Source organism: Oscillospiraceae bacterium (assembly GCA_035353335.1).
In the GTDB taxonomy this organism is placed as follows: Bacteria; Bacillota; Clostridia; order Oscillospirales; family JAKOTC01; genus DAOPZJ01.
This window is the reverse complement of sequence record DAOPZJ010000016.1, coordinates 1-47,712: the sequence shown is the minus strand read 5'-3', so window position 1 is coordinate 47,712 and position 47,712 is coordinate 1. Positions and strand designations below refer to the sequence as shown.

Sequence of the window (47,712 nt, the reverse complement as noted above, 5' to 3'; positions counted from 1 at the left end):
TTTTGCGCGGTGATGCGGGGGCGTTCAACACCGCGACATAACCGGCAAGCCCGTTGATTTGATAACCGAACGGGCTCCCGCCGAATTCGGCCGAGCCTTCTGCGGTCAAATTGCGAACGGTCAAAAAGACCGGGATGCCGGTATTGTCGACCAAGTTCTGCATAAATCGCGTCAGAATCTGCGAACGGGAAATAGTAACCGCGTCGGGGCCGTAATTAATCAAACTTAATGAAGGGCCGACCGGGAACTGCACAAAGTCCGCGATGACAGCGTCAAATCCGGCTGCCGCGCAGTCGGAGGCAATTGTGAGATTATAGGTTCCGGCAGCTTCGGAATAGGGGTTCAGCCAGCTCTTTCCGCCCTTTGAAGGAGAATCGTCGACCCAGGTTGTGCCGGCGGCAGTGACGGTTTTCGCGCCTTTCAAAATGCGTCCGGCATTGCAGTCCATAAAACAGTTGATGCGTGCGACGGCTTTCAGACCTGCCGCTTTGATGGTGGTGACGGCACTGTAGAGGTCCTTTCGGGCGGTATAGAGCGGGTCGATGCCGCCGGTGGCGGCAATCGCGGCATATTCGGCTCCGGAAACGCCGACGGTTTTGCTGAAGCCGACGTCGGTGTAGATCATATAAGAATCGACGGTTTTCACGTCGATGATGACGGTATCCGCTCCGGCGGTTTTCGCGTCTAAGCAAAATTGCGCAAGCGCCGTATCATCATAGAGCGCCGCGCCCTGCGGCGAGACAGATTTCATGGCCGATATCGGCTCGGAGGGTTGTGACGGCATTGAGGTTTCGGAGACAGGGAGGGACTCCGGAGGCAATGATGAAATTTCGGACAATACCGGAGCTGAAGATTCGGACGTCGAAGAGGAAACCGGCGAACTGTTTTGAGATAACATACCGGGCAGCGCAGCCGACAGCAGCCAGCCCAGCCCAAACAGTGCCGCGACGCAGATAACGATTACCGCGATCGTCATCCACGGGCGCTTTTTTCTGTACATGTACTTCGACCGTTTGATCTTCATTGACGAGACCTCCTATACGTTTTGAAGATGTTTACTCTCGGGAATCAATGTCATATATTGATTATACATTTATTTCATGAAAATTAGTATCATAACAGCGTCTGGCGGCCGGCAACACCCGCAAAAGCGAGTGCGAGCAGACCGATATAGATGAAGCGTGCGGGTAATCCGTCAAAGGCGTCGGGAAGATCCATCGCATCGATTTGCCGTATACCTTCCGTCATAAGCAAGAGGGCAAAAATAAAACCGATTCCGACCGCTACGCCAAAGACCAGAGCACCCAAAAAGTTGCTGCCGGGCAGCCCTGTCAGGAGTGTAGGACGGAGCCTGGTCAGCAGGAGCGGAGCGCCCAACGCGGCGGTATTGAATACCGCGATGGGCAGAATTTTGGAGATACCGCGATAAAAAACGGGTGCAGTCCGATGCAAAACCGCATCGGCGATCAGATACATCCCAATCAGGCTGATGACATAAGCCAGCGATTTGCCGACATAGTATGTGGAATAAACAGTGAACCCGAGCGCTGTAATCGCCGAATCGAGCATCCAGCCTGTTGCCGAGGAGAGCACCGTCACTGTCGTGAGAATCAGGCTGAATTTGAAAAAGTCTCTGGGGTGGGCTATGATCCGGACTACGACTTCGGTACCGAGTGCGCGTGAGAAAAACAAATTCTCCGCGAAAATCACGGCAATCGCTATGGTCACCAAATGTGTGAATTCGCCCATCTGTATGGCTCTCCTTTCGAGGTAAGATTCAAGAATTTATAATTTATCCTCTTCAACGGCATCCTCAAGGTCCGACTGACGTCGTCTGAACCAGAACCGTCTGAGCCGCTGAGCGAGCGCCGAAAGCAGACCGAGCATCAAAAAAGCGAAAAATGCCATCGAGGCAGCCGGGAGCGTGTGCCCTTTACCGATAATAATGCCCGCAAAAGAATTTGCCGAAAAAAATTCACGCAGTACTCCGAAGAGAATTGCGATTGACCCGAATCCGCAGGAGCAGCCGATTGCATCCGCGAAAGCGAGCCCGGCGGTATTGACCGAAGCAAAAGTTTCGCAGCGCACCGTCAAAAGTCCGGTGATGCATAAAAGCGGAAGATAGATACCCAGAGATGACACAAGCGCAGGGTAGCGGTTGAAAATCGGCGGGGCGATTAAAGCCAATAACACAGCAGCTGTCAGAACGTACGCGGTCATCCGCATCGGAGTGTCGAAGTCCTTATAAAACAAAGAGGTCAGCAGCTCCGTGACCAGCATCAGCGCAAGAGTAACGCCCGAAATCACCAATGCTTTGAAGAGCGTATCGCAGGCGCCGATCAGAACCGTTACGCCGAGGGCGTTGAACAGTATGGGATTGTTAAGAAGAAGGCCGTTCCGAAAAACGTTTTTCGCATTGGTCTCGTGCAGCCGGTCATCATAATTATAATTATCAATCGGTTTGATGTTCGCTGTTCTTGCGAGACCCCGCATTGTAGTTTTCGCGCTTTGAACGACAGCACGGTCAAGTTGATTATCAAAAGCTCTGCGCAGACGGAGCTGATAACCGGACATTTCGGTATATTGTTTTTTAGGTTTTGAAAGCATTGGCTTTTGTTTGCTTTTCCGAACTTGTTTCAAGTGTGGCACCTCACAACCGCCTTTCGGGGATTGAGGCGACCCATCTGTCAAGGGTCGGAGCAATCGCATTGCAGATAATCAAAGCAAAACACAAACTCTCTTCGTAGATGCCGTACCGCCTCATCAGTATAACCGCAATCGCGCAGATGACGCCGTAAATAATCCCGCCGATATCGGATTTCGGTGAGGTGGACGGATCGGTCAGCATAAAGACAGCCGCGAAAAGAAGATATCCTGAGAAAACCTCGGAAAATGCCGAGATATACCAAAGTCCCGCGCGGGGCAAAACGGCAGAAAGAAGTGTAAAGGTGAGCAAAAACGCGGCCGTGATTCTCCAATGAATCGTCCGTTTGACGGAGAGATAAATAAAACAGGCAAGCAGCAGTAAACCGCAGCCTGTGCCCGCAGCTGTCGGCACTGCGCCGAAAAAGATATCGGAAAGGCGGTACGGCGCAACGCCGCCCGCATTGAGATAGGCGAGCACCGAGGAACCATAAGTCACTTTGGACAAATCGGCGGAAAACACCGGAAGCATCTGGGGAACGGTCGGATACCGGAAGATATATTTCGGCCAGCACACGGTGATAAACGCAATCGCACAAGCGGAGGGGTTGAACGGATTATGTCCGAGACCGCCGAATACCGCTTTTGCGATAAAGACCGCAAAGGCATCCGCAATTAAAATTAACCAGAGCGGAACTGCCGCAGGCAAGAGCAAAACAATGATCAGCGCGGTGACAATCGCGGAGAGATCTTTTGCCGTATTCGGGAGACGGACCAATCCGGAAACGATGAGCTCGCAGAATTCACAGATGATGATGCTGATGATTGCGTTGACAAGCAGCCGGAGCCCGAAAAAGAAAACCGCATAAATCAGTGCGAGCCCCAGACATACAATCATCCGTTTCATCGAGGCACTCTGGGACTTTCCGGATTTGATAAACGGTGGAGAGGTTTTGATCAGTTTCATCTTTCTTCTCCCTCTTTCAAGTGTGCCGTCACTTCGGGAGAGTCGGACGACAAAGGGTGTCTGCGTTTCGGCTGGTCTTTTGCGCGGTGAGTTGTTTGATAGGAGTGAAGTTGGCTTTTTACGCTTTGAATGAAGGACATCGGGTTAATGCCGCCGGTACAGACGTAACTGCAGCAGCCGCATTCGATGCAGTGCAGAGCGCCGAAATCTCTGCAGTCGGAGAGCTTCCCGTGTCGGGAAAAACGCGCGATATAAAGCGGCATCAGCCCTTGAGGGCAGCAGCGGACGCACTCCCCGCAGCCCCAGCAGTTGGACATCTCCCGGATTGCGATGGGTTCCAGCAACAAAACCGCACCCATGCCCGGATAAACGGGCGTTGTGAGATCCTCCGTATATTTGCCTGTCATCGGCCCGCCGATCACGACCAAGGCAGGGCTGTTGTCCGGTTCGCAGAAATCGATCACCTCTCCGATCGGAGTCCCGACAGGTACGCGGACATTGCACGGCTTGGTGATATGGTGTCCGGCGACAGTGATTATCGTCGAAAGCTGCTGTTCGCCCGTTCGGACGAGTTTGACGAGGTCATAACAGGCCTGGGCGCTGATAAAACCGATTTTCTTTTTGTTTATTGACAAGAACGGAACTCTCGCGGGATATTTTCCGCAGACGACCGTAATGCTGCTGTCGAATTTGAGCTCTGTCTCCGAATGGTCACGCCGATAATAGACGAAAACCTGGGTCTTTTTGATGCCGCAGAGTTCAGCTGCGATTTTTAATCCTTCTTCAACAAGAGCATAGTAATGATATAACACGCCGTTTTCACTGCAGACAAATGATTGGTCTTCGATCGCATCCGCGGCGAGAACTGCAATTCCGTTTGCCGAAAACTCCTTCAGTTTGTGCGCAAGCGGTTTTCCGTCGAGAGTATCAATGATGCCGGCGATATCCTGATAGGAGAGCATACCTTCTCCGAGTTTGAGTTGAACGGATTCCCGCAATTCGGTCTTTCCGGCAACAGTCAGCCTAAGCAGATCGCAGTTGCCGAGCAAAGGATGTTCGGCAGGGACGATGCTGTCCAGTATACCGGTGCAGGGCGAATAAATGTTGATGCCGGTTTCTTCGTCGACAGCCAAAAGTTCATTTTGCGTCACTTTTGAGCCAATGGCAAAATGCACCTCAGCACCGGGAGAAATCGGCACCGAGAGATGTTCGCTTGCTTGATATTCTTTTATCGGAGCGGTTAAAATCGAATTCTTGCGCTGTCTGAAAACGATTCCGCGGCCTCTGATGTCTGGCATATGCCAAAAACCACCTCTTGAAAGTCGGACTGTGCAAGGGTAAAATCGAACTATATCCTTGAAAGGATGCGAATATCAGAAATGAAGATCACTTCAACAACCGAAAACAATTTTATCATTATGATGAGTGCCGAGGAACTTGCCGCTTACGGATTGGATTTTCCGTCGCTCGATTATTCGAATGAGCCGACCCGCCGTCTGGTCGCGGATTTGATTTGCGGCTGCAAGCGGAGATTCGATTTTCCGGGAGCCGACAAATATTTCGTAAACGCTTACCGACGTAAAAACGGCTGCAGGATCCTGATTCGCACCTCAAAGCCCAAACGCGTGGTCTATGAATTCGGACGGTTGTCGGACCTGTACGAACTTGCCGAGCGGTGCGGGGAGGAGTTAAACCCGGCAGCGGAAGGCATGAAATTATTCGAGAGCGAAAATCGGTTTTTCCTGACGATGGAGGAACAAAAAGAAAATGTTACGGATACCGTGTCCGAATTCGCCGTGCTGCGTAAAGACCTCGATGAGAGCATTTGTTTTTCCGATTTCCTGTTGATTGCGGACGGGGACGTATTCGGCAAACTGCTGAGGCCGCAGCGATAAAATCACAAGGTACCGCTGTACTTAAAAACGATCTTTTCTTTCGGCCGTTACGATCTGAGAGAAGAGATCGCTTTTTTTCGGTCTTTCGCCTGAAAAACAAATGATCCGGCGACGAGTTGATCAGCTCCGGCCTGAATGACGAGCGGAGCCGTTTTATCGTCGATTCCGCCGTCCACTTCAACAATGAGGTCTTTTTTGCCGATTCGGTCGGCTTCTTTCCGGATCGCCCCGATCTTCGGAAGCATCTCTTCCATAAAACTCTGCCCGCCGAATCCGGGCTCAACGGTCATGACAAGCACAAGGTCGACAACCGGAAGCAGCGGATAAACCGATTCTGCGGGCGTTCCCGGCTTGACGGAGACACCGACGGTCTTTCCGGTTTTGCGGATCATATCTGCGGTGATAAACGGGTTGCCGTCGGCTTCGAGGTGAAACGTAATTCCGTCGGCTCCGGCTTCGGCGAATCTGCCGATATATTTCTGCGGCTCGCTGATCATGATGTGGACATCGAAAAAAGCATCGCTTCGTCTGCGCATCGAGGCGATGACCGGAAACGCAAAACTGATGTTCGGAACAAAGTGGCCGTCCATGACGTCCACATGGAGCAGATCCGCACCGCTTTCGAGTACCGAGTTGCAGTCGGCTTCGAGCGCGGAAAAATCGGCGGAGAGAATTGAAGGCGCGATTTTGATTTTTCTCATGAAGTTTTCGCTCCGAATATGTTTTTGGGGAAGCGTCCGGCGGATATTCCGACCGGAAATCCTGCCCAAAATTGTTCCTATTATAACATAAACATAATGGGATTGCAAACGAACAACATTTGACAATTCTGTTTCACGCGGAGTCGAGGCGGGACGCAGACGCTTGAATTTTTTTGGGTATTATGATATTATGAAACCGGCGTTTTGAGTGCCATTGATAACAAAGGCATTGATATGCCTAAACGTTTTTTGGGAGGTTACTCCATGAAGTGCAGAAGGGATTGGGTAAAGTACGGTTGTGCGTCCCTGCTGACGGTTCTCGTCTTGACGGCGGCTTGCGGCCGGGTCATCGACTCCGGCGAAGAATATGTTCCGATTTCCGATACTTCAAGAACGATTGATCAAACGAGCTATGCGTTCGCTTCGGTGGACCCGACGGTTCAGGCGGCGTCCATGGAGGCTTTGGGCGAATTTTTTGTTCAATATAACGAGAGCACCAACATCCAGCGTGTCTATGCCACCGATTCGGCAGGCGCCACCGTCACTTCAGCTGAATTTCCTGCCGGAGAAAAATATGTAGCCGGACCGCTTTCACCCGATAGTACGAAATTGTTTCTCTATAAAAAGGCAGGTACCGACGCGGGCGGCAGCGACCACTGTTTCGGCGTGATTCTTGATATGGCGACAGGGGTAAAAACGATTTCGTCCACGCCGATGTTCGCGCTTGATACCGTTTGTTGGGCGGGAAACGATTTGCTCTTTACCGCTAACAGGCAGATTATGTTTTTCTCAGCGGTTGATTTCTCTTCTGTCGATAAATACTTTGAGATCACATCGCTTGTGGCAAACGATCCCGACGGAAAATACATCATTACCGGAATGACTTATGACCGAAATACCGATCAATATATCGCTTCGATCGCCGAAAAGATTCCCGGGGCGGGCGAGCTGTCCGACCTGTACAAGACCAAACTCATGATCGCCGTCATCGATAATCTGGGCCGCACCGCAAAAACTTTTTATGCCAAAGACGGGCTGTATTCTCCGGTGGACATCAGTTCCGGCGCGCCGCTGATTCAAGCGATACAAATCGATTCTTCCGGAAATGCCGCGTTATATTCAGCCTTGTTTACACCGGATTCGGAAGAACCGAGCACATGCTGGATCGTGGTCAACACTTCTTCCGGCAGCACTGTTTCTCTTCCGCAGACGCTGCGTACCGGCATCATACGGGGCGGTTGGATATACGGCATAACGATGGATCCCTATTCCGCGTGGTGGACAAGCATGAGCGTCAACCTCTATACACCCAGTACGCAGGGGAAATATTCGTTGAAGAGCACCATTTTGACGCAGCCGGCAGAAAACCGCTATATTCCGATTACCGGTACGACGGAAAATAACACGTATGAACTGTTTTTATATCCCGACGGGAATCTGTTATTAAAGGCTTATCACACCGAAAGCGGATACAGCCGCATGATCCTTTACAGAATCATATTTAATGCTGATATTCCCGCCGCGGAAGTAATCGGGGCTCTGCCTGCGAAAAGTTCGATGAAATACATGGTCGCAGGAGTGGATCTGTCCGGGAAAATCATCTATTTAAGCGATTATTAAGAGAAACGTTTTTTGTTGACTTCAGGGATCACGGGGCAGTTGAAAAATAAGCCCGATTCGGTTTGTAGCATTCAAAAATAAAAATACATCAATATTCAGATATCGTTGATAGATAAAGACGAGCGGAGGGCTCAGATGCCGAAGACAGAGAAGAATTCAACCGAAAACATTTCTTCGTTAAAAGGCGCGGACAGAGTCCGTAAACGCCCGGGCGTCATTTTCGGTTCGGATGGAATCGAGGGCTGCGAACACGCGGTATTCGAGATCCTTTCGAATTCGATCGACGAGGCCAGAGAGGGCAGGGGCAGCAAGATTTATGTCACCCGGCATTCCGACGGCTCGATTGAGATCGAGGACTTTGCGGGCGGAATACCGGTCGAATTCAATAAAAAAGAAGAACGTTACAATTGGGAACTTCTGTTCTGCGAACTCTATGCGGGCGGCAAATATCAAAACGAAGACGGCGGAAGATACGGGTTCGCTCTCGGTCTGAACGGCCTGGGACTTGCCGCGACTCAGTATGCCTCCCGGTGGATGGATGTTATCATCCACCGCGATGAATATGAATATACGCTGCACTTCGAGCGCGGCGAAAACGTCGGCGGGCTCAAGCGTAAAAAATGCGAATATAACCACACCGGCTCGAGAATCCGATGGCTGCCCGACGATGAGGTATTCACCGACATCGCCATCGGCAAAGATTACTTTATACAGCTCTGCAACAAACAAGCGGTTGTCAACGCGGGTCTGCGGATTTTTTTGAATTGGGAGGACGACGCGGGTACCGAAAAGCACGAGTTCTGCTTCAAAGACGGCATCGTTGACTACCTCAGGGAGATCACGGGAGAAACGGCAATCGTGCCGATCAAATTCTGGCAGGCCGAACGTACCGGCCGCGACCGCGAGGACAAACCCGAGTATAAAGTCAAGTTCAATGTTGCGGTGACTTATTCCAACACAAACCGCATCATCGAATATTTTCATAACTCCAGCCCGCTCGAACACGGCGGCGCGCCCGAAAAGGCGGTGAAATTGGCTTTTGTGGCCATGTTTGACAGTTATCTGAAAAATAAAAACCGCTATACAAAGGGCGAGGAAAAGCTCACATTCGGCGATATCGAGGAATGCCTTGCGATCGTGACAAGTTCATTCTCAACCCAAACCAGCTACGAAAACCAGACGAAAAAGTCGATCAACAACAAATTCATTCAGGACGCTATGACCGATTTTTTAAAGCACAACATCGAGGTCTGGTTTTTGGAAAATCCCGACGACGCCGCGAAGATCGCCGACCAGTTGTTAGTCAACAAGCGCAGCCGTGAGAACGCCGAAAAGACCCGCATCAACCTGAAAAAGAAAATCGGCGGAGCGTTGGATATCGGCAACCGGGTGCAAAAATTCGTCGACTGCCGTACAAAAGACCTCGACCGGCGCGAGCTCTATATCGTTGAGGGCGATTCGGCGCTCGGTTCGTGCAAACTGTCGCGGGACGCTGATTTCCAAGCCATCATGCCGGTACGCGGCAAGCCGTTAAACTGCATGAAGGCGGATTACGACAAGATATTCAACAATGAGATCATTCTCGATATCATAAAAGTACTCGGCTGCGGTGTTCAACTGCACACCAAAGCCGCGAAAGGCATAGAAACCTTTGATATCGACCGGCTGCGCTGGAATAAGATCATCATCTGCACCGATGCCGACGTCGACGGTTTTCATATCCGAACGCAGATCATGACTTTGTTTTTCCGGTTGATGCCCCAATTAATCGATAAGGGATTTATCTATATCGCCGAGTCACCGTTATATGAGATCACCTGCGGAAACATGAGTTACTTCGCCTATACCGAGAAAGAAAAGGCTGAGATTTTGCCTAATCTTGAGGGCAAAAAATTCACGATCCAGCGCTCCAAAGGACTCGGCGAAAACGAGCCCGAGATGATGTGGGAGACCACAATGAACCCCGAAACGCGACGCTTGATCCGCGTCACCCCGACCGATTTCGAGGCGACGGTGGAGGCATTTGACGTGCTGCTCGGGGACAATCTCGCCGGGCGAAAAGAAATCATCGCTCAAAAAGGCGCACAGTATATCGAGTTGGCCGATATTTCATAAATAACCGCAGTTATTTTCGGTTATTAAGGAAAAGGGTGTATATGGGTACCGAAGACTTACCGTTATTGCTCACGCTGTTTGTTTTAATTCTGTTCTCCGCTTATTCGTCCGCTGCGGAAATGTCGTTTTCCACTGCCGGCAGAATACGGCTGAAAAGCCTTGCCGCCAACGGCGAAAAGAAGGCCGAACGGGTATTGAAGATGCTCGGGCAATACGATAAGTTTCTTACCACGGTGCTGATCGCGAACAATCTGGTCAATATCGCGTCTACAACGATCGCAACAGTTTTATGCATTAAATTTTTCGGAGATATCGGAGCAACCGTCTCTACCGTGTCAATGACGATTCTCGTTTTGCTGTTTGGGGAAATCACCCCGAAAACCATTGCGAAGCGGGCTCCGGAGCGTTATGCGATGTCTTGTGCGCGTTCAATGCAAGCGCTGATGATCATTCTCACACCGTTCTCATTTTTATTTTCCCAGTGGCAAAAATTCTTGAATCGTCGTGGACATGATGAATCGGCAATTACCGAAGCCGAGCTTTTAACCATTATTGAAGAGGGCCGGCAGGTGGGAACGCTCGATGAAGATGAGGGTGAACTCATCCGAAGCGCCATCCGGTTCAATGACCGGAAGGCCTCCGACATTCTGACGCCGCGTGTTGCGGTTGAAGCCGCCGATATCGAGGACAGCCCCGAAGAGATCGAAAAAGTGTTTTTTGAGAGCGGTTTTTCGCGCCTTCCCGTCTATCGGAAGAGCATCGACAATATCCTCGGTGTCATCACGCAAAAAGACTTTTTCGCGAATTTACACACCGGCTGCAGACCGATCGAGGAATTGATCAAACCGATCAGCTTCGTACCCGAAGTCATGTCTATCTCGACGCTGTTGAAACTGCTTCAGACTTCCAAAACCCATTTGGCCGTGGTCACCGACGAATACGGCGGCACGCTCGGCATTGTGACGATGGAAGATATCCTAGAGGAATTGGTCGGAGAGATCTACGACGAGCACGACGATACCGAAGAAGAAACCGATATTTCGCTGGTGGGTGAAGAAGAATACCGGATTAACGGCAGCGCCGATCTCGAGGAACTGACGACGCTGATCGATATCTCACGGGATGAAGCGGAGGAATTCGCCACGGTCAACGGTTGGATAGCCGACAAGCTCAATAAGATCCCCGAGACGGGCGATCATTACGAAGGCGACGGCTTCGAGTTCACCGTGACAGACGCAGACGAGCGAAAAGCCAACACGCTGCTGCTCAAGCGGGCCCAAAAAGCGGAGACGAAGGACGAAAAAAATCCTTGAAAAGGAGCTAAACCTTGAAAAAACGCAAGGAAAAAGAAGAAAAACAGGTGCAGCATAAAACCGCAGCAGCTTATATTCCGGGCAGCGGAGAAGTCCGCGATGAGATTATCACCGACACGCTTGAAGTCAATTATTTGCCTTACGCGATGAGCGTGATCGTCTCACGAGCCATCCCCGAGATCGACGGCTTCAAGCCCTCACACCGAAAACTCCTATATACAATGTATAAGATGGGGCTTCTCGGCGGTTCGCTGACCAAATCAGCCAACGTCGTCGGGCAGACCATGCGCCTTAATCCGCACGGAGAGGGCGCCATTTATGAGACGATGGTTCGCATGACACGCGGCAACGAATCTCTGTTGGTGCCGTATGTCGAGTCAAAGGGCAACTTCGGAAAGGCCTATTCACGCGATATGGCCTATGCCGCTTCCCGATATACCGAGGTAAAACTGACCGAGGTCTGCAAAGAATTGTTCACTGACATTGACAGCGACACCGTCGAATTTGTCGATAACTACGATTCCACCACCACTGAGCCGACCCTGCTTCCGGTTCGTTTTCCGAGCGTTTTGGTCAACTCAAACACCGGCATTGCGGTCGGAATGGCAAGCAATATCTGCCCGTTCAATCTCAAGGAGGTCTGTGAGACTGCGGTTGCATTGTTGAAAAATCCGGAACACGACGTTATTCAAACGCTCATCGCCCCCGATTTTCCGGGCGGCGGGTTGTTGATCTACGACAGGGCGGCACTGGAGGAAATCTATAATACCGGGCGCGGAACTGTCAAAGTCCGCTCCGTCTATATTGCGGATAACAAAGAGAACCGAATTGAAATCACCCGGATTCCGCCGACCACGACCGTCGAGGCCATCATCGATAAAATCGTCGAATTAGTCAAAGCCGGGAAGATCAAAGAAATCTCCGATATCCGCGACGAGACCGATTTGAACGGCCTGCGCATCGCAATTGACCTAAAGCGCGGTACCGATCCCGATGCGTTGATGGCAAAGCTCTTTAAATCGACGACGCTTGAAGATTCTTTTTCCGCCAACTTTAATATTCTGATCGGCGCGACACCCATGGTGATGGGCGTTAAAGAAATCCTGTCGGAATGGACGGCATTCCGGGTTGAGTGCGTCAAACGCCGAATTTTCTTCGATTTGAAAAAACGCAAAGATCTTCTGCACTTACTGCGCGGGCTTGAATTGATATTGCTCGACATCGACCGTGCCATTGCCACGGTGCGCAATACCAAGGAAGAGGCAATGGTCATCCCCAACCTGATGGCGGAGTTCGGCATCGATAAAATCCAGGCCGAATATGTCGCAGAAATTAAACTGCGCAACCTCAACCGCGAATACATTTTAAAACGTCTTGCCGACATCGAGAAACTGGAAGCCGAGATCGCCGAACTGGAACTCGATTTCAAATCCAGACAGCGCCAATACGGCATCATCATCCGGGAGCTCGAAGAGATCGCCAAAAAATTCGGTTCACCGCGTAAAACCGCCATCCTCGAACAGGAGGAAGCTTTCGCGGCAGATGCAGCCGAACCAGAAATGCCCGATTATCCGGTCACCGTTTATTTTACCCGCGAGGGCTACATGAAAAAACTGACCGCGATGGCAGTAAAGAATGCGGGAGAACATAAACTGAAAGACGGGGACGCGATCATCTCGACTTTTGAAACGACCAATAACAGCGAGATTTTAGTCCTCAGCGACCGTCAAAACGCCTATAAGGCGCGTCTTTATGAGTTTGAAGACGGCAAATCCTCAACGATGGGCGATTATCTGCCCGCAAAACTCGGTTTCGAAGACGGCGAGGGCATCGTATTCTTTACCTGCGTCACCGAATACACCGGTTCTTTATTGATCTTCTTTGAAAACGGAAAGGCCGCCAAAGTCAGTTTAAGCAGTTATGCCACCAAACAAAACCGCCGTAAACTGCTAGGCGGTTACAGCGGCACGAGCAAAACCGTCGGCTTCTGGCAGCTGAAAGAGAATGAACCGCAGAATTTCGCCGTTTACACAAACGACGCACGGTGTCTGGTCTTTGATTCGGACCTTCTCGAAACTAAGGCAAGCCGGGACACGATCGGCGTGACGGTCATCAATCTGAAATCGGGCAGAAAAGTGAAAAAAGCGGTTATGATTCAACGTATGACAAAGAATATGGAGGTCTACAAAGTGTTCTCTCTGCCGCGCGCAGGGACGCCGATCAAGACCGAACAACTGGGACTCACCTGAGTGCGGACGGAGGACATAAAGATGAAAGAAAAAATTGAGGGTGTAGATGAACTCGTAAGCCGTGTCGGTAAATATTACGGAGAGATGATAGCAAGCAACATGCTGACCATCGACCGGCTCTGCGAAGTCTGCGCAAATGAAGAAGAACGAAAACTCATCGGAAAATTACTTGAAAATAATTTGCGCCTTCTGCGCTATTTGAGATTGTTTACTGCCTATGCGTTGTATAAATACGGGACAGAGGACTATTATCCGAAAAACAGTGATATTATTCAGTTGCTTTCGTCCGTTTGCCGGCAGACCCGGGAAGTCCTCGGCAACGCGGTCATGATCGAAGAGGATTTTCCGGTGACGCCCGTAATGACGGTCGCAGACGCGAAGAGCCTCAGAAAATGTATATTCTCATTGATTTCCAACGCCGCGCGAGATTGTGATAAACGCATCGGTTTATCTTTGAAAAAATCAAAAGGGAATATCATCATCTCCGTCTTTGACGACGGTAAACCTGTTGACCGGGTGGCGAAACAGCGCATTGAAAAGGGCCTCGCAGACGGAGTCAACAACATTGACGGCAGCGGTATGGGCCTTGCGGTAGCCGCGATGGTCGCGAAGGCACACGGGGGCGATCTGAAGTTTGTTCAGCGAAAGACCGGCAATGAATTTCGGATTGTACTTCCCGAACGCACCGACAATACGCTGATGTATTCGGCCGGCGTGCCGGAATATGGCGAGCGTTATAATCCTGCGGTAATTGAACTGTACGATTTTTATTTAAGAAATCTCGAAGATCGGAAGTGAAGTGCACATGCCTACTTTTGGGTATTATATCGGTTTCGACCGGTGGTATTTCATCCTCATCGTTCCGGCAATCATCATCTCGCTGATTGCCCAGATCAAAGTGAAATCCACATTCGCGAAGTATTCAAAAATAAGGACAATGCGCGGCTTGACAGGCGCGCAGGCAGCTGAGGCCGTACTTCGCAAAAACGGCGTCATCGGTGTGCGGATTGAGCAGGTCGGCGGAGAACTGACCGACCATTATGATCCGAAATCAAACGTGATCCGGCTGTCTGACTCAGTATATAATTCCAATTCAATCGCTGCTGTCGGCGTTGCGGCTCACGAAGCCGGACATGCGGTACAATATGCCGAAGAATACGTCCCGATTAAAATCAGGAGCGTGATTTATCCGATCGCGCAGACCGGTTCGTATCTTTCCTGGATTTTGATTTTGTTCGGATTGTTTATGAATTTTTCCGGGTTGATATTCGCAGGGATCATTGCGTTTTCGGCGGCAGTGGCGTTTCAGCTTGTGACGCTCCCGACGGAATTCAACGCCTCTAAAAGGGCGATAGAGGGCATCCAATCGACTTACAGTTTGGACGAAGAAGAGACAAAAGGCGCCAAATCGGTTCTGAGCGCTGCCGCAATGACTTATGTCGCAGCGGTGCTTGTTTCGCTTGCGCAGCTGCTGAGACTGCTCCTCATTTTCGGCGGAAGACGAAGAGATTAAAAAGAGACTTTGCGACATTCATAAAATCCCTCTTTATTTCTTAACAAATCCATGTTATAATATCATTCTGTTGGGTGATTTTGATTTTTTCAATCCCGATATCTCGGTATTTTATACCGTTATAACTTGAAAGGTTGGTGTTTATTTTGAAAAAAACACGTATTCTCGCAATGATATTGGCTCTTGTGATGGCAGTGACCCTGTTCGCGGGCTGCGGCAAAAAGAGCGAAGAAACAAGCAGCGTATATTCTGAGTATTCAGTGCCTGAAGTTTCCGCGACAACGGTTCTGAAAGCGGAAAAATGGACTGCCGAACACGGCGAAGTCTCTGGTTGGGTTTTTTCCAACATTGCCGATTATGTCTTTTACGCCACGGAGGATGTGGACAATGACAGCTCGGCTTATATGCGGTTTTTGGAGAAACTTAAGGATGGAAGAACGCTTGACGACGTGATGAACGAATACATCGCGGACATCAACACGAACTTATATTATAACACTCAGGAATGGATTATCGAGACACCGCAAAAGATCACTTTCGGCGGAAAAGAGTCCTATAAAATCTCCGTGAATTATTCGGTCCAAACACGTGCTGCCCGGCATTATCAGATCATCTTCACCCAGCTTGACGATGAAGTGTTCATGTTCGACAGTGATTACACAATCCGTGAAGACACAAGAGATGAAACAGCGATCAACAACCTGATTTCTTCCGTCAACTTCGTTCCGATGGCATAAGAGATTTAATCAGAAAGCAAAGGCGGTTCTTCACTGAACCGCCTTTTCGTTGTCTATAAGCTTTTTACTGAGAAACTTTACAGCGCTCCTTTCAATTTTTCAAGCGCGGCCTTTTCGATTCGCGAGACATAGGAGCGCGAAATGCCGAGATGCACAGCGATCTCGGATTGGGTCAGCGGTTGATTTCCTGCAAGCCCGTATCGAAGTAAAATTACACGGTGGCTGCGTTCGTCCAAAGCGGAGAGTGCATCATAAAGACGCTGCACATCGAGCTTGAGCTGCACCGTATCCTCGAGGTCGAAATCCGAGGTCAGCGTGTCGATGATCTGTACGCTGCCGCTGCCGGATTCCGTCTCGACCGGATCAAACAGCGAAACGTCATTGGAACATTTGCGAATCGAACGGAAATGCATCAAAATTTCGTTTGTGATGCATTTGGAGGCATAGGTTGAAAAACGAAAGTCCTTTTTGCGTTCGAAGCTGTCGGCTGCTTTAATCAGACCGATTGTGCCAATCGAGATCAAATCCTCCTGGTCAGGCGGATAGGGGGCAAATTTTTTTGCGATATGGGCAACAAGGCGCAGATTGTGTTCAATCAGCTCGTTTCGCGCGTTTTTATCGCCTTTTTCAATACGGCGCAGGCAGTCGGCTTCCTTTGCGGCGGAAAGCGGCGGCGCAAACGCGTTTTTATCTTTGATATAAAGCGCAAGGAAGAAAAGCGCTGAGAGCGGTACGCCCAAAAAAGTCATCATCATTATGCTGTCCTTTCTCACCGGTCGGTGTTCAAGGTTTTTGCCGCTCGACTTTATCTTCCTAACTATATGCTGGGTAAGTTCGCAAATTGCAAAAAAACGCTTGCAAAAGAGGCGGTGATATGATATAATGGCACAATGTTGAAGGGGGAAGCGTTCTCCCCGGAAGTCGGATTAAGATGAAAAACCGCCCGAAACAACGCTGAAACATTGTGAATTTGAAAGGGAGTCAATATAATGGCAAACATCAAGTCCGCCCAAAAGAGAGTTGTGTCCGGCCAGAAGAAAGCCGTTGCCAACAAATCGGCCAAATCTGAGCTGAAAACCGAACTGAAGAAGGGCAAGCTCGCAATTGAGAGCGGTTCCGCAGATATGGACGCCACCGTTAAGAACACCATCAAAGCTGTCGATCAGGCGGCCGCGAAAGGTCATATCGCAAAGAATACGGCAGCGCGCCGCAAGAGCTCACTGATGAAAGCGGTCAACGCCAAAAAGGCGGCCAAGTAATCGGGTTATTCAATAAAACAAAGACAGACGGCTTTAAACCGTCTGTTTTCATTTAGAGAAACCACCGGCTGTCCGGTGCGGATGGAGACAAATAATGACGAATGAGTCAATGAATCGCTATAAAACAGTTTCTATAGCAGCAGGCTGCCGCCATTCCGTCGGCCTCAGATCAGACGGTGCAGCGGTTGCTGCTGGAGATAATCATTACGGCAAATGAGATATAAGCAGCTGCGCGCGGTATCATTTCAACCGCGGCCGGGAACGTTCATATGGCGGTGAACACGGGTAACGCTCATTCCCTCGGTTTGAAATCGGATGGTACCGTAACAGCTGCGGGATGGAATAACAACGGGCAATGCGAAGTAAGCGATTGGCGCAGTATTAAAGTACTGTCTGTCATAATTATAGCACTTTAGCCAAAAAGCTCTGAAGGCGCGGGTTTTTCGGACTTGTGAAGAATTCCTTCGGCGGCGCCTGTTCCAAAATTTCACCGCCGTCCATGAACATCACGCGGGTGCCGACTTCCCGCGCAAAGCCCATCTCGTGGGTCACGACGATCATCGTCATGCCGTCTTCAGCCAGCTCGCGCATGACCTCGAGCACCTCGCCGACCATCTCCGGGTCGAGCGCCGAGGTGGGTTCGTCGAATAACATCACTTCGGGGTTCATCGCAAGCGCCCGCACGATGGCAATACGCTGCTTCTGACCGCCCGAGAGCATCGACGGGTAGGCTGTTGCTTTCTCAGTCAATCCGACGCGTGCAAGCAAGCGCATGGCGTTTTCTTTGGCTTCGGCCTTATTGTGAATCTTGAGCTTGACCGGCGCAAGCGTGATATTGTCTAAAATCGTGAGGTGGGGAAAGAGATTGAAATGCTGGAAAACCATCCCCATCTTCTGACGCAGCTGATTGATTTCATTTGAGGTATAGACAAGCTTTTTGTCTTTGTAAAAGATCTCGCCGGACGTCGGTTCTTCAAGCATATTCAAACAGCGCAGAAAAGTCGATTTTCCCGAGCCGGACGGCCCGATGATCACGACTTTTTCTCCGGCGTTGATCGTCTCGGTGATATTGTTGAGTACCAAATTGTCACCGAATTTTTTGGACAGATTCCTAACGTCGATCACTTCTCGCCAACCTCCTCTCCAGCGCTTTCAAGCCCTGTGTCAAAATCCAGACAACCGCAAAATAAATAACCGCAACGATAATCAACGCGAAAAACGGTTCGTAGGTTCGGCTTCTGACGATATCGCCGGCCTTTGTGAGGTCGGTAATCGGGATATAGCCCGCGATCGAGGTCTCCTTGATGACCGTGATAAATTCATTTCCGAGCGCAGGCAAGATATTTTTAATTGCCTGAGGCAAAATGATGTGAATCATCGTCTGAAGCCGTGTCAGACCGAGGGAGCGCCCGGCTTCCATCTGCCCGCGGTCTACCGCCATGATGCCGGCGCGCACGATCTCGGCGACATAAGCGCCCGAGTTGATTCCGAATGCGAGCACGGCCACCACAATGGTGCTCTCCACGTTTTTCAGGATGATATAATACATGATCATCAATTGGACGACGACAGGAGTGCCGCGGATCACGGCGATATAAATACCGAAAATTTTATCGAGCCACTTGAGCTTCGAGTGTTTTTCCGTGGCGTTGACTTTGACGACGGCCACGATAACGCCGATGACGATGCCGAGCAAAACCGCCATCGCAGCGATTTTAAGAGTGTTGCCCAGACCGTTGATAAAAAACATATAACGGTTGTCGGTAATAAAAGTCTTTTCGAAATTGGCGGCCATGCTTGCCGCCCATGCCGCGGCATCCGTGTTCCACCATTCGGTCAGGCGTTGTATGAGATTGACCGTTATTGCTGCAGCCATATGCGTTCACTCTTTCATTGAGACACGATTGCAGGAGGGGATTCCCGATAAAGGATATTCCCTCCTGCCGATCGTACATTTAGGCGGGTGTATCAGCAAAAGCCGCTGTTGAGCAAAGCCGTTGCTTTTAAACGGGAGAAGATGATCAGCCGACAGAAGCAGCCGAGTGCTGCGCCATCCACTTGGCGATTGAGCCGTCACCGATGAGACCGGTGAGGACTTCGTCAACCAGCGCTTTCAGAGTGGTATTTTCTTTCGCGATGGCAATGGCGTAATTTTCCGCGTCAAAGGTACCGTCTGCATAATTGAGCGGGATAGCTTTGAGGCCGGTGTTGTTATTAATAATGTTCATAGCGGTGTCTTTGTCGATGACGACCGCGCCGATTTTGCCGTTCTTGAGATCAACGGTGGCTTCCAGCGCATTCTTATACTGGACAACCGTTGCGCCCGTGTCTTTTAAAACGCCCTTGTCAATGGCATCGGCAATGGCATAATCACCGGTGGTGGACAACTGGACGCCGATCTTGAGGCCGGCAAGGGTCTCAAAATTGGTGACGGCCGCATCTGTATCCAAAACGATGATGTACTGCTGGGTCTGGACATATTCGACCGAGAAATCGACGGATTGTTTGCGCTCGTCTGTGACCGAGAAGCCGGAGACGCCCAGATCGCATTTGCCTTCTTTGACGGCTGCGATGATGTTGTTGAATTCAACGTCTTCGACTTTGAGCTCGACGCCGAGTTTGGCGGCGATGGCCTTGGCGATTTCGATATCGACGCCTGTGATCTCCGTGCCGCTGTAATATTCGTACGGAGCGAAAGCGGCGTTTGTGTAAACGGTAAGTACGCCTTTTTCCTTGATCTTGTCAACTTCGTTTTTGAAACTGGCGCAGCCCGCGAAGCCGATTGCAGCGAGCAAAACTGTCAGAAGAACCGCGATGATTTTTTTCATAATGATTTCCCTTTCTGCGAAATGTCGTACCGACCATATTTTTAGCGGCGGATGTCATCGTCGGACGATGACATCGTCAGTCAATGACATCATTAGTCAATGACGAGGGATAGTGTACACTATTTTGAATAAAAATGCAATAGGTTTTGAATAAAAATTCGATATATGTTAATAATATACGATTATATACATATTTATCTCATTGTACACTAATAAATATGCAATTTATCGGGCGCTATGATGTATTTTAATGCAACAATGCAAAATTAGTTTTCTCCGGAGCGGAATGTCTGAATTACGACAGGAGGGAAGGCTCCTTTTTTGAGAAGCTTCCCTCCTGCTGTTTGTACATTATCTGATGAATTTGCCGAAGCAAGTTGTTGGCTTACTTTGAAGAGACAGAAGACACCGCGGAGCTGCTCACGGATGCGGCAGAGACGGCTGCGGATACAGCGGAACCGACCGAAGCTGCGACAGAGGAAGCCGATGAACCGACCGCAGAATCAACAGAGCTGACAGCGGAATCGACAGAGCCGGTTTCGGAGGTGTACAACACCGCAGAAACGGCCGAAGATGTCTCGGAAGAGGCTTCGGACGAGGCCTTGGGAGCGGTGCAGCCGGCAAATGCGATTGCCGCGAGAAGGATCACTGTGATGATAGCGAGAAACTTTTTCATGGTACTTTGTCCTTTCGGTATGTGAATTGAATTCTTTGCCGCTGTTTCTAGGCATTGTTAAACTGCCCAAAAAACAGCAACGGATGAAAGTGTACACCTTTTTTGCAAAAATGCAATAACGTATAAACAGAAAATATGCGATAAAACAAAACCATAACTTTGTGCATTTTTAACAAAACATATGAATTTTTCTATTCGGCTTGACTTATAAGACATGTATTATATAATTAGCTCAGTCCTTTTTAACAGGTGAGGAGAACCAAAAATGAGTTTTGTGTTATCATGTTTTGCGGATGAAATAGACAGTGATCTCTCGGTGCAGATGCGGGAGATGAGACGCTGCGGCATCGGTCATCTCGAATTGAGAGGCGTCGGAGGCAGGAATGTTTCGGAGTTTTCGGAACAGGAACTGCGCGAAATTAAAAAGCGCCTTGACGGGGAAGATATCCGGGTTTCGGCCATCGGTTCACCCGTTGGAAAGATCGGAATCAAAGACGATTTTGCGCCGCACCTTGCGGTTTTTGAGCGCATGCTCGGCGCTGCGCAGATCATGGGCGCGCGCTATATCCGGATCTTCAGCTTTTATATGCCGAAAGGTGAGGATGCCCAACAGTATTCTGAACCTGTCTGCGAGCGGCTTGAAAAATTTAAGGAAAAAGCGATACCCCTGAATTTAGTGCTGCTGCATGAAAACGAAAAGGGGATTTTCGGCGATATCGCACCGCGCTGTAAACAGTTGATGGAGCGTCTCGGAGACGAAAATTTTAAGATGACATTTGATCCGGCTAATTTTGTACAATGCGGTCAAAAGGTTATGGAGGCCTATCGGCTGCTTGTGAAATATATCGAATACGTCCACATCAAGGACGCGAAATTTGCAGATGCAAGCGTCGTTCCGGCCGGTTACGGAGACGGTGAAATCAAAGAAATGCTCGCGGCCTTATATGAAAACAGTTACGACGGGTTCTTGTCGCTCGAACCGCATCTCGGCGATTTCAAAGGTTTTTCCGCATTGGAGCAGGACAAAAAGGAATTGAATTTCAGCGGTGGCACGGATGCCTTAGGGCGTTTTGAACTCGCGGTGAACTGCCTCAGAGATGCGATGAAAAAGGTCATAAATGCCTGAAACAAAAGGAAGTAATTAGCCATGGAGAACAAGATCAAGCTTTGCGTGACCGGCTGCGGCAACATCGGCACACTGCATTGCAAACGCATTGCAGACGGGATCACGCAAGGGGTGGAACTCACCGCGATCTGCGATAACAACCCCAAAAAGCTCGAAGCAGCGAAAAAGCAATACGGAGAGAGCGTACGCTATTTCGAAGGCGTCGAACAGGCAATCGCTTCAAAGATCTTTGACAGCATGCTGGTGTCAACACCGCATTATGCACATCCCGACATCACAATCAAGGCGCTTGAGAGCGGCTTGAATGTGCTGTGCGAAAAGCCGATCTGCGTCTATACTTCTGCTGCCCGTAAGATGAACGAAGCTGCGCAAAAGAGCGGTAAGGTTTTCGGCATTATGTATAACCAGCGCACCAATCCGCTTTATCAAAAATTGCGCGAGATGATCATGACCGGAGAGCTCGGCGAAATTCGGCGCGTGATCTGGATTATCACCAACTGGTATCGCTCCCAGAGCTATTATGATTCGGGCGGATGGCGCGCGACCTGGGGCGGTGAGGGCGGCGGCGTGCTGCTCAACCAAGACCCGCACCAGCTCGACTTATGGCAATGGATGTGCGGCATACCGAAACGTATTCACGCGCATGCCTATAACGGCAGACACCGCAATATCGAAGTCGAAAACGACGTCACGGCGTTCGCGGAATACGAGAGCGGCGCCACCGGGTTGTTTGTGACCTCGACGTTCGAAACCCCCGGTACCAACCGGCTCGAAATTTCCGCAGATAACGGTAAAGTCGTTTTGGAAGACGATAAATTGATTTTTACCAAAAACAAGATCAGCGAGACCGAATGGAACAGCACTTGTAAAACCGGTTTCGGCGAACCGGAGCACGAGGTGCTTGAGATTGCCGTGCCGGAGACCCCCGAATGCCATCTCGGACACGCGGGCATCCTGACCGATTTCGCCTCCGCCGTATTGAATAAAACACCGCTGCTTGCCCCCGGCATCGAGGGTATCCGGGGTCTTTCGATCTCGAATGCGATTCACCTCTCAGCCTGGACGGGTGAGTGGGTTGAGCCGGAACACATCGACGAAAAGCTCTTCGAATCACTGCTCGCGGATAAAATTAAGAATTCAACAATGACAAAATCGGGCACCGGAACGATTTTAAACACCGAGGGAACTTTTTAGAGTAAAAAATCATAAATGTAAAGTGTAAAGTCAAATTACTTGTGTCTATTTTTATGAAATGGGAAATTTTTAAATAAAAAAATCATGCAAAAGCATAGCCTCAGTGCACTTGTATGGTTTCGGTAAAATTAAACGGGCGGCCTTGAAAAAGCCGCCCGCGATTAATTTTGGTTATTCATTTTCCGCAGCAGGATTGGTCAGATTCGGCTCCTCTAAACCCTCAGGTTCCGTCGGCTTTTCATAGACAGCATTGTAGATGGGTTTAACATGCTTTCCGCCCGGCAGCATGATCAAAAACACCGCCGCGAAATTGATCACATAACCGAACAGGATGATTAATCGCGCCGAGAAATGGTCACCGAGTGCGCCGGTGACAAGTTGTCCGGCGATCATCCCAAGCGAAAGCAGCATCTGAAACGAGCCGTTAAACCGGCCCCGATAATCGTTCGGGATATAGCTCTGAGTTGCCGCAATCCGAATGTTATATGATGTGACGGAAAACAAACCGGACACGAACATCAGCGGAATCATCATGCCGATCGGTGTGAACAAATAGCCGCCCTCGAGGATGCAGGTCGTGATATAGACCGTCAATGCGATCGAAAATTTATGCTTCGGGGGCAGTTTCATCTTATAATGCAAAAATCCGCCGACCAGCCGTCCCAATAAGTTTGCGCCCATCACGAAGGTATAGACCATGACGCCCAATTCCGGCGTGCTCTTGAAATAGGGCAGTGCAAGCCCTCCGGTCGAATAGGAGAGGTTCGCGATTAAAAAGTAAGCAGTGACCACCAAAAGCCCCTTCTCGGAGCGTATGTAGTCCACACCGGCTTTGAATTCGTTGAAATAGTATTTTGCGGTGAATTTTTGCGTGCGGTGCTGAATATGCGTCTCCGGTGCTTTGATGAAGACCTCCATCACCGCGGCGATGAAAAAGGTGACGGCGTTGAACAGAAACAGCGGTGCCATATTGCCGAGTTTTTCATATACATACGCCGCGACCGGCACCATGACCGCCGCGACCGGATAAATGATGCTCGAGATCGAATAGGCCTTGCTGTAGTGTTCTTTTGCGATCAGTGTCGGGTATAAGCTGTCGTAAGCGGTCTGGTAAGTGCTGTCGATCGAACCGATCAGAACCGCCAGCGCTAAGAACGGCCAGAAACTGAAGATGTTGAAATGCAGCAGGAAAAACAGTCCAAAATAGATCGCCGCAGACAGAAAGTCAAGCGAGTAGATGACTTTTGCACGCGGGAAATTATCCAAATACGGCCCGGCAACCATCGGCATGATGATTTTCGGAAGGTTGTAGGCCACCATGAACAGCGAATACAGAAAGACCGATTTGGTATAGTCGAGTACCAGAAGACCGATGGCAAAACCGCTGATGGCATTGCCGAGCATCGAAATCACCGTTCCGACGGTGATGATCATGAAATTTTTATTCCAGAGCTTAGTGCTCACGTTTTAGTACATCCTTTATTTGATATTGATTCGTTTTTTACACTCGTCTTCACCGAGCACCTGCATGATCGTATACAAGTCGGGGGTTTGGCTTCGGTTCGTGACGGAAATGCGGATCATCGCCGCGACGTCGGATAACGGGCCTTTATAGGCCTCGGGATTGGCTTTGTAGAGCTTGGTATCGGATGCATAACCGATTCCGTCCGCGACCTGCTTGACCTTGGCAAACCATACATCGCGGTCATCGGAATAGTCAAACAGTTTGGCGTATCCGGCAAGCGCGGCCTTGAAATCGTCGGCGGAAAGCGTTCCGAGGTCATAGCTGTCCTTGATGTCGCCATAAAAATCCTCGTTGATGAAATAGCCGAAATAATCTCTCACCATGCTCCAGTTTGCGATATCTTTGCGGGGTTTCGGTACTTCGCGGTCGATGTTGAAAATTTCGCGCCAGCGCCCTTGATCGCATCCGACGAGTTTTGCCATCTCGGGGTTGAACAGCATTGCCCAGGCGAGATAACGCGCAAGCACATCGTCCGCCGAGAGCAGGGATATGTAGTTTTTGCAGACATCATCGAGCTTGCTACGGTCAAATACTGCGCCGGAGACAGACATATTTTTAACATTGAATTTATAATCATCAATCGGGGCTTTGGGATTCGCCCGCCGCCAGTCCTCAAAACCGGAGTTGGCAATTGAAGTCAGATATTCGATCACAGCGTCCTTGTCGTAGCCCATCTCATGATAAAAGATCAAGCCGAATTCGGGGTCTTTGCGTTTGGAGAGCTTGCGCTTACTGTTGCCTTCGATCTTGCTGATGGGCGCGACATGAGTATAGCGGGGCTGTTTGTAACCGAGCACACGGAACAGTTCCGCGTGAATCGGCGAAGAGGCCATCCACTCGTCGCCGCGCACCACATCGGTCACGCGCATAAAGTGGTCGTCGACCGCATGGGCAAAGTGATAGGTCGGGATGCCGTCGGATTTGAGCAGTACGACGTCCATGATATTTTGCGGGAACTCCATCGTTCCGCGTATGTTGTCGGTGATATGGTCGGTCTTTTTGGCGTCGCCTGCGCTGCGCAGCCGGATGACATAATCTTTGCCCGCAGCCAGATTCTTCTCGACTTCCTCAAGTGTCAGGTCACGGCAGCGGGCCCACTCGCCGAAATAGCCCGGCGCGGGGACTTTAGCGGCTTTTTGTTTTGCGCGGATGTCGTTGAGCTCCTCGGCAGTGCAGAAGCAAGGGTAAGCAAGTCCCTGTTCAATCAGCCATTTGGCGCAGGACTGATACAACGCCTTGCGTTTGCTCTGGGTGTAGGAGCCGTAATCGCCTTTTTCACCGCCGTCAAGGGTCGGCCCCTCGTCGAAGAAAATGCCGAACTCCCCGAGCATCTTTACGATCTTGGCGATTCCGTCTTTGACGGTGCGTTTGGCATCGGTGTCCTCAATACGTAAAAAACAGACGCCGCCGCTCTGATGCGCAAGCCGCAGATCGACATTGCAGGTAAACACGTTGCCGAGGTGCGGCAGACCGGTCGGACTCGGTGCAAACCGGGTCACTCTGGCGCCCTCCGGCAGAGCACGCGGGGGATATCTTTTCTCCCAAACGGAAAGGTCGCTGCACACGTTCGGCAGCACTAAATCCGCGAGTTTTTTGTAATCCATATTTTTACCGTCCTTTGCTGTTTTATTGAGTCGGTTGGTTTAAATTCATCCGCATAATGGTGTTCAGCGATAATATCAGGTCTTTTGTGTTGACCGAAGCATAGCCGCTGTGTTCGATCAAAAGGGAGCGCGCACCCTGTGACTTGGCGTATCCGTATAAATATCCCTGGCGGGTGCCGTAATCCTCACTGATGTGCGCAAGACCGAGATTTGCCGCAAACGCCCGCCCGAGTTCGGCGTCACCGTAGGATTCGCTGTACCAGCCGTGGAAATCGATGAAAACGTCGGGAGAAACGGTTTTAATCAGGTCTCTGAGTGCGGCTGTCTCCTGCGCCTTAAATTCGCCTTTCAGGAAATCGCGGTTCATATCAATCCCCTGTGACTGCCCGCGTCCGAATTTGACGCCGCCGTTTCGGTTCATCACGCCGTCGGGGTTGACCATCGGTACGATGAACAATTCTGTGTCCTCGAGGTACTCGGGTTTGAGACAATAAAAGAATGCGATCTGGTAGGCCTGTTCGGCCAAGTATGCGCCGTCGCTGGAGGCCTCGCTCTCATAGCCGTGAATCGCAAAGGTCAGCATGATCTTTTTTGTCGGTTCCCGGTTCGGGTTTTTGATGTGATAATAATAGAGCGGGCGGCCTAAAACGCTCTCGCCGTATTGAATTAATTCGGGAACGACGACGCTTTTATCTCCGAAAGCGGTGAAATAATCATCCAGCCCTTCGATATCCGTGTAAAGAATTTTTGTCAGTTCCAAAAGCGATTCATGGGGCGTAAACCTGCCTGCCGCTGCATAAACATCTTTTTCTTCGGGGGTAAAGAGGAAAATATCGTCAATGAAATATCCCATATCAATCAACGATTCCACATCCGTATAACTGAAACCCAGTGCGAACATTTTTTGGCGCGTCTCCCGGGTATAGGTACCGTCGAAACCGACTGATTCGGGAATTCCGAGTTCGGAGAAAAAATCAGTCGGAACCGAAGAGATTTCGGAATGGGGATTTGCGTTCGTTTCGATTGTGCTCTGGACGGCAGAATCAGAGCAGGCACAAAAAAATAACAGGCAGGTCAGCAGCGGCGCAAAGATTCGTTTGGAGGTCATGTTGTCTATCTCCCGTGTTTCTTCTTTAATAATTTCTGCCGCCGTATTTCGAAGCAGGCCGGTTCGGCGGTCTATTTATCATTTACGCCGCCTTTGCTTTTTATAACGGCGTTCATGGTATTGAAGGGGATCTCGATTTCACGAGCGGCGAATTCCTTGATGATCTCTTTCCGCAGATCACACAGCATTGAGAAACCGGAGCCGGAATCCGCAGACCAAATAAATGCGCGCAAAGCGACGCCGAAATCTTTTAAATCGACTACCCGCACGGCAACGACCGGTTCGCCGGAGGCGATCTCCTGCGGGTTTCTTGCATCGACGCAATAGGGATGCGAAACGGCAAGATTTCGCAGCAGCGAAATGGCTTTGTCGATATCGGCGGTGTATGCGATATTGATATCGAGATAATTGCACAGCCGCTTTTCGCCAAGCATTTGGTTTTCGATCACCGAGCCGTTGGTTTTCGCGTTCGGCACGATCACGCGGTTGTTTTGAAAGGTCTTTAAAACTGTGTGATGCAGGTTGATGTCCTCCACAACGCCGGTCACGCCAAGGTCTTTGATCGTGATGATGTCGCCGATCACAAACGGTTTGAACAGTGAGATAAACAAACCGTGAACCAGATTTGAAAAGGCCTCCTGGGAGGCTAATCCGATGATCACAGCCAGCACGCCGGAAGTCGCAAGCAGCGATACCGTCATGGTTTTCAGAGGTTGAATTTGAAACAGAGCGCTGGTGACGGCAATGATATAAATCAATGCTCGAATCAAGTGAGCCAGCAGCGGGAAAGTGTTCTTTTTGCCGCGTTTTTCTTTTTCTTTAAGAATGCGTTTGATGACATGAAGTAAAATCCAAGCGGCGACACCGATACACAGCCATACCAGCAAAGTCATAAAAAGGCCTTCTTCGAAGGTGGCCTTTGTCTTGTCATTAACATCGAGAATCCATTGCCAAATTTCTTTCATAATCAGACCGTCCTTTCCGATAGGTTATCTTTGATCTTTGATGCGGTATTTTTGTGTGTCAATCCGATTTCGTATTGCAATATAAACCACCCATCCGAGTAAAGCGCCGAGCGTATTCAGCCATAAGTCATCGATATCGGTGCCACGTTCGAGCGGGTATTGCGCCAGTTCGATGACCAATGAGGTCATCATGCCGTAAAGCAGCGCTTTCCAAACCGACGGCTTTTTCCATAACAGACAGGAAAAAAAACCGAGGGGCATGAAAACGACGATGTTTCCGACGATGTTGATCAAAAAGAAGCTGATCTTTCCGCGTTCAAAGGTCTCGATTTTCACAAGCCGGAACACATCGAAGAGTTTGAGGTTCAATCCGCCTCCGCCGGGACGGTGAACGATCGAAAAACCGCTTTCGGTCAGCGTGATTTCGGATAACACCGTCTGTGAAATCAACCCCACGAGAAACATCGTGAAAATCACCATTAAAATCTCGCGGGACCGGGGGCTGACCAGATTGTGTTTTGAAAGCCGGTTGACGCGCATATAGCGCCAAAGCAGGATGAACGGCAGTGAGATCAGCATATACGGGAGCATATTTAAAAAGTATTCGAACGCAGCAGCCATTGTGCCCTCCGTAAATGATATTATTGCGGTAAAAACGGTTTTCTTTCAGAACATATTTATAAATTAACATTATGCATTTTAAAGGACATAATTGACTGGTATCGTTTCATTGAAAGCCGGACCTCAAAAAAATAACCTTATAATCATACCATGTTCTGTGTATTTTTGCAATATTTTGTCTTCGGCAGTGATGAGGTTAATGATGCGCATAAAAACATATTCTCACACCGTCGTGTTGATTCGATTGAATTTGCGGGTAAAATATGCTAAACTGATATAAAACGGCAGCAGGATAACAGCGGCTGTTTTCAGTAAATATCACCCGGAGGAACTAACTCGGTATGGACAACAGATTGGATTCTTTTTTTGCGAAACTTCGCTCAAAAAAGGTCTTTGTCATCGGAATCGGCGTCAGTAACACGCCGCTCATTAAGTTATTGTTAAAAAAAGGTGTCCCGGTCACGGTCTGCGATAAAAAAGGCGCAGCCGCGCTCGGTTCGATCTGTGACGAAATCCGCTCCTGGGGCGCAAAGCTTTTAATCGGCCCGGATTATCCCGAAGTTTTCGACGCCGATGTCATTATCCGCGCGCCCGGGGTCTATTTTGACCTGCCCTCGCTCGTTGCCGCCAGAAAACGCGGTGCCGCCGTGACCTCCGAGATGGAATTATTCTTCGACTACTGCCCGTGCCCGATTTATGCCGTGACCGGCAGTGACGGCAAAACCACGACCACGACCATCATCGCCGAGTGCCTGACGAAGCAGGGGAAACTTGTGCATCTAGGCGGAAACATCGGCCGCAGCCTGTTTGATAAAGTCGAAGAGATGTCGCATAACGATGTCGCGGTCGTCGAACTGTCCAGCTTCCAGTTAATGTCGATGCGTAAAAGTCCCGACGTTGCGGTCGTCACCAACGTAAACCCCAACCATCTGGATATCCATAAAGATATGAACGAATACATCACCTCCAAAAAGAATCTGTTTTTGCATCAAAACGCCTTTGCGCGCTGCGTGCTGAACGCTGAAAATGAAATTACAAGGTCGTTTGCTTCCGAGACACGCGGGCAGACAGCGTTTTTTTCTTCGCTTAAAAAAGTTGAAAACGGAGTTTACCTTAAAGACGGCGAACTCGTCCACGTCACCAACGGCGAAGAAGAGGAAATTATGGCTGCCGACGAAATTTTATTGCCGGGGAAACACAACGCCGAAAACTATATGGCTGCCTTCGCGGCGGTTTGGGGCGTTGTTGATGTTAAGGTTATGGCTGAGATCGCGCGAACTTTCAAGGGTGTCGAACACCGCGAAGAATTCGTACGCGAACTCGACGGCGTAAAATATTATAACGATTCCATTGCGACCACACCGACCCGCACGATCGCCGCGCTGAACGCGTTTAAAAAGAACGTTATTTTAATCGGCGGCGGTTATGACAAAAAAATCCCGTTCGAACCGCTCGGAAAACCGGTCGTCGATACCTGCAAGGCCGTGATCTTATTCGGCGACACCGCAAAAAAGATGGGCGACGCGATCGCTGCCGCGCCCGGTTACAACGCAGAAAAAGTGCCGATATTTTATGTCGGAAACATGTTTGAAGCGGTGCAAAAAGCCCGTTCGATTGCGAATAGCGGTGATTTTGTCACACTCTCTCCCGCCTGTGCCAGCTTTGACCGTTATCCCAACTATGAGACCCGCGGCGAGGAATATAAAACGCTTGTGAAGAAACTTTAGAGGTGGAATTCAATTGGACACGAAGCATCTTGTGACCGCGCTTTGCGAACCGTTCGGCGGTTCCGGCAGCGAAAAGAACGTCAACGACGTCATCTGCGGGATATTAAAGGGTTATAAAACTGCGACTGACGCGATGGGCAATCTCGGAGTCGAGATCGTTCCCAGGCGCGCCGACATGCCGGTCGTCATGCTGACCGCCCATACCGACGAAATCTCATTTCTCGTCAGCGAGGTACGCGGCGACGGCAGTTTACTGTTAAGTCCGGTGGGCGGAATTGACCGCCGTACCATCCACGGGGCGAAAATCGTCGTACATACCCAAACCGGATGCGTCACCGGCATTATCACAAGCGGTGAAAACGAAACCGGTCCCAAAGATAATATCACCGCCGATATCGGGTATCAAAAAGACGATTCGCCCGTCAGACAGGGAGACCGGGCCGGATTTATCGCACCGGTTTTTGAGCTTTCAAACGGTGTCTTATGCGGACACGCTCTTGATGACCGCCTTGGTTGTGCCGTAATCATCAAAGCGGCGCAAAACCTCTCGAAAAACCTCAACATCGGGGTCTATCTGCTGTTCGCGGTGCAGGAGGAAATCGGCTGCCGAGGCAGCGGCGCGGGTACCCACAACATCCTGCCCGATATCGCCATTGCGGTCGACGGCAGCTTCGGGGAAAATCCCGCTGCCGACTCATCCAAGACCGGAAAGAGCGGGGAGGGCCCGATGATCGGCGTGTCCCCGATTTTGTCTCAAAGACATACCGACGGCCTGATCGCCGAAGCCAAAGCGCGAAAAATCCCCTATCAGCTTGAGATCATGGGCGGGGGAACCGGAACCGACAGCGATCGCATCACTTTTACCGACGGCGGCGTCGAGACCGCGCTGGTCTCGGTGCCGATGCGCAATATGCATACCGCAGTCGAGACCGTTTTGGTCTCCGACATCGACAAGAGCGCCAAGCTGATTGCGGCTTATGTCAATACGCTGGGAGGTGCGGCAAGTGTTTGAGCTGATTGAAAAACTGGTGCAAATTGACGCGCCGACCGGACGCGAAGTCCCGATGCGCGTGTTTTTATCCGCTTATTTAGCCGGAAAATGCGAATTTTATACCGATACGCTCGGCAGTGTGATTGCACACAAAAAAGGCGGCGGGCGTAAACTCATGTTGACCGCGCCGATGGATGAGCCGACATTTTTACTCAAAAAGGGCGAGATGCCTTATTATAAATTCGAGACCGTCGGAAAAGCCGGAACAGCTCAATTATTCGGCCGGAAGCTGAAGTTCGACGGCAAAAAAGGCGTGATCGCGGTCTGTCCGGTACACCTTTCAAACGGCGACGATAAACTTCCTAAAACGGATTCACTCTATTTCGAGTGTTACGACGAGCCGGATCAGGGTTCTTTCGGCGTTTACGATTCCGAATTTTTCGCCTGGGGTAAGGATGGCGGTATCATCGGCGGGAAAGCTCTTTCTTCCCGTGCGTCCATAGCTGCGCTTCTCAAGACCCTTGAAACTTCGGGTGAAGCCGATCTGTGGCTGGTATTCGCCGCGCGCGGCAATCTGAACGCGGGCGGAGTAAAAGCCGCCGCAGAAACCATTAAGCCCGACGTCGCCATTGTTGTGCAGGGCAATGAGAACGGCGCTCTTGAAACCGAAAAAGAACCCGAACTCGGACTTCCGGTCATCGACAGCGGTGCAGTTCACGACGAAGAACTTTTGTATGAAATTAAAACTACAGCCGAGATGCTTGGCATTAAAACCGTTATCCCGACCGCACGCCCAACCTGCCCGGCAGGTACAGTCGCGCAGTGCGCGGGCGGCATCCGGACTGCGTTTTTGGCGCTGCCGACACGGCTTCCCGGCTCGGACACCGAGAGCTGCCGGAAAAAGGATATCGAAGCGCTCTTTAAGTTGTTAAACGCGGTGGTCCTAAAATGAACGAAAGAGTTCTGATTGCCGCGCAAAAAGCGGAATTAAAAATTAAATCTCAGTTTGAAAAAATCGAACATACCGAGCGCATTTGCACTGAGCGGGTGTTGAAGGCATTTTCCGAAAATCGGGTCAGCGAAGCGCATCTGCTCGGCACAACCGGCTACGGTTACGGCGACCTCGGGCGCGAGACGCTTGATAAGGTCTATGCGTCCGTTTACGGCACCGAGGACGCTTTTGTCCGCATCCAGATGGTCAGCGGTACCCATGCGATTGCAACCGGATTGTTCGGGGTGCTGCGCCCCGGAGATCAGGTTCTTTCGATTACCGGAAAACCCTACGATACCATTCTGCCGACCATTATGAAAAAGGGCGGGGGTTCGCTTGCCGATTTCGGTGTTAAATTTGATTGGCTCGATTTCGACGGGATATTTAATCTGAATAGAATTCTTTCTATGATTACCGGAAAGAAAATGATCTATATTCAGCGCTCGCGCGGATATACCCTGCGGCGTTCATTGACCACGGGAGACATTGACCGGGCGATTGAGGCAATTCATGCGAAATTCCCCGAAATGATTGTCTTTGTCGACAACTGTTATGGCGAATTTGTCTGCGAAAGCGAACCCAAAGCCGATCTGTTGGCGGGCAGCTTGATTAAAAACGCGGGCGGCGGGCTGTGTCCCTGCGGCGGATATCTCGCGGGAAAAAAAGAACTGATCGACGCCTGCGCCGACCGGTTGTTTGCGCAGGATATCGGGCGCGAAGTAGGAGCGACTCTGTTTCAAAACCGCAGTATGTTCATGGGGATGTTCATGGCTCCGCACGCTACCGCCGAGGCCTTAAAGACCTCGGTTTTCGCGGCTGCGCTGTTTGACGAACTCGGCTTTGAAACCGAGCCTGTTTTTGACGCGGAACGCGCCGATATCGTGCAGCTGTTGAAACTGGGAAATCCCGAACTGTTGATCAGATTTTGCAGGGGGCTTCAAAGCGGTTCTCCGATTGACAGCTACGTCAGCCCGGAGCCGTGGGATATGCCCGGTTATAACAGCAAGGTCATTATGGCAGCCGGCGGTTTTATCTCCGGTTCGAGTGTTGAAATCTCGGCTGATGCGCCGCTGAGGGAACCTTTCGCGGTCTGGCTGCAGGGCGGATTGACGTTTGCGGGCGGGCGATATGCGGTACTTCGGGCTGCAGAGGCGATAATTTTATAACATCTTTGACTAATCATGGCGAAAGTGCTATAATGACGTTATAAAGACAAAGCGGCACGGCAGCTGCGTGTCCGCAAAAAGAGCGGGTGTGACATTGGACGGAAACAAACAGCGCGCAACTGCGACGATACATCTTTCCGCGCTGCGGAAAAATTTTGAATATATCAAGACCCTGACCGGCGGCAAATGCAAAATATGCGCTATGGTCAAAGCGGATGCGTATGGCCACGGCGCGGTCGGTGTTGCCGGAGAACTGGCGCGCCGTGGTGTGAGTTATCTCGGGCTTGCGGATATCTACGAAGCCCAGACACTGCGTGAAGCCGGCATTACAACTCCGATTTTGATGATGGGATATACACCGAAATGCGATATGCCCCGTCTTCGCGAATATGATCTGACCCAGACTGTTTTTGACCTGGATTATGCCGGGACGCTGAACGAAGTCGTCGGGGGTAAATTGCGCTGCCATCTGAAAATCGACACGGGAATGGGGCGGCTCGGCTATGTCTGCCCTGACGGTTTTCCGACAAAGGATTTGCTTCGCACAATCGAGATGCCGAATCTCGATTTCGAGGGGGCATATACCCATTTCGCCAAAGCCGATGAGGCCGATTGCGATATGACCCGCCGTCAGTTTGAAAATTTTATGTCGGTGTTGTCAAATCTCGAGTGCGCAGGACATAAATTTCAAATTCGCCATGCGGCAAACAGCGCCGCAATCATGAATTTTCCCGAGATGCATCTCGATATGGTGCGCCCGGGGATTATGTTGTTCGGTCTGATGCCTGACGGCAGTAAAAATGAACACCTTACCCCGGTTCTCGATTATGCGGGCGCGGTGGAACTCGTCAAGGATGTCGCCGCCGGCACCACAATCAGTTACGGCGGAACCTACCGCTGCGAGACCGATAAACGTATCGCGGTCGTCAGCTTGGGTTATGCCGACGGCGTCAGCAGGACGCTTTCAAATCGCGGTTTTTTACTGGTCAACGGCAAACGAGCGGCAATCTTGGGGAAAGTTTGCATGGATCATCTGATGATTGACGCCGACCGGCTCGGAAAGATCGAATGCGGAATGCCGGCCTATATCATCGGCGGCGGCATCAAAGGAAATACGGCCGACGATCTTGCCGAACTTGAGGGTACCATTAGTTATGAGGTTTTGTGCCGAATGGTCGGAAACCGCGTCAAAAAGATTTACACCGAATAAGTTTGGGAATTAGATTTCATACAGGTAATAAATTTAAAATGAAATCCCCGATTCAAAGGAAAGACGAGCAAAACAATGAGCACAACCGTTTTAAAGTTCATTGCAATCCTCACAATGCTGATCGACCATCTCGGCGCATCCGGTTTAATCCCATACGGCAGCCCGTGGTATACGGTTTGCCGCGTGATCGGACGGCTGGCGTTCCCGTTATTTTGCTTCTGCGTCGCCGAAGGTTTGAAATACAGTAAGAATCGGAAAAACTACATTCTCCGCATGTTTATTTTCGCTTTGGTCAGCGAAGTGCCGTTTGATTTGATGATTCACCAAACTTGGTTTACCTGGCAGGGACAAAACGTCATTTTTACGCTTTTGCTCGCTGTAATCGGCATCACGGTATTCGAACAGCCTGAACTGCTCGGCAGGATTATGCAGAAATACGAAAAGAATCCCGAGACCTATGCTTATCAAAACGCCGACTGGGTAGTGAAGTCTTTTATACTGGCTGTCTGCGCGTTATTGGCTTATATTTTAAAAACCGATTATGCATGGTTCGGCGTATGTTTGATCTATGTGATGTATTTTACCGGCAGATGGTCGAAACCGAAACGATATATCGCCGTTGCCGCGACGATTATCGGATATGGGCTCCTCAGTTCACTGGTACCTGCAAGCGATCTGAATATATCGGTATTCGGCGGATACGGAGCAGTTCCATTTACATCATGGTTCTTTTACAAAATCACGATTTACTACTGGCTTGCGGCGAGTGCGTCGCTGATTTTAATTATGCTGTATAACAACCGGAAGGGCAAAGGCCTGAAATGGTTGTTTTATGTCTTCTATCCCGCGCATATGCTGATTTTGTATCTCTTCGTTCGTTTCGATTTGGTATCGAAAATCGGAACTTTAATCGGAATATCTTAAACTTTATGAAAGGCGGTTCACATGATGGAATTCAAGGAACTTCAAATCAAGCAGCTTGACTTCAATCCGTTCGAGATGATCGGCGGTTGGGCATTACTCGCAAGCGGAAAACCCGATAATTTCAATATGATGACGGTGAGCTGGGGGCAGACCGGCGTATTATGGTATAAAAACGTTGTGACGGCTTATGTGCGTCCTCAGCGCTACACCAAGGGCTTTATGGACACGAACGACGTCTTTACGCTCAGCTTTTTTGATGAGAAATACAAAGACGCTCTGTCGCTGTGCGGAAACAAGAGCGGACGGGACATTGATAAAATGCATCTAAGCGGTCTGACGGCGGAACACAGAGGCGGTGCGGTGTTATTCAGCGAGGCAAAATTGATTCTGGTCTGCGAAAAGCTCTATACCGGACAGATTGAAAAAGAGGGTTTTTCAGATGAAAAGGTGATTAATAAGAGTTACCCGTTGGCTGATTTTCACACGTTTTACATCGGGGAGATCAAAAAGATACTTTCAAAGTAAAGATATAAGTCTATGTGAAAGGGATGTCCAAATAAATGGGATTTAAAAAAGCGGTTTTGGAAAAATCGGAAAGCACGGCGGTGCAGTTTGTGCGCTCATTGATCGTCGGCGGAATCGCAACAGGCGTTGATGTCGGCATTGCGATGCTGCTTGTCTACGGCTTTTCTGTCAACGAGCAATTGGCGGCTGCAATCGGGTTTATTTTCGGGCTCGCGACAAATTATATTTTAAGTGCGGTTTGGATATTTGATAAATCCAAGGTCACCACGCGGCTCGGGGAATTTTTGGTGTTTGCCGTTATCGGCGCGGTCGGGCTTTTAATCAAAGTCGGCTTGATTACCTTGTTTGAAAAGTTGATGGACAGGCCTTTTTACAATGATTGGTTTTTAAACAATCTTAACGAATTGATCCGTAACATAACCGCTACCGTAATCGTCTTTATTTATAACTTCGCCGCAAGAAAGTTGATTTTATACCGCAATAAACCGGGAAAACCCGAAAACGAGAAGAAGGAAGAGACAGTAAAATGAAAAAAGTAATTGTAATCGGCGCAGGCCCCGCGGGTTTGACCGCGGCGGACGAATTGCTGCGCAAGGGCGGTTTTGAAGTGACCGTGCTCGAGGAGAGCGGAGAAGTCGGCGGTATTTCGCGTACGGTTCGATATAACGGCAACCGCATGGACATCGGCGGACACCGGTTCTTCTCAAAGTCGGATGAGGTCATGAAACGGTGGGAAGAATTGATGCCGCTTCAGGGCTCTCTGGCAATCGACGATAAATTGCTCGGCAGGGAGAGACCGGTCTATCCGGGAGGTCCCGATCCCGAGAAAGACGATAAGGTGATGTTGGTTCGTCACCGGGTTTCCCGCATCTACTACTTAAAAAAGTTCTTCGATTATCCGATCTCAATGAAGGCCTCGACGATTAAAGGCATGGGCTTCGGACGCACGATGAAGGCCGGATTTTCCTACTTAAAATCCGCAATGGTCAAAAAACCCGAGACTTCGCTTGAAAATTTTTATATCAACCGCTTCGGAAAAGTCCTTTACGGGATGTTCTTCGAGGGCTACACCGAAAAGCTTTGGGGCCGCCATCCGTCCGATATCTCCGCCGACTGGGGCGCGCAGCGGGTCAAGGGCCTCTCTATCCGTACGCTTTTAAAGGACATGTTCTCCAAGGCGTTCGGCAAAAAGAGCAATAAGAACGCCGAGACCTCTCTGATCGAAGAATTCTGGTATCCGAAATTCGGCCCGGGTCAGCTCTGGGAAGGCCTTGCGGATGATATCGTAAAACGCGGCGCTGTTTTAAAAATGAACTGCGGCGTAAAACGCCTGATCGTTGAAAACGGCAAAATCACCGGAGTCGTCTGCGAGACCGCAGAGGGCGAAAAGACGCTGACTGCCGACGTTGTGATTTCCTCAATGCCGCTCCGCGACCTTGTTCTCGGCATTGAAGGGGACAAGCCCTCCGAGGATATGCTTCGAATCGCCAAAGGTCTGCCGTACCGTGATTTCGTGACGGTCGGTTTGCTCGTCAAACGCCTGAATCTCAAAAACGAAACCGCAATCAAGACGCTCGGCAACATCGTCCCGGACTGCTGGATCTATGTTCAGGAGACCGAAGTCAAACTGGGCCGCATTCAAGTGTTCAATAACTGGTCGCCGTATATGGTCAAGGACCCCGAACATACCGTTTGGATCGGACTCGAATATTTCTGCGCTGAGGGCGATGAATTCTGGAAAATGCCCGACGAAGAGCGCGTGAAATTTGCCGCTGCGGAACTTGAGAAGATGGGCATCATCGGCGCGGACGACGTGCTCGACAGCCACTGCGAACGGATCAAGAAGGCCTACCCGGCCTATTTCGACACCTATGCCGAGATCGACAAGCTGGTCGATTATCTCAATACCATCGATAATCTCTACTGCATCGGCCGCAACGGCCAGCACCGCTATAACAACATGGACCACTCGATGATGACCGCGATGGTCGCCGCAGAAACAATCGCAGCCGGCAGCGACAAGACGGCTGTCTGGAAAGTCAATACCGAGCAGGAATACCACGAAAAGAAAGAGTCTGAACAAAAAGCCGAGAATTGATTTCATGCAGTATCATGCGAGAGGGTGGCGAAAATTGACCGAGAATCCGCTGCTTCCGGTTGAACACTTCAAGTCATACGCCGTATATTTTTTGGTGTTCGGTGTTTCGGCTTTTATTTCCGCATTGGCTTTGGACCCGACCGCTTCATCGCTGATCGAGGTCAAAGGGGCGCTCGCGTTGACGGTGCTCGCCGCCGTACTCGTCGCCGGACTCGCGGTCAAATACCGCAAAAAAGAAGGCTTTGTAATCCAGCTTGCCGCGGGAATCGCCACACTTCTGATTTTTGCGTTGACTTTGTTCTTTATGCCGCAATTGGGTAAATCTACGGTAATTTTGGCATCCTGCGGCGTTTTAGTGATCATGATCTGGTTCACGGCTTTTCTGCTGACCGGTAAATTGACCGCCGAGCGGATGATATTGCTGCTGCTTGCCGTGGGATTTCTGATTCGAATTCTTTACGGTTTGAATACGCCGATCGAAGTCCGACAACACGACGTTGAGCAGTTCGGAAGCGGAAACGGGCATGCGGGGTACATCGAGTATTTCTTTAACAACATGAAGCTGCCGGATTTCGATCCGACCACGGTCTGGCAGTTTTACCATCCGCCTCTGCACCATTTTCTCGTTGCTGTCTGGTTGAAAATCATGACCGCATTCGGGCTGACCTGGAATCGCGCGTTGGAATCGATCCAATTCCTGACGGCGTTTTATTCGGCGGCCTCCATGCTCATCAGCGTCAAGATTTTCAGAATCCTCGGACTGAAAGGCAAGGGGCTTGTCCTTGCTGCGGCGCTGATCGCGTTCAGCCCGTCATTCATCATCTTCTCGGGCAGCATAAACAACGATATCCTTTCAATCACTTTTACACTTGCGGCGATCTACGCGACGCTCAAATGGGTCAAGACCAAGAAGTGGACCGACATCATCCAAATCGCTCTGTTCATCGGACTCGGAATGTCGACCAAACAGTCGATCGGCGCCATTGCGCCCGCCATTGCCCTGGTTTTCTTATTGGAACTGATCGCGGGGAAAGGGGAGCGCTGGCGGCTCGTCTGTCAATTTGCGGTCTTTGCCGTGATCTGTATTCCGCTCGGTCTCTGGTGGCCGGTTCGCAATCACCTTTTGTTCGGCTCACCGCTCGCCTATGTCCCGATGCTCTCCTTGGACAGTTATCAATATATCGGAACCTACAATTTCGTTCAGCGGTTTCTGTTCCCGCCGTCGATCAGCTTCAGCAGCAACTTTATCCTCTGGGGTTCCTATTGGAACCAGCCCACCTGTGAGTTCAACGTCTGGAGCGGCCTGTTTAAGACCGCGGCGTTCGGTGAATATAACATCGCTTATTCAAGTTCTGCCGGAGCGTGGATGACCACGGTGCTTGCGGTGTCAAACGTCGCGGTCGGTTTGATCGGTTTCGGCGCGATGGTTTATTATCTCATCAAAAAGCAGTCGATGGCGTCTCGCCAAAAATTGCTGATGCTGGGCGTTTACTTGTTCGTACTGTTCTCCTATCTGTCGTTTGCCTACACCTTCCCGCATACCTGCACGATGAACATGCGCTATGCCTCGCCGCTGCTCGTGATCGGTTCTTATTTCTTTGCGCGGCTTGCGGGGGATTTTTTAAACAATACAAAGAAAGCCGTAAAGGCAATCGGCTATACATTGGCCGGAATTACGGCGCTGTTCTGCGTTTCATCGGCGATTATCTATACGACCTTGGGCGGTTGAGATTAAAATAATGTACTAAAAAGAACCGATTATCCGGTGCCTTTTTGTATTATCGCTTGCCTCAATGAATCTCAATAAATCCAACATTCCATGCCTCGACGGGAGGAATGCCGACAAGTAATTCGCCTTCACATCTTTCAATATTTAGAGTAACATCCGCTTTGTCAGGACGCACCCAAACGGCTTTGTTTCCGCGCGGATTTCTCAACCGAACGGTCAGTTCCGGCGTGTAATCAATGCTGTTGTTCAAAATGAAGACGCTGACCAACTTACCCTCGCTGTCGGTGCGCGGGATCACATTGATCCGCGCGGTGGGTTCAACCCGGACGGGCAGCTTTTCACCGCATACCCAGTCGGCAGTCGCAAGGATCTGGTGATGACGGGCGGTGTTCACGGTAGATTCCCAGAGGTTATAACCGAAGACCGCAAGCCGTCCGCCCTGCGGCGTGGTTGTAATCAAACTTGCAATACCGTTTTCGCTTCCGTCGTTGATAATATAGTTTCCGATGATCCCGGTATCCGGATTTTCGCAGAAGAGAGTGTGCATTCCGGTCAGACCGGAGATCAGATATTGAATCCATTGGCGGCCCGCATAGGGTCCGTTCAGGGGATGATCGGTCAGTTTTTCCGCGCCGTTGACAATCGGAGCCGATTCCGTTTTCACACCCGTCAGATGCTGTAAACCACGTTCGTTTAATATCTCAATCGACGAACCATCGGTCAGTACACCTCCGGCAAAGAGAGCGGTGAGTTCTTTTTCTGTCAGGCTTCTTGCCATATCGGGATGGAGCAGCATCCCCGGCTGCCCTTTATAATAGGAAATCGGAAGCCCGAAAGCGGTCAGACCGTAGGCGCTGAGTTGTAAAAGACGGGACCACGCGAATTTTTTATCTTTATCGGTAAGGGGCCGTAGCGCGTGGTCTGGCGTGAAACATAAGCCGAGACCGGCGGGCTTGGTGTCTGTATTGTGTTCGAGATATCTCAGCCAGAAGAGGCGCCATTTGCCGAGCGTTTGCAGGGTCTCGTGAAAATAACCGGGGCGCTCGTTCGGAACCACCATGATCGCATAAGTCATCGCGTCGCTGCCCTGCGCCAAATAGAGTGAGGTCTCAATCGCAAGCCCGTGAGCGGTCTTATTCAACGCGGTATGCGGAAAACTCTCGATCTCGGGGCGGATGTCGTCGGAAAGGCCGCGGGTCAGCATCGTGCAGAGATTGACGATCATGCCTTTTCCGATCATCTGCATGGGATTGCTGTCGTTATAATATCCCGCGCCCGGGCGGTATTTCAGCTTTTTGCCGGTCAGCTTCATCACCACATCGGCCAACGTCTGATAATACTTTCCGCCATATGCCGCCCAGTCCCAACTTGCGTGCTGCAAGCCGAACCGAGAGTCGGGCGAGACGGATAAAGTCGCCTTGACCACCGCTTCCATCACTTTATCCAAACTGCTGCTGCCGAATACGGCCCAGCGCCTGCGCCAGGTCCAGTCTTCGGGGTCATTGATTTTCTCAGCCAGTTCCGTCCGCGTCCACTTCCTGCCGGTCAATTGTGAAAACTCTTCGAGGCAGGAATCGCAGAAGCAGCCGTTATCCACCGGCTTGTGATTGGCCATGCGCAGATCATCATCCACCCAAACCGTGTCGGGCTTCCAGCGGCTGTACTCTTTTGTGGTATCGTAAATATAGCGTAAAAATTTGGGGTCCCGCGGGCAGCTCGAATAAGCGGCGACTGTACCGTCAGGCCCCACCATCTTCCGCCACTTCATGCCGCAGAAATCCAGATGTCTCAGATAATCCCCATGTCCGATGGTGTTGGAAATCTGTAAACTCGCGATGATGCCGAGCTGCCGGAATTTCTCCGCCGCTTCTCCCATTTTAACGGCATCAACGGAATGCACTTCTCTCGGCGGGAAGCCCATTTCGGTGGTCAGCCATACCTCGTCGCAGGCAGGGCGGTTGTTTTTTAAAAGTTGTAAAAGCTCACATAACACATCTTCATGCAGATGTTGATCCCAAAGGCGAATGGTCAATAAATTCATAAAGATAACTTGTCTCCCTTAGAACAAAATCCATAACAGGTTTTTATATCAAGATTGTATCAGGCCCGTGTTCGAATTGCAACAAACGAACCCGTAATATTTCTTCTCAAAATCCTGTGAGCGCTTGAAAATACTGCGGAAAAATGGTAAAATCATAAAAGCGCCGACCCGCTTTCCAAACGGTTGTCGCTGTCGGGTTTTGTTGAAATAGTACATAAATAGAAATTAATTATTTAGGGATCTTCTTTTTCAAGCCCGAAATTTTGATGTATCGAAAGGATGGCAACAATATGGAATGTTCTCATGAAGTACAATGCATGAGCTATGTGAAAAAGGGCTGCAATCACGGCCCCGCGCCCATTCCCGAAGAGGGGCGATGGGTAAGGGCCTATGAAATCAAGGATATCAGCGGCCTCTCGCACGGTATCGGCTGGTGCGCACCGCAGCAGGGCGCTTGCAAACTGACCCTGAACGTCAAAAACGGCATCATTCAGGAGGCGCTCGTCGAGACGCTGGGCTGCTCGGGCATGACCCATTCGGCAGCGATGGCGTCCGAGATTCTGCCGGGCAAGACGATTCTGGAGGCGCTCAATACCGACCTGGTCTGCGACGCAATCAACGTCGCCATGCGAGAGATCTTTAAACAGCTGGTTTACGGCCGCACCCAGACCGCATTCTCCGAAAACGGACTTCCGATCGGCGCTTCACTCGAAGACCTCGGAAAAGGCTTGCGCTCCCAGATCGGCACGATGTTCGGAACCCTCGAAAAAGGCCCGCGTTATCTCGAGATGGCAGAGGGCTATGTTCTCTCCATCGGACTCGATAAAAACAGCGAGATCATCGGCTATAAATTTGTGAAACTCGGAAAGATGCTCGAAGCCATCCGCAAGGGCGTCGATCCGAAAAAGGCCTATGAGGACAACGTCGGACAATACGGAAGATATGACGAGGCGGTCAAAAAAATTGACCCCCGTCAAGAATAAGGAGGTGCTTGATATGGCGGAATTTGAAGGAAAAGCAAGGAGAATGGCCGGTATCGAGGCCTGCTTGAAAGAATACGGATTCAAAACCCTTGAAGAGGCGAGAGACCTCTGCACCAGCAACGGCATTGACGTAGATAAAATCGTCAAAGGCGCACAGCCCATCGCATTTGACAACGCGGTCTGGGCTTATACGCTTGGCGTCGCAATCGCCGTGAAGAAAAACTGCAAAAAAGCGGCGGACGCTTCCGAAGCCATCGGTATCGGTCTGCAGGCGTTCTGCATCCCCGGTTCGGTCGCCGAACAGCGCGACGTCGGCATCGGTCACGGCAATCTGGGCGGTATGTTGCTGCGCGAAGAAACCAAGTGCTTCTGCTTCCTTGCGGGCCATGAATCGTTTGCGGCAGCGGAAGGTGCTATCGCCATAGCAAAAACCGCGAATAAAGTCCGTAAAGAACCGCTCAAGGTTATCTTGAACGGTCTCGGAAAAGACGCTGCGTACATCATCTCCCGCGTGAACGGCTTTACCTATTGCCGCACCGAGATGAACTACGAAACCGGCAAAGCCAAGATCGTCGAAGTCATCCCGTTTTCCGACGGCGATAAAGCGAAGGTTCGCTGCTTCGGCGCAGACGATGTGGTCGAGGGTGTCGACATCATGCGGCAGGAGGGTGTCGACGTCTCCATCACCGGCAACTCCACCAACCCGACCCGCTTCCAGCATCTCGTCGCGGGTACATACAAGAAGTGGTGCGTCGAGAACGGCAAGAAGTACTTCTCGGTCGCGTCCGGCGGCGGCACAGGCAGAACTCTGCACCCCGACAACATGGGCGCAGGCCCGGCTTCTTACGGCCTGACCGACTCGATGGGCAGAATGCACGGCGACGCCCAGTTCGCGGGTTCTTCCTCGGTTCCGGCGCACGTCGAGATGATGGGCCTGATCGGCATGGGCAACAACCCGATGGTCGGCGCGACGGTGGCCTGCGCGGTCGCAGTCGAAGAAGCGTTGAAGTAATAAAATGCAGTAATAACGAAAGGCAGAGGTAAAATCTCTGCCTTTTTCATTTACAATTTGACGGTAAAGTTATATAATCTTCCAAGTCGTCTCATTACTTTTTATGAAACGGAGATTTTATGTTAACAATTGAGGATATCCTAAAAAACGACGAGTTGTTTCAAAATAAACCTGTATCTTTTGAACCGGTGACAGGCGGGAATGTGAATAAAGCTTATAAAGTCAGTTGTGAAGATAAGGTTTATTTCGTCCGAATAAACGGAAGTCAGTCCTCATATTTAGGCACGGACCCCGTCAAAGAAGCCGAGGCATGCCAACAGGCGAGCAGGATGTTGGTAGCCCCGGCTGTACATAACTGTGAAAACGCAAATGATTACCTGATCACCGACTTCTTTTACGGGAGATGTTTGTCAAAAGAGGAAGCACGCAATCCGGAGATTATCAAAAAATATGTATCTGCCATCAAACAAATCCACACCCATGTTCATGTAGACAGGCATTTCAGCATCTTTGATCTGATTGACAGGTATATTTATTTGATTTACCATTCAAGCGTACCGCTGCCGCTTGATTATCATAAAATCATTGCAAAATACGAAAAAATCAAACAGGCGAGAATGGATGACAGCCAATACGGCAAGGTCTTTTGTCATAATGATATATGGCAAAACAACATGTTGTTTGACGGGGAAAATATTTGTATCATCGACTGGGAAACCTGCGGTTACAGCGATGCTTTCAGTGATCTTGCTCAGATTCCGTGTTTAGTAAATACAACATTTGAAGAAGAAAAATTGATATTAACCTGTTACTTCGGATATTTTGATTTGGACATGTGGCATATACTGCAGGATTTAAAGGTTGTCCGCATGATGGAGAATGTCACATGGTCGTTTTTTCATGCAGGCATAAAAGACGAAATGCATAACCAAAATTTTGACTATATCAAGTATGGCAATAGAGTAACAGATATTCTTCTCAGCGGACAAAACCATTTTTGATTCTATAAATTTTCAAATCCCCGCTTTTTAAAAGCGGGGATTTGATTATGTAAATAACTGGGCGGCGAGGAAACAAGACGCTTGGGCTTATATGTTTAAAACGGAAATGGCAGCGGCAATGGTTTTTTCCATGGCCTCTTTGCCGTATTTATCGACATCGGCTCTGTTTTTGTCGCCGTGGGTCAGGCAGCCGGCGCCGTTGATACAGCCTCCGACACAGGCCATCCCCTCGATGAAATTACCGTCGGTTTTGTTTTTCTGGGCTTTGAGCAGCGCAATACGGCATTCCTCGATGCCGTCGCAGCAAACAGGTTTCAACTCAAATTCCGCCAGTCCCTGTTCGAGCGATGCTTGTGCGACCGCATCCGAAAGACCGCCGCTGCGTGCAAAGATGCGTCCGAAATAGGAGGCGTTGTCCAATACATCTTCCTCAAACGAGGTGATGTCGAAATAGCGGCTGTCGAACAGCGCCTGAAGCTCTTCAAAAGTGATCACGCTGTCCACATACGGACGGATTTGCTTTTGCTGAAATTCCATCTTTTTGGCGGTGCAGGGGCCGATGAATACAATTTTCGAAGCCGGGTCTTTTTCCTTGATGAACTTGGCGATGGTCGCCATGGGTGAGAGGTTATGAGAGATATGCTGTGCAAGATCGGGGAATTGACTACGAATAACACCAACGAAAGCGGGACAGCAGGAGCTTGTCAAAAAACCCTTTTCATTTAATTCTCTCGCCTCGGAAAAAGCGACCATATCCGCGCCGAGAGCGGCTTCAACGACGTGGAAAAAGCCGAGTTTTTTAATTGCCGCAATCACCTGTCCCAGTTTCGCATAGACAAATTGACTGGAGATACTCGGTGCAACGACGGCGTAGACCTTATATTTCCGATTGTGATCACTTTTTTTGATCAGATCAATTACGTTCAGAATGAACGATTTATCGGAAATTGCACCGAACGGGCATTGGTATACACACGCCCCGCAGGAGACGCATTTTCCGTTGTCAATTTTGGCGCTGCCGTCGTCATTGGCGCTGATGGCCTTCAGTTTGCAGGAGTTTTCACAGGGACGCTTGCGGTTGACGATGGCAAAATAGGGACAGACCTGTGCGCATTTTCCGCAGTTGACGCATTTGGACTTGTCAATCCGGGCTTTTTGATGCTCGTCATAGGTGATGGCGTTTTTGGGGCAGATCTCCTCACACCGGTGTGCAAGGCAGCCCCTGCAGGCGTCGGTGACGACATAGCCGCCGGCGGGGCAGTCGTCGCAGGCGATGTCGATAACCTCGATGACGTTGGCGTTGTTTTTATCGCCGCCCATAGCCAGCCGAACGCGTTCGGAGAGAATGGCGCGTTCTTTATAAACACAGCAGCGCATGGTGGGGGTTTTCCCCGGGATAATTTCCTTGGGAATGGTCGTGATATGCTCAAGCAAATCGTCGTCCCAGGCATGCCGGGCGACCTCTTTGAGCACACTGTACTTCAAATATTGAACTTTGGTGTCAAACTTCTGCAAGGATTTCACCCCCTAAAAATAACTCGTCTTGATTTTCTTACCCATTTTCTCTAAACAATCGGCCAGTTCTTTGACAAGCTGCATCTTGATCGTGAAAGTGATCGGCAGATCGGAGTTTTGATGGGCGGGATTGACCGCTTTTCCGACAAAGAAATTGATGTCGGTCGCATCTTCAAACAGCATTCGGGCAATCATCGAAGCGCCGTCTTTTTTATAGCACCACTGCTCGAAGGACTTGTTGTCATCGAGATAGTTTTTCGAGTATTCAAGCACGCGGTTGATGGTGACAACACCTTCGGTGACCAGATCGGCGCCGTCGAGCTGCGCAACGGGCGGGATTTCGGGATCGTCGAACGACAAGCTCGGATGCAGTTGCTTATGCAGATAATCCGCCGCGAGCAGTGAAGTCGTGCCGCCGCAGACGATATGCTTTCCCTCTTTGGCAAAAAACAGCGACATCATCCTTTTGCAGTCGTCACGGTTGGCGGGCGGTCCGATGATTAGGTTGACGGGTTCGCGTTTTCGGATACGGACGGTACAGACCGTCGCGTCGTCGCCCGGCTGTCCCTCGTACAGTTTATTGGTCTCATCAATCAAGATGGTGGAGAGGGTTTTGGCCGTGAAACCGACATGCCAGAAGGTGGTCATATAGTCGATGATGTCGTTTCGGCTCCAACCGAAATTGTAGCTCAGCCCCACGCCCGCATGTTCTACACCGTCCGAAAAGGCGAGGAACACGTCGTTTTCGCAGAGGTCCGTCTCGGTTTTAATGATCTTTTTATCCGCAATACTGATCTCATTGAACGGCAGCTCACGGTTTTTCCCGTCACGAAGCATAACCACCTTGGGGTTGTCGTATTGGATAATCTCGGCTTTTTGATTGTTGACGATGCGAATTACGGTGAAAGTCGAATAGGCAATTCCCCGGGTCGAGCAGACGGGCAGGGTGGCTACGACGGTCTCCACGGCATCCTCCAGTTTCAATCCGGCAGCAAGCATTGTGGAGATGATTTTGGAAGTCAGAGTCGACAGAATATTGGCCTTGACGCCACTGCCGAGTCCGTCCGCAAGCACGATGATTGTGGAGTTGCCGTCATCGGGTTCCACAATTTCGATGTGGTCGCCGCACAGCAATTCACC

At 50.3% G+C, this 47,712-nt stretch carries 43 protein-coding genes; 24 read left to right on the top strand and 19 right to left on the bottom strand.

Features of this window, described 5'->3' with window-relative positions; genetic code table 11:
- The 5 genes from PKH29_05075 to PKH29_05055 all read right to left on the bottom strand — a co-directional run.
- Positions 1 to 1,024 (bottom strand): putative glycoside hydrolase (locus PKH29_05075; protein HNX14208.1); only part of this gene is annotated, 1,024 nt, incomplete at its 3' end.
- An 89-nt stretch (positions 1,025 to 1,113) separates the two neighbouring features.
- Positions 1,114 to 1,749 (bottom strand): Rnf-Nqr domain containing protein, encoded by a 636-nt coding sequence (locus PKH29_05070; GenBank protein ID HNX14207.1) that lies wholly within the window; start codon positions 1,747 to 1,749, stop codon positions 1,114 to 1,116.
- A 36-nt stretch (positions 1,750 to 1,785) separates the two neighbouring features.
- The gene (locus tag PKH29_05065) at positions 1,786 to 2,640 is read right to left on the bottom strand and encodes an Rnf-Nqr domain containing protein (GenBank protein ID HNX14206.1); all 855 of its coding nucleotides are present in this window, start codon (positions 2,638 to 2,640) and stop codon (positions 1,786 to 1,788) included.
- A gap of 10 nt (positions 2,641 to 2,650) precedes the next feature.
- Positions 2,651 to 3,610, bottom strand: a complete 960-nt coding sequence (locus PKH29_05060; GenBank protein HNX14205.1) for an RnfABCDGE type electron transport complex subunit D — start codon at positions 3,608 to 3,610, stop codon at positions 2,651 to 2,653.
- Entirely contained in the window at positions 3,607 to 4,908 is a 1,302-nt protein-coding gene (locus tag PKH29_05055) for an SLBB domain-containing protein (GenBank protein HNX14204.1), read from the bottom strand. Before PKH29_05055 ends, PKH29_05060 begins: the two co-directional genes overlap by 4 nt.
- 66 nt (positions 4,909 to 4,974) lie before the next feature.
- Here PKH29_05055 and PKH29_05050 point away from each other — a divergent pair, with 66 nt between their 5' ends.
- The gene (locus PKH29_05050) at positions 4,975 to 5,505 is read left to right on the top strand and encodes a hypothetical protein (protein ID HNX14203.1); all 531 of its coding nucleotides are present in this window, start codon (positions 4,975 to 4,977) and stop codon (positions 5,503 to 5,505) included.
- A 47-nt stretch (positions 5,506 to 5,552) separates the two neighbouring features.
- Here PKH29_05050 and rpe read toward each other — a convergent pair whose 3' ends face one another.
- Complete coding sequence (rpe, locus tag PKH29_05045; GenBank protein ID HNX14202.1) at positions 5,553 to 6,206, bottom strand: ribulose-phosphate 3-epimerase; 654 nt, start codon at positions 6,204 to 6,206, stop codon at positions 5,553 to 5,555.
- 264 nt (positions 6,207 to 6,470) lie between these two features.
- Between rpe and PKH29_05040 the strand changes: the two genes are divergently transcribed.
- The 7 genes from PKH29_05040 (at position 6,471) to PKH29_05010 (ending at position 15,753) form a co-directional block, all read left to right on the top strand.
- On the top strand, positions 6,471 to 7,826 hold the full coding sequence (locus tag PKH29_05040; protein HNX14201.1) for a hypothetical protein: 1,356 nt from the start codon (positions 6,471 to 6,473) through the stop codon (positions 7,824 to 7,826).
- A gap of 135 nt (positions 7,827 to 7,961) precedes the next feature.
- A complete protein-coding gene (locus PKH29_05035; GenBank protein HNX14200.1) occupies positions 7,962 to 9,941 on the top strand; it encodes a toprim domain-containing protein in 1,980 nt (659 codons plus the stop codon).
- 41 nt (positions 9,942 to 9,982) lie between these two features.
- Positions 9,983 to 11,254, top strand: coding sequence for a hemolysin family protein (locus PKH29_05030; protein HNX14199.1), 1,272 nt, complete (start codon positions 9,983 to 9,985; stop codon positions 11,252 to 11,254).
- 14 nt (positions 11,255 to 11,268) lie between these two features.
- Positions 11,269 to 13,503, top strand: a complete 2,235-nt coding sequence (locus tag PKH29_05025) for a DNA topoisomerase (ATP-hydrolyzing) subunit A (GenBank protein HNX14198.1) — start codon at positions 11,269 to 11,271, stop codon at positions 13,501 to 13,503.
- 21 nt (positions 13,504 to 13,524) lie between these two features.
- On the top strand, positions 13,525 to 14,301 hold the full coding sequence (locus tag PKH29_05020; protein ID HNX14197.1) for an ATP-binding protein: 777 nt from the start codon (positions 13,525 to 13,527) through the stop codon (positions 14,299 to 14,301).
- 7 nt (positions 14,302 to 14,308) lie between these two features.
- Positions 14,309 to 15,016 (top strand): zinc metallopeptidase, encoded by a 708-nt coding sequence (locus tag PKH29_05015; protein ID HNX14196.1) that lies wholly within the window; start codon positions 14,309 to 14,311, stop codon positions 15,014 to 15,016.
- A 146-nt stretch (positions 15,017 to 15,162) separates the two neighbouring features.
- Positions 15,163 to 15,753, top strand: a complete 591-nt coding sequence (locus PKH29_05010; protein ID HNX14195.1) for a hypothetical protein — start codon at positions 15,163 to 15,165, stop codon at positions 15,751 to 15,753.
- 77 nt (positions 15,754 to 15,830) lie between these two features.
- Here the strand turns inward: PKH29_05010 and sigK are convergent, their stop codons facing one another.
- The gene (gene sigK / locus PKH29_05005; protein HNX14194.1) at positions 15,831 to 16,508 is read right to left on the bottom strand and encodes an RNA polymerase sporulation sigma factor SigK; all 678 of its coding nucleotides are present in this window, start codon (positions 16,506 to 16,508) and stop codon (positions 15,831 to 15,833) included.
- 234 nt (positions 16,509 to 16,742) lie between these two features.
- Here sigK and rpsT point away from each other — a divergent pair, with 234 nt between their 5' ends.
- A complete protein-coding gene (gene rpsT, locus PKH29_05000) occupies positions 16,743 to 17,012 on the top strand; it encodes a 30S ribosomal protein S20 (protein HNX14193.1) in 270 nt (89 codons plus the stop codon).
- A 402-nt stretch (positions 17,013 to 17,414) separates the two neighbouring features.
- On the opposite strand, the gene PKH29_04995 is transcribed toward rpsT, so the two are convergent.
- From PKH29_04995 to PKH29_04980, 4 genes are all read right to left on the bottom strand, one after another.
- On the bottom strand, positions 17,415 to 18,137 hold the full coding sequence (locus PKH29_04995; GenBank protein HNX14192.1) for an amino acid ABC transporter ATP-binding protein: 723 nt from the start codon (positions 18,135 to 18,137) through the stop codon (positions 17,415 to 17,417).
- Positions 18,124 to 18,888 (bottom strand): amino acid ABC transporter permease, encoded by a 765-nt coding sequence (locus tag PKH29_04990; protein HNX14191.1) that lies wholly within the window; start codon positions 18,886 to 18,888, stop codon positions 18,124 to 18,126. Before PKH29_04990 ends, PKH29_04995 begins: the two co-directional genes overlap by 14 nt.
- A gap of 145 nt (positions 18,889 to 19,033) precedes the next feature.
- Positions 19,034 to 19,840, bottom strand: coding sequence for an ABC transporter substrate-binding protein (locus tag PKH29_04985; protein ID HNX14190.1), 807 nt, complete (start codon positions 19,838 to 19,840; stop codon positions 19,034 to 19,036).
- A gap of 385 nt (positions 19,841 to 20,225) precedes the next feature.
- Positions 20,226 to 20,516, bottom strand: coding sequence for a hypothetical protein (locus PKH29_04980; GenBank protein HNX14189.1), 291 nt, complete (start codon positions 20,514 to 20,516; stop codon positions 20,226 to 20,228).
- A gap of 265 nt (positions 20,517 to 20,781) precedes the next feature.
- On the opposite strand from PKH29_04980, the gene PKH29_04975 reads away from it, so the two are divergent.
- Together PKH29_04975 and PKH29_04970 are read left to right on the top strand one after the other, a co-directional pair.
- A complete protein-coding gene (locus PKH29_04975) occupies positions 20,782 to 21,642 on the top strand; it encodes a sugar phosphate isomerase/epimerase (GenBank protein ID HNX14188.1) in 861 nt (286 codons plus the stop codon).
- Positions 21,643 to 21,663: 21 nt separating this feature from the next.
- Positions 21,664 to 22,836: a Gfo/Idh/MocA family oxidoreductase gene (locus PKH29_04970; protein HNX14187.1), complete on the top strand. Its 1,173-nt coding sequence runs from the start codon at positions 21,664 to 21,666 to the stop codon at positions 22,834 to 22,836.
- Positions 22,837 to 23,007: 171 nt separating this feature from the next.
- On the opposite strand, the gene PKH29_04965 is transcribed toward PKH29_04970, so the two are convergent.
- The 5 genes from PKH29_04965 to PKH29_04945 form a co-directional block, all read right to left on the bottom strand.
- A complete protein-coding gene (locus PKH29_04965) occupies positions 23,008 to 24,300 on the bottom strand; it encodes an MFS transporter (GenBank protein HNX14186.1) in 1,293 nt (430 codons plus the stop codon).
- Between the two features lie 15 nt (positions 24,301 to 24,315).
- Entirely contained in the window at positions 24,316 to 25,965 is a 1,650-nt protein-coding gene (locus PKH29_04960) for a glutamate--tRNA ligase (GenBank protein ID HNX14185.1), read from the bottom strand.
- Positions 25,966 to 25,987: 22 nt separating this feature from the next.
- A complete protein-coding gene (locus tag PKH29_04955; GenBank protein HNX14184.1) occupies positions 25,988 to 27,073 on the bottom strand; it encodes a M14 family zinc carboxypeptidase in 1,086 nt (361 codons plus the stop codon).
- Positions 27,074 to 27,144: 71 nt separating this feature from the next.
- Positions 27,145 to 28,038, bottom strand: coding sequence for a mechanosensitive ion channel family protein (locus PKH29_04950; GenBank protein ID HNX14183.1), 894 nt, complete (start codon positions 28,036 to 28,038; stop codon positions 27,145 to 27,147).
- Between the two features lie 24 nt (positions 28,039 to 28,062).
- On the bottom strand, positions 28,063 to 28,659 hold the full coding sequence (locus PKH29_04945; protein HNX14182.1) for a VanZ family protein: 597 nt from the start codon (positions 28,657 to 28,659) through the stop codon (positions 28,063 to 28,065).
- 341 nt (positions 28,660 to 29,000) lie between these two features.
- Here PKH29_04945 and murD point away from each other — a divergent pair, with 341 nt between their 5' ends.
- The 10 genes from murD to PKH29_04895 all read left to right on the top strand — a co-directional run bounded on the left by murD (position 29,001) and on the right by PKH29_04895 (position 40,020).
- Positions 29,001 to 30,386 carry a UDP-N-acetylmuramoyl-L-alanine--D-glutamate ligase gene (murD, locus tag PKH29_04940; GenBank protein HNX14181.1) on the top strand — a complete coding sequence of 462 codons (1,386 nt, stop codon included), beginning with the start codon at positions 29,001 to 29,003 and terminating at the stop codon, positions 30,384 to 30,386.
- A 13-nt stretch (positions 30,387 to 30,399) separates the two neighbouring features.
- Positions 30,400 to 31,398, top strand: a complete 999-nt coding sequence (locus PKH29_04935) for a hypothetical protein (protein ID HNX14180.1) — start codon at positions 30,400 to 30,402, stop codon at positions 31,396 to 31,398.
- Positions 31,391 to 32,329: a hypothetical protein gene (locus tag PKH29_04930; GenBank protein HNX14179.1), complete on the top strand. Its 939-nt coding sequence runs from the start codon at positions 31,391 to 31,393 to the stop codon at positions 32,327 to 32,329. Before PKH29_04935 ends, PKH29_04930 begins: the two co-directional genes overlap by 8 nt.
- A complete protein-coding gene (locus tag PKH29_04925; protein ID HNX14178.1) occupies positions 32,326 to 33,534 on the top strand; it encodes a methionine gamma-lyase family protein in 1,209 nt (402 codons plus the stop codon). Before PKH29_04930 ends, PKH29_04925 begins: the two co-directional genes overlap by 4 nt.
- Before the next feature lie 94 nt (positions 33,535 to 33,628).
- Positions 33,629 to 34,744 (top strand): alanine racemase, encoded by a 1,116-nt coding sequence (gene alr / locus PKH29_04920; GenBank protein ID HNX14177.1) that lies wholly within the window; start codon positions 33,629 to 33,631, stop codon positions 34,742 to 34,744.
- Between the two features lie 75 nt (positions 34,745 to 34,819).
- The gene (locus PKH29_04915) at positions 34,820 to 35,668 is read left to right on the top strand and encodes a TraX family protein (protein ID HNX14176.1); all 849 of its coding nucleotides are present in this window, start codon (positions 34,820 to 34,822) and stop codon (positions 35,666 to 35,668) included.
- Positions 35,669 to 35,692: 24 nt separating this feature from the next.
- A complete protein-coding gene (locus PKH29_04910; GenBank protein HNX14175.1) occupies positions 35,693 to 36,193 on the top strand; it encodes a flavin reductase in 501 nt (166 codons plus the stop codon).
- Between the two features lie 35 nt (positions 36,194 to 36,228).
- Entirely contained in the window at positions 36,229 to 36,723 is a 495-nt protein-coding gene (locus PKH29_04905) for a GtrA family protein (protein HNX14174.1), read from the top strand.
- The gene (locus PKH29_04900; GenBank protein HNX14173.1) at positions 36,720 to 38,291 is read left to right on the top strand and encodes an NAD(P)/FAD-dependent oxidoreductase; all 1,572 of its coding nucleotides are present in this window, start codon (positions 36,720 to 36,722) and stop codon (positions 38,289 to 38,291) included. Before PKH29_04905 ends, PKH29_04900 begins: the two co-directional genes overlap by 4 nt.
- 34 nt (positions 38,292 to 38,325) lie before the next feature.
- A complete protein-coding gene (locus PKH29_04895) occupies positions 38,326 to 40,020 on the top strand; it encodes a TraX family protein (protein HNX14172.1) in 1,695 nt (564 codons plus the stop codon).
- Positions 40,021 to 40,081: 61 nt separating this feature from the next.
- Here PKH29_04895 and PKH29_04890 read toward each other — a convergent pair whose 3' ends face one another.
- Entirely contained in the window at positions 40,082 to 42,061 is a 1,980-nt protein-coding gene (locus tag PKH29_04890; protein HNX14171.1) for a hypothetical protein, read from the bottom strand.
- 290 nt (positions 42,062 to 42,351) lie between these two features.
- Between PKH29_04890 and PKH29_04885 the strand changes: the two genes are divergently transcribed.
- From PKH29_04885 to PKH29_04875, 3 genes are all read left to right on the top strand, one after another.
- Positions 42,352 to 43,044 carry a hypothetical protein gene (locus PKH29_04885; protein HNX14170.1) on the top strand — a complete coding sequence of 231 codons (693 nt, stop codon included), beginning with the start codon at positions 42,352 to 42,354 and terminating at the stop codon, positions 43,042 to 43,044.
- A gap of 13 nt (positions 43,045 to 43,057) precedes the next feature.
- The gene (locus PKH29_04880) at positions 43,058 to 44,056 is read left to right on the top strand and encodes a GGGtGRT protein (protein HNX14169.1); all 999 of its coding nucleotides are present in this window, start codon (positions 43,058 to 43,060) and stop codon (positions 44,054 to 44,056) included.
- Positions 44,057 to 44,211: 155 nt separating this feature from the next.
- Complete coding sequence (locus PKH29_04875; protein ID HNX14168.1) at positions 44,212 to 45,057, top strand: phosphotransferase; 846 nt, start codon at positions 44,212 to 44,214, stop codon at positions 45,055 to 45,057.
- Between the two features lie 87 nt (positions 45,058 to 45,144).
- On the opposite strand, the gene PKH29_04870 is transcribed toward PKH29_04875, so the two are convergent.
- Positions 45,145 to 46,581, bottom strand: coding sequence for a 4Fe-4S dicluster domain-containing protein (locus tag PKH29_04870; GenBank protein ID HNX14167.1), 1,437 nt, complete (start codon positions 46,579 to 46,581; stop codon positions 45,145 to 45,147).
- A gap of 3 nt (positions 46,582 to 46,584) precedes the next feature.
- The coding region (locus PKH29_04865) for a SpoIIE family protein phosphatase (GenBank protein HNX14166.1) at positions 46,585 to 47,712 on the bottom strand (1,128 nt) is incomplete at its 5' end.

What these genes read in the sequence shown, in the direction of transcription:
- PKH29_04955 (HNX14184.1), bottom strand. Translation starts at nt 27,073, where the DNA reads ATGACCTCCAAACGAATCTTTGCGCCGCTGCTGACCTGCCTGTTATTT.
- PKH29_04975 (HNX14188.1), top strand. Translation starts at nt 20,782, where the DNA reads ATGAGTTTTGTGTTATCATGTTTTGCGGATGAAATAGACAGTGATCTC.
- sigK (HNX14194.1), bottom strand. Translation starts at nt 16,508, where the DNA reads ATGATGATGACTTTTTTGGGCGTACCGCTCTCAGCGCTTTTCTTCCTT.
- PKH29_05070 (HNX14207.1), bottom strand. Translation starts at nt 1,749, where the DNA reads ATGGGCGAATTCACACATTTGGTGACCATAGCGATTGCCGTGATTTTC.
- PKH29_04915 (HNX14176.1), top strand. Translation starts at nt 34,820, where the DNA reads ATGAGCACAACCGTTTTAAAGTTCATTGCAATCCTCACAATGCTGATC.
- PKH29_05020 (HNX14197.1), top strand. Translation starts at nt 13,525, where the DNA reads ATGAAAGAAAAAATTGAGGGTGTAGATGAACTCGTAAGCCGTGTCGGT.
- murD (HNX14181.1), top strand. Translation starts at nt 29,001, where the DNA reads ATGGACAACAGATTGGATTCTTTTTTTGCGAAACTTCGCTCAAAAAAG.
- PKH29_04990 (HNX14191.1), bottom strand. Translation starts at nt 18,888, where the DNA reads ATGGCTGCAGCAATAACGGTCAATCTCATACAACGCCTGACCGAATGG.
- PKH29_05055 (HNX14204.1), bottom strand. Translation starts at nt 4,908, where the DNA reads ATGCCAGACATCAGAGGCCGCGGAATCGTTTTCAGACAGCGCAAGAAT.
- PKH29_04925 (HNX14178.1), top strand. Translation starts at nt 32,326, where the DNA reads ATGAACGAAAGAGTTCTGATTGCCGCGCAAAAAGCGGAATTAAAAATT.
- PKH29_04970 (HNX14187.1), top strand. Translation starts at nt 21,664, where the DNA reads ATGGAGAACAAGATCAAGCTTTGCGTGACCGGCTGCGGCAACATCGGC.
- PKH29_05040 (HNX14201.1), top strand. Translation starts at nt 6,471, where the DNA reads ATGAAGTGCAGAAGGGATTGGGTAAAGTACGGTTGTGCGTCCCTGCTG.
- PKH29_04945 (HNX14182.1), bottom strand. Translation starts at nt 28,659, where the DNA reads ATGGCTGCTGCGTTCGAATACTTTTTAAATATGCTCCCGTATATGCTG.
- PKH29_04950 (HNX14183.1), bottom strand. Translation starts at nt 28,038, where the DNA reads ATGAAAGAAATTTGGCAATGGATTCTCGATGTTAATGACAAGACAAAG.
- rpe (HNX14202.1), bottom strand. Translation starts at nt 6,206, where the DNA reads ATGAGAAAAATCAAAATCGCGCCTTCAATTCTCTCCGCCGATTTTTCC.
- PKH29_04980 (HNX14189.1), bottom strand. Translation starts at nt 20,516, where the DNA reads ATGAAAAAGTTTCTCGCTATCATCACAGTGATCCTTCTCGCGGCAATC.
- PKH29_04900 (HNX14173.1), top strand. Translation starts at nt 36,720, where the DNA reads ATGAAAAAAGTAATTGTAATCGGCGCAGGCCCCGCGGGTTTGACCGCG.
- PKH29_04905 (HNX14174.1), top strand. Translation starts at nt 36,229, where the DNA reads ATGGGATTTAAAAAAGCGGTTTTGGAAAAATCGGAAAGCACGGCGGTG.
- PKH29_04985 (HNX14190.1), bottom strand. Translation starts at nt 19,840, where the DNA reads ATGAAAAAAATCATCGCGGTTCTTCTGACAGTTTTGCTCGCTGCAATC.
- PKH29_04885 (HNX14170.1), top strand. Translation starts at nt 42,352, where the DNA reads ATGGAATGTTCTCATGAAGTACAATGCATGAGCTATGTGAAAAAGGGC.
- PKH29_05050 (HNX14203.1), top strand. Translation starts at nt 4,975, where the DNA reads ATGCGAATATCAGAAATGAAGATCACTTCAACAACCGAAAACAATTTT.
- PKH29_05030 (HNX14199.1), top strand. Translation starts at nt 9,983, where the DNA reads ATGGGTACCGAAGACTTACCGTTATTGCTCACGCTGTTTGTTTTAATT.
- PKH29_04910 (HNX14175.1), top strand. Translation starts at nt 35,693, where the DNA reads ATGGAATTCAAGGAACTTCAAATCAAGCAGCTTGACTTCAATCCGTTC.
- PKH29_05015 (HNX14196.1), top strand. Translation starts at nt 14,309, where the DNA reads ATGCCTACTTTTGGGTATTATATCGGTTTCGACCGGTGGTATTTCATC.
- PKH29_05060 (HNX14205.1), bottom strand. Translation starts at nt 3,610, where the DNA reads ATGAAACTGATCAAAACCTCTCCACCGTTTATCAAATCCGGAAAGTCC.
- rpsT (HNX14193.1), top strand. Translation starts at nt 16,743, where the DNA reads ATGGCAAACATCAAGTCCGCCCAAAAGAGAGTTGTGTCCGGCCAGAAG.
- PKH29_04890 (HNX14171.1), bottom strand. Translation starts at nt 42,061, where the DNA reads ATGAATTTATTGACCATTCGCCTTTGGGATCAACATCTGCATGAAGAT.
- PKH29_05035 (HNX14200.1), top strand. Translation starts at nt 7,962, where the DNA reads ATGCCGAAGACAGAGAAGAATTCAACCGAAAACATTTCTTCGTTAAAA.
- PKH29_04880 (HNX14169.1), top strand. Translation starts at nt 43,058, where the DNA reads ATGGCGGAATTTGAAGGAAAAGCAAGGAGAATGGCCGGTATCGAGGCC.
- PKH29_04960 (HNX14185.1), bottom strand. Translation starts at nt 25,965, where the DNA reads ATGGATTACAAAAAACTCGCGGATTTAGTGCTGCCGAACGTGTGCAGC.